Here is a 57,671-nt window from a genome sequence, read left to right on the forward strand (position 1 = left end):
CAGCGCCGTTTTTACTGTGGCCTGACTGGGTTCATCAATGCCGCACAGGTAAGCGGTTAAGACGGTTTCCCCGTGGGACAGCGTGTTTTGTTTAATAGCAACGTGGGTCGCATTAGCAACCTGTTGCAATACCTGTTCGATCTCCGTCAGCTCAACACGGTAGCCGCGCACTTTCACCTGACGATCCAAGCGTCCCATAAATTCAAGATTGCCATCAGGCAGGAAACGACCTTTATCACCACTGCGATAGAGCCGCTCGCCCTCAAGGTAAGGATGAGGAATAAAGCGCGCGTTATTTTGATCTGGCAGGCCGATGTACCCTTCTGCGACATGCGAACCGCCCAGATAAATTTCTCCTGGTAAACCAGCCGGAACGAGCTGGTTATAAGGATCGAGCAGCAGAACATGGCTATCAGACAGAGGTTTACCAATAGGCAAATAGTCGCCCGAAAGGAGACTGAGATCGTCAGGCACCGGATAGGTGGTGACGCCGACGGTGCATTCGGTTGGCCCATAATGATTGAGTAGGCGGCAAGACGTTTGGAACTCGCGTACACGCTTGATGAGTGACAGAGGAACACGTTCTCCGCCGATAACCAATAACTGACGAGGCAACAGCGCTTCAGCCTGCGGTGACGTCAATAACGTCGCTAAATGCGACGGCGTAATCTTTATGCAATCGACTGGGTATTGCGCCAGATAAGCGAACAGCTCCTGTGGGGAGCGGAGTAATTCCGTGCTAATCACGTCTAACTGACCCTGATGAATCAGCGCGGGGAACAGTACCGTGTGTGCCAAATCGGTGGTGAAGGATGAAAACATGCCGTAGCGGGCATCAGGCGGCAGGTTGAGCACGGGCCGAATGGCCTGACAGTAGTGGCTAAGCTGGGAGTGTTTGACACGAACGCCTTTCGGTTTGCCGGTACTGCCCGAGGTATAAATGATGTAAGCCGGACCATCCGTAACCTGTGGCTGCGATGGGTTGCTTACCGGCATCATGCTGCGATTTTGTCTTACGTAGAGGCAGGGGAGTCTGTCACCGGGTGCCTGTTCGTCGATGATGACACAGCGGGCGGCGGAATTTTGCAGGATGAACTCAACCTGTTGTTCAGGGAGATCGATATCGATGGGAACATAGCATCCGCCTGCTTTTAACACGGCCAGAATCGCGACGACGTAATACTCGCTTTTCGGCATGAACAGCGCGACACACTCGCCATGAGCAATGCCGTCTTTCTGGAGCTGATGAGCCAGCTGGTTTGCCCGTTCATTGAGCTGAGCATAGCTGAACGTACGGCCTTCACAGCGAACCGCGATGGCATTGGGATGTTGCTGTGCCTGTTGTTCAAACTGCCGATGAACCGCAGGCGGGAACGTATTAGCGGTTGGGCGGCATTGTGCGATTGTCGCGCGGCGTTCTTCGTCGCTTAACAGTGAGATATCCCGAACGGTTAACTGCGGCTGGGTGATTAAGGTTTCAAGAACGGTCCGCAGATCGTTCAGCATGCGCTGGATGGTGCTGCTGGAAAATAATGCGCTACTGTAGTTCATGGTGAACAGCAGGCCGTCGCTATCCTTGTCTTCTTCTACCCATAAGTTCAGATCCAGTTTTGCGGTGCCGTAATCCACTTTTAACGGCTTATATTTGAACCCGCCATAGCTGCTGTGAAAATGGGGGAAGACCTGATACGTCAAGATTGCCTGAAAGATGGGATTGATCTGGGGATTACGCACATAGGTAATCTCGTCCAGAATATAATTGAACGGCACATCCTGGTATCTCAAGGTTTCTTCACACTCGGCGCGCGCGCCCTCGATCAGGGAGGCGACACTGGCATTAGGATCGATATCAAAACGTAATGGCAGGGTATTCATGAATAGCCCCATCATGTTTTGCGTGGCAGGTAAATTTCGGTTGGCAAACGGTGCGCCGATGATGATTTCCTGCTGCCCGCTGTATTTATGCAGCATGAGTTGGTATGCCGTGAGGATAACGTGGAATTGTGTCGCCTGATGCTGTGTCGCACAGGTTTGCAAGCGCTGGCAGAAAGATGCATCAAAGAACTGGCTGGCGATTCCCCCAGTGGTGCTCATTTTGGCCGGACGCGGGTAATCCGTCGCCAGATCTAACTGCCCTGTGATGCCATCCAGCTTCTTCGCCCAGTAGGCCAGCCCGGTCTGGTATTCACCCTCGGTATGCCACCGATCTTCCGCCAGTGCATAATCAGTGAACTGGAGCGTTTTTTCGCTGGGTAATGTCCCGCCCTGTAGCAGACGAAAGTAGTTTTCCATGAGCATCTTGAAGAACACATTGACCGTCCACCCGTCGGAAATAATGTGATGAAAGGTCAGGAACAGCACATAGTCATATTGATGGGTTTTGACCATATGGAGATAAACCAAGGGGCCATTTTCCAGATCAAAAACAATATTCCCTTTCGCTTTGGCCGTCTCCGAGACATATTTTTCAATGTCTTCTTCGCTGAATGCGGAGATATCTTCAAAGCTGAACGTGAAAGACATGTCATCAGCAACGCACTGGCACACATCGTTGTCGATCAGTCGGAATGTCGTACGCAGAATGTCATGTTGTTGCATCAGATAGTCGAGCGTTTGCTGTACTCGCTGCGGCTCCATGTCGTGCTCGATCCGGCAGGCAAGCACATAGGGATTATTGTAGACCTGACTATCGTCAAGGTATTGGGAGAGCATCCAGATACGCTTCTGCGCGCTGGTCATGGGGAAATGTACTCTGCCGGGTGTCGCGTGCGGAACAATGGCTTTGCCTGAAGATGCGTTGCCCGTTTTCTTCTTTTCTCTTGCCAGCTTTTTGAGTTCATCCAGGCTAAGCGAGGTCAGTTTTGCGGTGGGAAGCTGCGTCATTATCGAGTCTCATTTTGTGGCATTCGGTTTTACATTAGCGGCCGCCTTCGAGATGCATACTGAAGGCGGCCGTTCCCTTATTCCTGCAATAGGGCTTCCAGCTCGGTAAGGATCAGCGTTGCTAACCCTTTCACGGTCTGGTTCTGGTAAAACAGATCAACGCGAATATCGATTTCAAATAGGCCGGAAACGGTAGAAACGACCTGTACTGCCAGCAGCGAGTTACCGCCCAGTTCAGTAAAGCTGTCGTTAACGCCGATCCCCGAGATCCCCAGAATCGACTGCCAGACTTTGACGATCTCCTTCTCGATGTCATTTTCTGGCGCGACATAATCCACAGAGAGGGCCGGTCGGGCATATCCTTCCGTTGATTCGCTATTTTGCAAAATGAATTCAGGCGTTTCCTGTTCAGGGATCGACTCATAAATGAGCTGATCCAGATCGCTGGTGACGACGACTAACTGTTCAAATTCCAGATGCGTGAGCTGGCGTTTTATTGCATCCAGCCCTTCTGGCAACAGAATGTCTTTATCTGCCAGATTCACTTTTACTGCTGCTGTAGCTGCCGCTGATGTGTTTTCTGGCGTAGCGAGCTGATTGCCCATCGTCATCTTCATCAACGTGTAGTTTTCCAGGATCAGCAGTGGAACGCCCTCTGGTGAAAGGAACGTGATATCCATGACGATAGCGTTATCCTGCGGCTGATAAACCTGCTTGAGCCTGGCGTGGACGTAGCACTCTTGCCCCAGTGGCGATAAGAAGGTCATCTTGCCATAGCTGATAGGCAGGAAATTCTCCTGTGTAATCAATGACAGGCAGGAGATGGCCGTAGCATCAATCACTGCGGGATGGTACGGGTAGCGGGTAAGATCGTGCGTATACTCGCTTCCCAGCACTTTGTGGATCAGCCATTCGTTATGGCCCTGAACAATCTCGCGGTGGTTGTTCCAACGCTGGCTAAACGACAGGAAATTCTCGCCCGTGTTGGCATTACCCAGCTCGGTGATAAACGGCGCGTAGGGAACCTGCGTGGTGCAGCGCTGTTTGATGGCGTCAATCGATTGTGGCGTGAGGTCAGCCGTTGGAGCGCCGTGGCCTATGCTTCCGAACGCGTGTTCTTGCCATGCCAGCTCAAGCACGCCCCGAGTCTTGAGGCTGAACTTATAGCCTTTCCCCTCTGGCGTGGTGAATAGCCTCATCTGACGCGGCCAGGCATCGGTATAGATCACCGGCTTGGTCAGCATCAGGTTCTTGACCTGAAGGCTTTCCTGAGGCTTAAAGCACGTCATGAATTCATGCAGTAGCGATAAGATTGTCGCCCCGACCAGTGAAGGTTGTTTCGCAAGGCGGTGCTCATCGATAACCCAGTCCTGCGTGGTGAGATTGACCTGATAGCTTTCCTGCGTGCCTTCACGTTCCAGGTGCGTCAGCAGGTCGCCTTTGGTTTCCTCAACGGCAGCCAGCTTGCTGTTTTTCTTCTCCTGCAGCTGTTTGCCCCAACGGACGGCCATTCCCACATCGCCCCATTTTCCCCAGTTCAGCGAGACGGTGCGCCCACGACGATGCTGGTTGCGATAATGCGCAAAGGCATCCATAAACGCGTTACCCGAGCAGTAATCGATGCGGGCTTCGTCACCGACAATGGAGGTAATAGAAGAGAATAAAATAAAGAAGTCAGGCTGTTTGTCCTGCAGCAGCTCATCCAGAATGAGCGATCCTGCCACTTTGGGATCGAGCACGTTGGCGCAATCGGCGTCATTCTTCAGCGCAATGATACCGCCGCCAGCCACGCCTGCCGTATGGAATACGCCATCGACCTGCGGGAACGCGGATAGCATCTCGCGCATACCGTGATAGTCATTCACATCGACCTGTGCCAGATGTATCGTGTTGCCACGGGCTTCCAGACGTAAAACGCTCGCCAGTTTTTCACTGATAGGATCGTCAACCGGATGCTGTTGGATCCAGGCTTGCCACTCTTCGCGCGGCGGTAACGCTGCACGGTAAGTCAGGATGATCGCCGCATTACTGTTTTCAGATAGGTGGTTGGCGAGCAGTATCCCCAATCCGCCGAGGCCGCCGGTGATGAGGTAGACGCCGTCGTCTTTCAATTCCGCAGGTAAACCGAGGGCATCCTGTTTCAGATGCACGGCCTGATAACTTTCTTCCCAGCGCTGGTTTCCGCGGTAAGCCACTAGATTGCCGTGTGTGGCGATATGGCTTTCTGCAACCAGATTGTGGGCAAACTCATCAAGCTGTTCGGCGTTTTGTTTAAGATCGATATCCACCAGATGGCATTGCACTTCAGGATACTCGTGATAGAACACACGCGAAGGCCCAACCAGTAACGCATTTTCTGGTGACGCGATGCGCTCACCCATCACGCTGAACGTGTTGCTGGTGGCGAAGGTCACATGCAGATCGTCCAGCAAATTCTCGTTCACCAGCGCCTGCTGGAGATAGAGGGCAGGGTAGAACGTGTTCAGCGGTGAGGAAAGATAAGTGTGGTCAAGCGGCTGAACCTGTTCCGCCGCCGTCAGGTTCCATAAATACAGGATACGTGATGGGCGTAATCCTTGTTCTGTCAGGCTTTTCAGCAGTCGGACATAGTCGGCACGCGAGGATGCATCAAGGGTGTATCGGCCTTCGGAAAGCGCTTCCTGATACTGCGTTCCCGGGCTGACGAAAAAGACCTTATGCCCGTCCTTTTCCAGCAGTTGCTTCGCACGTTCGGCGATACCCAACGTATCAGTCAGGAGCAGCCAGCAGGTGTTCTCTGCTTCAACGCGTTTGCCCGCCATGTATTTCGCCGGAATGGTTTTCTTCCAGGTCGGCATATAGAACCAATCGCCGATATCCGCCTGTTTCCGCTTTTTAGCCTTAACGGATTGCTCACTCTGCATGTCATTACTGGCTGACGACAGGGCTGGCAGGGCGAAGCGTTTACGCTCGAAGGGGTAACCCGGCAGCGGGATGCGGCGACGGTGCTGTTCTGGATGATGCTGATGCCAGGGAACGTTTACGCCGCTTGCCCAGAGCGCACCGAGCGTCGACAGGAGATGCTCGCCGGATAAGGCCACGTCTTTCGCCGTTGGCAGGGAGGCATAAATCAACGCGCCGTCTTCTGCGCTGAAATGCTGCTTGGCAGACGATTCCAGCGAACGTCCCGGTCCGACTTCAAGGAACACGAAATCGTGATGTTCTTCAGCCATCAGCGTTTTGAAGGCGTGGGAGAACAGCACCGGATTGCGTACGTGACGCACCCAGTAGTCGCTGTTCTTCGCCAGTTCTTCCGTCACCCATTCGCCGTTAACGGTAGAAACAAATGGGATCTGCGGCGCGTGCAGCGTGATGCTATCAATGACCTTTTTGAAGGCGGGCAGCATGGGTTCCATCATGTGTGAGTGGAAAGCATGCGAAGTATCCAGATGTTTGCAGAAGATATTGCTGTCTTCCAACTGCTGTTGGAAACGCGCGACATCGTTTGAAGCACCGGCGATGACACATAATCCAGGGTAGTTAACCGCCGCAATTTCCAGCTTGCTACCGTGAAGTTTAGCCTTCAGGCTTTCTTCATCGAGCAGGACGGCAAGCATATCTCCTGCGGGTAATGCCTGTACCATCTTGCCCCGCATCGCGACGGCTTTCAGTGCATCTTCCAGTGAGAACACGCCGGACAGGCAGGCTGCCACGTATTCCCCCACGCTGTGACCGATCATGACATCCGGCTGAATGCCCCATGACATCCACAATTTTGCCAGACTGTACTCGATCACGAACAGGGACGGCTGGGTAAACTGGGTTTCATTGATGCGGGACTCGGCGATATTATCGCCGTCCTGAAAGATAATCGACGTCAGATTGACGTCCAGAATCGGCTCCAGATAGTCACAGCATTGATCCAGGCTCGCGCGGAAAACATCGTAGGTGTCGTACAGTTCACGCGCCATATTGACGTACTGATTGCCCTGTCCCGGGAACATAAACACGACGGATTTTTGGTTTTTTCCCTGCTGCGTCACCACCAGTGAAGGCTGATCCAGCTTGGCCAGCAGTGAATCGCGATCCTTCCCGATAATAACCGTGCTGTGAGAGAATTTTTGTCTCCCAACCTGCAAGGTGTAGGCGATATCTGCCAGATTGGCATCGTCATGCGCACTGAGGTAATCGCGCAGACGGTGTTTCATGTCTTCCAGCGCCGTGCGGCTTTTCGCAGAGAAAGGCAAAACCAGCAGGCTGTTGTCATGGGTATCGCCCGCTTTTAGCGACGGTGCGGCTTCCAGAATGACGCAGGCATTGGTGCCGCCGACGCCAAAAGAGTTCACCAGCGCGCGATGCGGTGTTTCTGACGGTTCCAGTTCACTGAGTTCGGTGTTCATGATGAACGGGCTGGTTTCAAACTCAATGTTAGGGTTTGGCGATTCGAAATGGAGCGAGGCTGGCAGTTTGCCGGTTTCCAGCGCCAGTGACGCTTTGATGAGGCTGGCCATGCCTGACGCTGCGTCCGTATGGCCGATGTTGGTTTTCACCGATCCCAGACGGCAATATTGGGTTTTATCCGTGTATTCCTGAAACGTCTGTGTGAGTGAGGTGAACTCGATGGGGTCGCCCAGTGCCGTGGCGGTGCCGTGAGCTTCAACAAAGTTGATCGTGGCAGGATCGAGCTGTGCATTAGCGATCGCCTGTTTGGCAACGGCGATCTGCCCGTGGATGCTCGGCGCGGTAAAGCCGGCTTTCAGGTTACCGTCGTTATTCACTGCGCCGCCTTTCAGCACGGCGTAAATATGGTCGCCGTCGCGTACGGCGTCATTCAGACGTTTCAGTAACACGACGCCAGCACCGCGGCTGAACACCGTGCCGTTGGCTCGCGAGTCAAAGGCATAGCAGCGGCCATCTGCGGATTCCATGCCGCCTTGCATATAAGGGTAGCCCCGGCGTTCTGGCGTATCCACGGAAACGCCGCCCGCGACGATTAGATCGCTTTCCCCGTTCAGCAGGCTGTTCATACCCATCACGACGGCGACCATCGCGGTTGAACAGGCGGTCTGTACGTTAACGCTCGGTCCTTTGAGGTTGAGCTTGTAAGACACTCGGGTCGTTACGTAGTCTTTATCATTGTTGGTGACGACCGACGCACCGCTGGCGTACTTCTGCACTTCAGGATGGGCATTCACTTTACTCAAATGCCAGGCGGTTCCCGTTCCGCCGAATATGCCCACTTTTCCAGGATAGGTGGCAGGGACGTAGCCAGCATCTTCAAACGCGTGCCAGCAGCATTCCAAAAAGACACGATGCTGTGGATCCATAATTTCGGCATCGCGGGGCGTAATATCAAAAAAATTAGCGTCAAAGTGCTGTGCGTTACCCAGAATGCCCCGGCGGCGAATATAGTTGGGCGAGGCGATCATTTCTTCTTCAATGCCTGACTCCCTCAGTTCTTCTTCACTGAATGTGCTGATCGTCTCCACGCCGTCCAACAGGTTTTGCCAAAATATTGCGGTATCTTCTGCACCGGGAAAGCGAGCCGACATTCCTACAATGGCAATATCCTTATCGCGGAACTGTTCTTGCTGTTTCATTTCATTACCTCACCGTGAATATATTCGCCTCCTTTTCACGGCGCAGGCCGCTAACCTTATTTCTCCGAATACTATCCAGAGGAAGAAAGGTCGACGTCCTACGCCGTGAATATAGAAGGGACAGCTACATTAAAAGTTAATTACTTTTTGCTACCTGCGACGCCAGCAGTAACCCGGCTGATGAGGCTTTGCAGGTTAGATGCCGACGGGTGTTGCAATGCTGCTTTGATTGAAACAGGAATGGCTGGAATAGACTTCGCACGCCAGTATTTCTTGGTGTTAGGAAGAATTTTCTGGCCAATCGCATAGTAGTGAGCGGGCTTGGATGAATTTTGGTGACTCAGAACAAATTTAATTGCCGAAGCCACTTTCGCTTTGACTGCCGAGGCAGCGTTCAATTGAGTTGCAGACATGGTATTACCACCTATTATCAGTGAAATAAGGATGATGAAACACATTGCCCATTGTTGGGCGGTTATTCCCCTAGATTATCGATACGCTTTTTGGCGTAATTACTTCTTGCTGCTTGATTTCCCAGCGTGTACTTCGCTAATACGCTTGCTTAGCATCTGTACCGTTGGGTATTGGAATAAATCAACAATAGAGATAGGTGACTCCATTTTGTTTTTTATTTCGCGATAAACCTTGGACATCAGCAGGGAATTGCCTCCTGCATCAAAGAAGTTCTCTTGAATAGAGACTTTTGGATTATTGAGTACGGTCCGCCAGATAGAAATAATATTTTTCTCTATCTCGGAAGGTAATATTGCTTTGTCGTTTGACATTTTTTCACCATTAGTTATTTACGCAGGAACACAGCTTGGATTTATCAATTTTTCCATTGGGGTGCGTTGGCATTTTTTCCAACGCAACGAAATGAGAGGGCACCATGAAAAAAGGCAGCGTCTTAGCAAGGTGCGCTTTTATCTCTTGAATATCGATGTGCTTTTGATGCCGTAATACATAAAATGCTGAGAGTGATGGCGCTGCGTTTTCCGAGCGCTTGTCGAGAATAACGGCAGCATGGTTAATTTGCGGCAGAGCCTGTAGGTGCGTTTCTATTTCCGCCAGCTCAATACGGTGTCCGCGCAATTTAACCTGACTGTCTATTCGGCCAATGAACTCCAGAACGCCGTCGACGCGCTGCTTAACCCAGTCGCCGGTTTTATACATTTTTTGCCCGGCCTGATGGCTAAACGGGTCATCAACAAATCGCTCCTGCGTCAGCTTTTCCGCATGCAGATAGCCTTTTGCCAGAATATCCCCTGCCAGATAGAGTTCACCGCTTTCCCCCACATTGACTGGCTGTTGCGCCTCATCTAATACATAAGCGATGGCGTGAGGGATGGGCTTGCCAATCGGGGCAATTTTTTCTTCTGCTCCCGGCTGGCAGAGCCAATGGCAGGCAAAGATTGTTGCCTCCGTCGGGCCGTAGAGATTGTGGATCTTTCCCGGATATTGCAGGGAGAGATCGTTGACCAGTGTTTGATCGAGCGCTTCGCCACCAGAAAAGATATGGCATAGAGAGGTGCAGCGAGATAGCACCTCCGCATCCACAATGACGCGCAGTGCCGTCGGTACGAACTGTGCGACCGTGACCTGATGACGGTGCATAAACTCAGCCAACAGCTGCGGATCGTACTTGGCATCCTCGGTAATGACCGCACAGCTTGCGCCGGCGATCAGCGGCCAGAAAATTTCCCACACTGAGACATCAAAGCTGAACGTGGACTGGTTAAGGACCACATCGTCGTGCTGTAGCACGAAGGCGCTTTGCATCCACGCCAGATAATTGACCACCGTCCTGTGGCTGACCATGACGCCCTTTGGCGTTCCGGTGGAGCCGGAGGTGTACATCACATAACAAAGCTGTTCTTCACTGACCGAGGGAAGCGTGGGGGTAGCCTGAACGCTCAGATCGATCTGATTGATGTCAACGATCTCACGATGGCTCGGTGCCAGCGTAAGCGCGTGGGCATTGTCGGTAATGACCAGACGCGCATCGGCATGATTGACCATGTAATCCAGGCGCTCGTGCGGATAGTAAGGATCAAGCGGTAAATAGCACGCACCGGTTTTCAATACGCCGAGCAGGCTGACGATCAGATTCGGGCTTTTATGCAAATAAATACCGACAACATCCTTCGGCTTTACGCCCCGCTGCAATAGATCGCTCGCCATGGCGTTTGCCCGCTGATCCAGTTGTCGGTAGGTCAACGTTTCTGTATCGCTTCTCAGGGCGATGGCGTCCGGCGTCTGATGCCGCTGCTGTTCAAATAAGGTGTGGAGCACTCTTGCCGATGCCATGATCTGATCCTCTGGTGATGCCTGGGGTCACACCGGGCATCCTTTTACGCGTTATGCAGGTACGGCACACATGCACTATGCCGCTGAATAATGTGCTTTGATTATGATGACGCTTCTTGTTGCTCCGCAGGTGCTGGTGGTGCGGCGTTTTCCGCTACCTGCGGTGCGCTTTTCTCTGCGGGAATACTGGGTCTGATTGCGGCATCGGTCAGAAAATCGATGACGCGCATGAGCGCTTCGGGCGCGGGTTGACGTTTTACCTGCGTGTGAATGCTGTACTTGGCGCGTGTGTCCGTCGCTCGGGTCTGCGCTGACTTGTGTGATACCCGACCGGCCATTTTGACTTTGAATGGCCCCCATCCCAGTGACGCCGCCAGATTGCCGTCTTCTCCGGTATCATCGGATGAAGATTCACTCTGTGTGACTTCAAGCTCGAAATCGATCGTCCCTTCTTCAATAGAAATAATCGGATGGGTAATCGCGGCAATGAGCGGTATGCGCATCGTTTTTGTCACGGCACCTTTTGCGACTCCGCTTTCATCAATAAGCGTTTCGTCGTAGTCGAATTGGATGGCGACCGCTTTATTATTCTGAATGCAGACGGATAATAAAAAATCCGTATAGGCTTTGCTGGCTTGGACCTGTGCGTTAATCATTGCTTGTAATGGCCCGCTAATCATATTTTCCAGCGGTAGCGCATTAATAACAGAACCGATAAATTGTGAATCCATCGGAGCCTCCAATTATCTGCGGATAGGGTGTGATGCACTGTCAATAAAAATAGCAAAGGGAAGGGGAAATAATACCCGTCAGGGTACGGGGGGACTTTCGCATTCTGGCATAGTCCTTTTGGGATATAGGCAATACTGTCTTTTATTTGTTAAACCCATACTCAGGCATGCGTGTTATTTTATGTGTCTTTCCTGGTATTAGCATGACGACCCCATCATTACGTGTTCTTATTTTTACAGCATTAATTTTTCACTGCGTGAGATACCGGAAGTCGCGTTATAACCATTCCAGAAAAAAGCATCCTTTTACAATATGGAAGGAAAATGATGAAGAATAGAAAAACGGTCTTTGAAATTATCTCTGAATGGTCACTGAAAAGTCCCGATAAAACGGCGGTGGAATTTAATGGCGACAGGCTGAATTATCAACAACTAGAATCTCAGTCGTGCCGTTTGGCAGATTATTTGTTATCACATTATCCAGATAATAAACGGGATAGAATCGCCGTTTATCTGGAACCTGGTGTGATGATGCCCGTGGTCTTGCTGGCTATTTTGAAAGCAGGACATACCTATGTTCCGCTCTCGCATTTTCATCCGTCAGAAAGAATCATTCAAATTCTTGAGGACTCTTCGACGTTTTTGCTTATTTCCACGCGAGCGATGTTAAATAAAACGGCCATCGATAAGATTTTTCCCTCTACGCTGGTAGTAGAGGATATCCATTATCCTGCGTCGCCAGTGACGACGCTGCCACCCGTTTGCGAAAACGATCTTGCTTATATTCTCTATACCTCCGGTTCTACAGGGAAACCAAAAGGGGTGGCCATTGAGCATCGGAACCTGAGTTATTACCTGAACTGGTTTAATGAAGATGTGTGGCCAGAGACCCGTGCGACGCTCCCTCTGACATCGACACTCAGCTTTGCCGCTGCCGTGACACAGCTTTATGCGCCTTTATTGCGCGGCGACACCCTGTTTATTTTGCCTGCCGACAGCTTGAATGAGCCGGAGGTTTTATTACGCTGGCATCAGCAACATCCCGACGGTGCCATTTATTGCGTGCCGACCGTTTGGGATGAGCTGCTGCGCTATCAGGCATCTTCTTCTCACGCATGGGCATTACCTAAAACGGTTTTTCTCTCCGGCGAGCCTGTCTCTTTTGATTTAAAAGAGCGTACGTTCCAGCAGATTCCTGATGTCAGGCTCTTTAATCTGTATGGCCCGACGGAAACGACGGCCAACTGCTCATTTGCTGAATTAAGGTCGGGGAAAAGTGTGACGCTCGGTAAAGCACTGCGTGGCAGCGAAATCATGATCGTGGATGAGAGTCTACGTCCTGTGGCTGAAGGGGAAGAAGGGGAAATTTGCGCATTCGGCGAAGGCGTCGCCCGTGGCTATATTAACCGCGACGAATTAACGCAGCAGCGTTTCTTCACCCATGTTCGAGCCGATAAACACTCTTGGGGGCACCGTACTGGCGATCTAGGGAAAATGACGCCAGAAGGGGAGATCCTGTATCTGGGACGTATCGATCGCCAGATTAAGATTAATGGCATTCGTATCGAGCCTGAAGAAGTCGAAATTGTGTTACGTCAGCATGGCGATATCGACAAGGCGCTGGTGCGGCCGATTCAGGAAAATGGGCGTCAGCGTCTGGTCGCCTATCTGGTGAGCCGTAACCCGTCGCTTGCCACGAACGATCTGCGGCGCTTCTTGCAGGATAAACTGCCGCGAGCGATGCATCCGTCCCACTTTATTATGCTGGAAACCCTGCCCAAATTGCCTAACGGGAAATTGGATGTGAGCCGACTTCCAGAGCCTTGCCCGCAGCGCCCTGAGTTGGGATATCCGGTTAAAACCGCAGGTAATGAGCTGGAACAGGAATTGATTGATATCTGGCAAGAGGTGCTTGGCTTTCGCGAACTCGGCGCCAACGATAACTTTTTCGATTTAGGCGGCGATTCGCTTCAGGCGATGAAAGCCCGGCTACTGATTAGAAAACGGCTGTTTAGTGACATTGATTACCCGTTATTTTTCAACAACGCGACGCCCCATCTGCTGGCTTTCATTGTCCCTTACTATGTGAACGATGACGAACCTGCGTTTAACGAGAACAACGCGGATATCGAGGCGCTCACCCCCTCATCGCAGCAGCGTTATTTTCTGACGCTGGACCAGCTCAGTCCGGAGCCGTCGGCCTATCAATTGGCTTTCCGTCTGACGATAAAGGGCCCACTGGATGAGTCTGCCGTGGAGTGGAGTATTCGGCGTATTCTGGAAGGTAATCCGGTGCTGCGAACCCGCTTCGATCTGGATCGGCTACAGTGCCTTGAAGGGGATTATCCGATCGAGGCGATCCCGATTGAACGGCTGACGGCGTTCTCTCCGGATGGGGGAAAGAATACGCTGAGTGACCGACGACTGCTGGAGCTGATCAGCACACCGGAAATGGATGTAGCACACTCGCCGCTCATCTGTTTTCATCTGATTTCGCTGACAACGCAACGGCATATTCTGCTGGGACGTGTACACCATACGGTATTCGATCATGATGCTATTGGTTTGTTCTTCCATCAGTTTGTTGATTACGTCCGTGCTTATAGCGCCGGCGATCGCAGCTATCGAATAGGCAGTGAAGCGCGCTATCTGCGCTATCGGCAGCAGCAACGGCGCACCAAAGATCAATGTTATCTGAGAGAGCGGCAGTTCTGGCTGGATAAGATGGAGGATTACCTGGCAGCAGGAGCCGATGCGACGGCATTCCCGCTCAGTGACAGCCAGGACGGAGAAAATTATTGGTGCATTTTGTCAGATACGCTGACGCAGGCGATAAAGCACTATGCCCAACAGCAGCGCACGACGCCGTTTGTTTGCATGCTGACCGCTTTTACCCAACTGCTCAAAACGACAAACTATAGTCATGTTCCCATCGGTATTCCGGTGTCGAATCGTATGTTGACTGAAAACGCCACCACAATAGGCTGTTTCGTTAATATGGTGGCTTACTACGATGATGCGCCGGCTCAGGAATCTTTCAGCACGCTTTTGGCTCGCAGCCAGAATAAGATCCATGCGATTTTGGACAATCAGACGTTGCCCTATGATGTGTTAATGGCCGATGTCCGGGCTAAAGGATGGTCTGACAAGCTGCGTTTTCCTGTGAGTTTTAACTATCTGACAGCCATGCCGCCAGTCGTACAGATTAATGAAACTGCCTATCAGATTACGGATATTGCTAATCATCAGGCTCGGCTGGATTTAACGCTCTCTGTTTATGACGATGAGGCTCTGGCGCTGTGTTTTAATTATCAGCAAGCGGCTTTTAAAGCGGGCGAGATTGCCACACTGTCCCATCAGTACCATCAAATTCTGCTGGATATCGTACAGCCAAATACGCCTCTCTTGTGCAGTAACCTGTAGATAATGCTAACGAAGGTGTCCCGAATTGAGACACCTTCGTTGAGGAGACCCGCATTGAGGCGTTGGTTTTATTGGCAATGTATTGTCTGGATGGCTGAACACGTCAGGAAGAGGAGAGCAGTAGCAGTAAGGCAACGAGGTGCCTTACTGCTATACGTGCAGCTTGCGGTTGAAAGTCTTTATTCTTAAGAACGCTTGCTCTCAATAACATTGACCGTTAAGAACAATCTGTTAAGGGTCTGATGGGGTTTTGTCATCGGGCGTTTTTTTCTGGGCCTCATTAATCAAATGAACGCCTTTTCTGGCCTGTTTTATTTCCGATGCGACATCCAGAATATCGTTGTTCTCTCGATAGCTGAAGAAATTTGCCAACAGCGTAACTAGGCCTACGCTAATCGCACCAACCAGATAGCCTAATCCTATTGCGTTCTCCATTTTACTAATATTAACGTGCAGCAATTCGGCGATAATCCCTACCAGTGAGAAGGCTGCTGAAATGCTGATGATGATAATGATTAATGCGGCAATGAATTTGTCGTAATTATTCAGTTTCTGCGGTCGCCAAAAAAAGGAAATGCTGAGGCCGCCGAATAATCCTGCAACTGATGCAATAATATCACTGATCAGAATGTCATAAATAATAGGGAGTTGTAATGTATCCATAATATATCCACGATGATTTTCTATGAAATATCATTTTTTACTTTTGTTGAATATTAATTTGATGTGATGGCTTGTAGGAAAAGTGCTTGCTCTGCTTCTCTACGTCGCAGGAGTCCTGCCACGATTTGCTCACCATCTTTGTCCCAGCGTGGAAATTGATCGGCTGCGCCAGTATAGTCCCCTTGGTTAAGCAGGCGTAATAATGTCGACGTCTTCAGGCTATTGACTCCCAGATTGTAGGTAAATGATGTTAATGCACCAAATTGATTGTCGTTGAGATCAACGTTCACATAATGCTGAACACCCGTTTCCGCCGTTTTTAAGTCCTGCTGTAACAGAGAATCCGCTTCCTGGAGGGTAATTCCGTTATCAAAGTTTTCATTCGGCAGTATTAAATGTCCATATCCAATCGTCCATTTACCTGCTGTGTCACGATACTTTGTTAATTTCAGACCTTCAAAACTCTTAATCAGAGAGAGACCCGCTTCATTGATCGTGCCTGGAATATTAGCCATTGTTTTTTTCCTCTTGCGTAATTTTTGGGATAACGAGATTGGTGTATTCATCAATTAACCGCATGATGCTTTCTGGAGGATCCAGCGTAGTGAATTGCATTTCTATATCGACGTGCTGACTATTTCTGCCTTTTTTATTTTTGCCTGAAGGCGACATGCTGACGTGAAAATTAGTGATGTTATGATCGTCTAAAGGTGAGGTGATTTTGTCCTGGCTGACCGCATCGGTTCTCACTGTCATTCGCACTTTCATTTTTTCCAGCATCAACCCCCTCGGAGTAGAAAACGCAACCAGTGGTAGTTCGACGTGGTGCCGGGGATCGAGTTGAATCGCAACCGTCTTTGGGGTTAACACGCCATCAGCGTCATGTTCAAAAAAAGGTTCGAGTGTTTGCTGATATTGATGGGCGATAAATTGGTTGGCGGCAGTGGCAGCATGCTGCATACCGCGAGCAATATCTGCTAGCGTCATTGCCTTTGATGACATGATGCTATCATTCCGTTTGGAATGGGGGTTTTCTTTTTTAGTATTGTTGTCATTTTCTGTTTTTTTATTTTTTCCCGTTATCCAGCTCTTGAATGACATACGCTCTCCTTATCTTATTTTTCAGACGATAAATATGAATAGCCTGGAGTGAAATAAATGATAATTTGAGAAAAAGTTAACAGCTAATGAGGGAGGTGCGTATCAGCCATTATGTTATAGATATAATGTAATCTGGCATAGGCTATTTACTCCCGATCTATATTTTCCATTTTTAAAGTTCTGCGATAAATGTTTTGTGTGTTTATAAAATCATTACGCCACCAGGTCTTATTTTAAGATAATATTTCATTGCTAAGGGTATTCCTTTTTTTGGCGATTGTCTGGAATTATCATGTCAGTATGCGCGAATAAATATAGCCTGGTCTATAAGGTAAACGGCATATGCCAAATGGCGTGACATTATTCTTTCAAGATAGGCTAAAACTTCTTAAAGGCACTTTTAAGCATGGCATTTTAAAATAAAGGTAAATGGAGGTTGCATAGTGAATGTTGTTATTATTGATAAGTCCCCTGTGTTCATTCAGGGGTTATCTGTTGGGTTGAATGATTTTATGCGTGATGCCAATATTGTTGGCGTAAAAGAAATTGAAGATGTATGGCCTGTCCTTGAGGAAATGAACAATGCTTTTATTTTGCTAAATTGTAATAAAGAGAATGGAGAGTACAGCTTTTTCCTTGAGTTACTGCATGAGAAATATATTAATGTCAGTGTTATTATTATGGTTGATACTATTGAAAGACATATTTTGAATAACTATCTGAAACACCATGTGATGGGCGTCATTCTTAAAACATCGTCGGTTGATTCTATTGCTCAGGCATTAAAAACAGTGTCGATGGGTATGGTCTGTTTACCGGATGATGGGGTGATCTATGAGGGATGGAGTGTCGATAATAGTGTAAAAGGCAAACTCAGCGAAAGGCAGCATGAAGTTCTGCAACTCATTGCGTCAGGCGCTTCCAATAAACAAATCAGTCGAACATTAAACATTAGCGCAGGAACGGTGAAGTCGCATTTGGAGTCGATTTTCAGGCGGCTTAATGTGCGTAACCGCACGCAGGCAGCGATCGTGCTATTAGAAGAAGAACGAAGATAAGTTTTATCTCATTATATTAGTCGTTATTGTTTGATTTAAGCATCAGGGAATCTCATACGTTATCTCTTTCAACTTTCTTGGCATCAGGGGCTTTGCTTCGACCTTCTACGATAGGTCTACTGTACGGCTTGCGTGATGGCATCACGCAAGGTCTGCTTACAAAAAAGTAGAATATCCATTTTTGCGATGACCACTTTCAGGCGAACGCTTATTCTTGACAAAGAAACTTACCTAGCGTATAAGAATTGCCTTCGAACCAATCCTATGGATGACTTGCATTTATGCAGTTGTCAGCGTAGTATTTGCCACGATTTCGGACGCGGGGTGGAGCAGCTTGGTAGCTCGTCGGGCTCATAACCCGAAGGTCGTCGGTTCAAATCCGGCCCCCGCAACCACTTAACTTCCAGTAAAGTGTTTTTTCAAATACGTTCTTCACTCAATTTTTCTCTCTTTTTGCAGTGATTTTTGAAAAAATCCTTTACCGAAGTTATGCCGCGCTGGTTAGCGGTATTAGGGTCCAGTTGCATAAAGCCCCGATTTTCGGGGTTTTTTGTTATTTGGCAACAAACAACTGGGCTATTAGGCCCTTTTTTTATGTCTTGGGGGTGGACTTGTCCACATTAGAGCAAAAATTAACAGAGATGATTTCAGCACCCGTTGCCGCATTAGGCTATGAATTGGTTGGGATTGAGTTCATCCGTAGTCGTCAATCTACGCTGCGTATCTATATTGATAGTGAAGATGGGATCACTGTTGATGATTGTGCTGATGTCAGCCACCAGGTCAGTGCGGTATTGGACGTAGAAGATCCAATTACTGTCGCCTATAACCTGGAAGTTTCGTCTCCAGGGCTTGAACGTCCCTTATTCACGGCGGCACATTATCTGCATTTCGTCGGTGAAGATGTCACAGTGGTGCTGCGTATGGCAGTCCAGAATCGCCGTAAATGGTTGGGTGTGATCAAAGCTGTTGACGGCGAAATGATCACCATAACAGTGGAAGGCAAAGATGAAGTATTCGCACTGAGCAACATTCAGAAAGCGAATCTTGTACCCCACTTTTAAAGTTTGGATGAGGCAACTAGGATGAACAAAGAGATTCTGGCTGTTGTTGAAGCAGTTTCCAATGAGAAAGCCCTTCCTCGCGAGAAGATTTTTGAAGCGCTGGAAACCGCACTGGCGACAGCGACCAAGAAAAAATATGAGCAGGAAATTGATGTTCGCGTAAGTATCGATCGCAAAACGGGCGATTTTGATACCTTCCGTCGTTGGTTAGTGGTGAATGAAGTCACTCAGCCAACTCGTGAAATTACGCTTGAAGCGGCGCAGTTTGACGATCCTGCTCTTGATGTTGGTGGTTACGTTGAAGATCAAATCGAATCCGTAACGTTTGACCGCATCACGACGCAAACGGCAAAACAAGTTATCGTACAGAAAGTTCGTGAAGCAGAACGTGCGATGGTTGTTGATCAGTTCCGTGAGCAAGAAGGCGAGATTATCACCGGTGTCGTGAAGAAGGTGAATCGTGATAATATTTCGCTTGAAGTCAGACCAATCGATGGCTCTAACACCAGTGCAGAAGCGGTAATTGGCCGCGAAGATATGCTGCCTCGTGAGAATTTCCGCCCTGGCGACCGTATTCGTGGTGTGCTGTACTCTGTTCGCCCTGAAGCTCGCGGTGCTCAACTGTTCGTCAGCCGTTCCCGTCCGGAAATGCTGGTTGAACTCTTCCGCATTGAAGTGCCAGAAATCGGTGAAGAAGTTATCGAGATCAAGGCCGCAGCCCGCGATCCAGGTTCACGTGCGAAAATTGCAGTGAAGACGAATGACAAACGTATCGATCCCGTCGGTGCTTGTGTGGGGATGCGCGGTGCACGTGTTCAGGCTGTTTCCAGCGAACTGGGCGGCGAGCGTATTGATATCATTCTGTGGGATGATAACCCTGCACAGTTTGTGATCAATGCTATGGCACCTGCCGATGTGGTATCGATCGTGGTTGATGAAGATACCTGCACGATGGATATCGCTGTTGAGTCGAGCAATCTGGCTCAGGCGATTGGTCGAAACGGGCAGAACGTACGTTTGGCCTCCCAACTGTTGAAACAGCATCGTTCAGACGATCGTTGGGAACTGAACGTGATGACAGTGGAAGATCTTCAAGCCAAGCATCAGGCTGAAGCACATGCTGCAATCGACGTCTTTACCAAGCACCTTGATATTGATGAAGAGTTTGCCACCGTGCTGGTTGAAGAAGGTTTCTCCTCACTTGAAGAACTGGCTTACGTGCCAATCAAGGAACTGTTGGCCATCGAAGGCTTTGATGAAGAAACCGTTGAAGCATTGCGTGAGCGTGCGAAAGCCGCATTAACAACGCTGGCACTGGCGCATGAAGAAAGCCTTGGTGACGGTCAACCTGCTGAAGACTTGCTTGGCTTGCCTGGGCTGTCGCGTGAGTTGGCGTTCAAGCTTGCTGCGATCGGTGTTTGTACGCTGGAAGATCTTGCTGAACAGGGCGTTGACGACCTGACAGATATTGAAGAGCTTAATGATGAGCAAGCGGGCGAATTGATTATGGCCGCACGTAATATCTGTTGGTTTGGCGACGACAACGAATAACGAACTGTAGCAGGAAAGGAACAGCATGACAGATGTAACCGTAAAATCGCTGGCCGCAGAGATTCAAACGCCGGTTGACCGCCTGATACAGCAGTTTGCTGATGCGGGAATGACCAAGTCTGCATCGGACTCTGTGACCCAGCATGAAAAAGAAACGTTATTGGCGCATCTGAACCGCGATCGCGGTAATGCGCCAAGTAAATTGACGTTGCAACGCAAAACGCGCAGCACGTTAAATGTCCCTAGCACCGGCGGAAAAAGTAAGTCGGTGCAGATCGAAGTCCGCAAGACACGCACTTATGTAAAACGCGATCCGATTGATGCCAAACAGGCAGAAGAGGAAGAGCAGGCACGGCGTGAAGCGGAAGAACAGGCACAACGTGTCGCTGAAGAGCAGGCTAAACGCGAGGCCGATCTGCGCGAAGCTGCTGAGAAAGCGAAGCGTGCTGCCGACGAGCAAGCCAAACGTGAAGCCGCTGAAAAAGCTAAGCGTGATGTAGCGGAAAAAGAAAAAGTGACGAACCAACAAAACGAAAATATGACCAAGCCGGCTCAGTCTGAGAAAGCGAAACGCGAAGCGGAAGCTGCCGAACTTAAGCGCAAAGCGGAAGAAACTGCACGTCTTAAAGTTGAAGAAGAAGCTCGCCGTATTGCTGAAGAAGCTCGCCGTATGGCTGAAGAAAATGCAGGGCGCTGGGAAGCTGAAAGCGCGACTAAACCTGAAGAATCTGCTGATTATCATGTGACGACGTCTCATCATGCCCGCGAAGCGGAAGATGAAAACGACCGTCAGGTTGAAGGTGAGCGCCGTACCCGTACCCGCGCTGCCAAAGTCACCAAGCAGAAGAAAGGTAATCGCCAGTCTGAGTCTAAGGCAGACCGTGAAGAAGCGCGTGCCGTTACCCGTGGTGGTAAAGGTAAACGTAAACCAAGTACACTGCAGCAGAGCTTCAATAAGCCCGCTCAGGCAGTTAACCGTGATGTGGTAATCGGTGAAACGGTTACCGTTGCTGAACTGGCTAACAAAATGGCCGTTAAAGGCTCTCAGGTCATCAAAACGATGATGAAGCTGGGCGCAATGGCAACAATCAATCAGGTCATCGACCAAGAAACCGCGCAACTCGTGGCGGAAGAAATGGGCCATAAAGTCATCCTGCGTCGTGAAAACGAGCTGGAAGAAGCGGTAATGAGCGACCGTGATATGGGGGTTGCGGCAGAATCGCGCGCGCCAGTCGTGACCATTATGGGTCACGTTGACCACGGTAAAACCTCTCTGCTCGACTATATCCGTTCAACCAAGGTTGCAGCAGGTGAAGCGGGTGGTATTACTCAGCACATCGGTGCTTACCACGTTGAAACTGACAACGGTATGATTACGTTCCTGGATACACCGGGACACGCCGCGTTTACCGCCATGCGTGCTCGTGGTGCTCAGGCTACGGATATCGTGGTACTGGTTGTGGCGGCGGATGATGGCGTAATGCCTCAGACCATCGAAGCGATCCAGCACGCGAAAGCGGCTCAGGTTCCGGTTGTTGTCGCAGTAAACAAAATCGATAAGCCTGATGCCGACCCCGATCGTGTGAAAACCGAACTGTCTCAGTACGGTATCATGCCGGAAGAGTGGGGCGGTGAATCTCAGTTTGTTCACGTATCGGCTAAAGCGGGTACGGGGATCGACGAACTGCTGGATGCGATTCTGTTGCAGGCCGAAGTTCTGGAACTGAAAGCGGTCCGTAGCGGCATGGCGAACGGTGTCGTGATCGAATCCTTCCTGGATAAAGGTCGTGGCCCGGTTGCAACCGTACTGGTACGTGAAGGTACGCTGAATAAAGGTGATATCGTTCTGTGCGGCTTTGAATATGGCCGTGTCCGTGCGATGCGTGATGAGTTAGGTCGTGAAATCACGTCCGCGGGGCCTTCTATTCCGGTAGAAATACTCGGTCTGTCCGGTGTACCTGCCGCAGGTGACGAAGCGACGGTGGTTCGTGACGAGAAGAAAGCGCGTGAAGTGGCCTTGTATCGTCAGGGTAAATTCCGTGAAGTTAAACTGGCTCGTCAGCAGAAATCTAAACTGGAAAACATGTTTGCCAACATGACGGAAGGTGAAGTTTCTGAACTGAATATCGTTCTGAAATCTGACGTTCAGGGTTCTTGCGAAGCGATTTCCGATTCACTGCAGAAACTGTCTACTGATGAAGTGAAAGTGAAGATCGTCGGCTCCGGTGTGGGCGGTATCACAGAAACGGACGCTACGCTGGCAGCAGCATCGAATGCGATTATCCTTGGCTTTAACGTTCGTGCTGATGCATCAGCACGTCGCGTCGTTGAAGCGGAAAGCTTGGATCTGCGTTATTACTCCGTCATCTATGATCTGATCGACGAAGTGAAACAGGCGATGAGCGGTATGCTGGCGCCGGAATATAAGCAAGAGATCATCGGTCTGGCTGAAGTACGTGACGTCTTTAAATCACCGAAATTTGGTGCTGTTGCGGGTTGTATGGTGACCGAAGGTATCGTTAAGCGTCATAACAAGATCCGTGTACTGCGTGACAACGTGGTGATCTATGAAGGCGAGCTGGAATCTCTGCGCCGCTTCAAAGATGACGTTGGTGAAGTCCGTAACGGAATGGAATGTGGTATCGCTGTTAAGAACTACAACGACGTTCGTCCTGGCGATATGATTGAAGTCTTTGAAACGATTGAGATCAAACGTACGATCGCATAATCGGTTTTCAGCGACGATGTAAGTTATTAGTAAGGGGGGCCTAGTGCCCCCCGATTTTTACTTGAGGATTTATCATGGCAAAAGAATTCAGCCGCACCCAGCGCGTCGCGCAGGAAATGCAAAAAGAAATCGCCATTATTATTCAGCGTGAAGTCAAAGATCCGCGCATCGGCATGGCGACTGTCTCCGGTGTGGAAGTGTCTCGCGATCTGGCGTACGCCAAGGTTTTTGTGACCTTCCTGAATGATAACGAACCAGAGCAAATTCAAAAGGCAGTAAAAGCACTGCAAGATGCATCTGGCTTTATCCGTAAGCTGATTGGTAAGGCAATGCGCCTGCGTGTTGTTCCAGAATTAACCTTCTCCTACGACAACTCATTGGTTGAAGGGATGAGAATGTCCAATCTGGTGACGAATGTGGTCAGAAACGATACGGAACGTCGTCCTGTGACGGGCGAAGACCAGGAGGATTAATGAGTCGTCCTCGCCGCCGTGGCCGTGATGTACACGGCGTATTGTTATTAGATAAGCCGCAGGGCGTGTCGTCTAATGATGTTTTGCAGAAGGTAAAACGGATTTTTAACGCGAACAGAGCGGGCCATACGGGGGCGTTGGATCCATTAGCCACCGGTATGTTGCCGATTTGTCTTGGGGAAGCGACGAAGTTTTCCCAGTATTTGCTGGATTCTGATAAACGCTACCGTGTCATTGCTCGACTTGGGCAACGGACTGACACCTCTGATGCCGATGGCAACGTGATTGAAGAGCGTGCGATTGGTTTTTCTGCTACCGATCTGGAGCTGGCGCTGGAAGGCTTTCGTGGCACCACGCAGCAAGTGCCATCCATGTACTCAGCGCTGAAATACCAAGGGCGCAAGCTGTATGAGTATGCGCGTCAGGGGCTGACGGTTCCACGTGAAGCACGTGAAATCACCGTTTACGAACTGCAGTTTATTCGCTGGGAAGGTGATGAACTGGAGCTAGAGATTCACTGCTCTAAAGGGACGTACATCCGTACCATCATTGACGATCTGGGCGAAAAACTGGGCTGTGGCGCGCATGTGATTTACCTGCGTCGTTTGCAGGTTGCTACGTATCCTACCGAAAGAATGGTGACGCTGGAGCAGCTAGCGGCTTTAGCTGAGCAGGCTCAAACACAAGAACACCCACTTTCGCTGAGTCTCGATCCGCTGCTCATGCCGATGGAAAGCCCAGTTATTGATTTTCCTGAGGTAAATTTGACGCCAGTTGTCGCGGGTTATTTGAAGCTGGGGCAAGCGGTTCAGGCAGCGGATGCGCCCTCGAACGGTATGGTGAGAATCACCGAAGGTGGCGAACACAAATTTATCGGAATGGGCGAAATCGACAGTGATGGCCGCGTTGCGCCGCGTCGTTTGGTTGTTGAGTTTCCAGTGTAAACCCGCCCGTTGCTGCCTTGCTATCGCAGAACGCTGAGGGTAGAATAGTGCGGCTTGACTATTGGGTGGCTGAATTAGAGATCGGCGCCTGTTTTTTTATCTATAATGTTTGGAGTATTACAATGTCTCTAAGTGTTGAAGCTAAAGCTAAAATCGTAGCAGACTTCGGTCGTGGCACTAACGATAGTGGTTCTACTGAAGTTCAGGTTGCTTTGCTGACTGCGCAGATCAACCACCTGCAAGGCCACTTTTCTGAGCACAAAAAAGATCACCACAGCCGTCGTGGTCTGCTGCGTATGGTTTCTCAGCGTCGTAAGCTGCTGGACTACTTGAAGCGTAAAGATGTAGCACGTTACACCAGTCTGATCGAGCGTCTGGGTCTGCGTCGCTAAGTCTTCTGTGTTTCAGTGGAAAGGGGCCTCTTTGGCCCCTTTCTTCTAGGAAGCGTTAGCAAAACAGAGTAGTGTATTGTTGTTAATATGATCTTTCATTACAGAGGTTCGCGCGGCTAATGAGAGGCTTTATCTGCATAAGCAAGATAAGGGTTGTCATTAGTCGTGAGAATGTAGTGCAAAGGTCGGGAGTTCACTGGCGCGTTTATCTAGAATACGTGTAGCGCGCCCCAGCTAAGGATATTATTTTGCTGAATCCGATCGTCCGTAAGTTCCAATATGGTCAGCATACCGTCACGTTAGAGACCGGTATGATGGCACGCCAGGCTACCGCCGCTGTGATGGTAAGCATGGATGACACCGCGGTATTCGTTACTGTTGTCGGCGCTAAAAGTGCTAAGCCGGGTCAAAGTTTCTTCCCGTTGACGGTTAACTATCAGGAGCGTACCTACGCTGCTGGACGTTTCCCTGGTGGTTTCTTCCGTCGTGAAGGCCGTCCAAGTGAAGGTGAAACGCTGACTTCTCGTCTGATTGACCGCCCGATTCGCCCTCTGTTCCCAGAAGGCTTCCTGAATGAAGTTCAGGTGATTGCGACCGTTGTTTCTGTTAACCCACAGGTTAGCCCTGACATCGTTGCCATGATTGGTGCCTCTGCGGCGCTGAGCCTGTCTGGTATTCCGTTCAACGGCCCTATCGGTGTCGCTCGCGTCGGTTACCTGAACGACCAGTATGTCCTGAATCCAACGATGGACGAACTGAAAGAAAGCCGTCTAGATCTGGTGGTTGCAGGTACAGAAGGCGCGGTTCTGATGGTGGAATCTGAAGCTGAGCTGCTGAGCGAAGATCAGATGCTGGGTGCTGTGGTTTTTGGTCACGAGCAACAGCAGATCGTTATCCAGAACATCAACGCTCTGGTTGCTGAAGCAGGCAAACCGAAGTGGGAGTGGCATGCGCCAGAAGTTAACGTTTCTTTAGAGCAGCGTGTACAGGCTTTGTCTGAAGCACGTCTGGGTGACGCTTACCGCATCACTGAAAAACAAGAGCGTTATGCACAAGTTGACGTCATCAAAGCGGATGTTGTTGCCGCTCTGCAAGCTGAAGACGAAACGTTGAATGCGGGCGATATCCAGGAAATTCTGGGTAACGTTGAGAAAAATGTCGTACGTAGCCGCGTGCTGGCTGGCGAACCGCGTATCGATGGCCGTGAAAAAGATATGATTCGTGGTCTTGATGTGCGTACTGGCGTACTGCCGCGTACCCACGGTTCTGCACTGTTCACCCGTGGTGAAACGCAGGCGTTGGTAACCGCTACGTTGGGGACTGAGCGTGATGCGCAGAATATCGACGAATTGACTGGTGAACGTACCGATCGCTTCCTGCTGCACTACAACTTCCCTCCGTACTCTGTTGGTGAAACGGGTATGGTCGGTTCTCCTAAGCGTCGTGAAATCGGTCACGGTCGTCTGGCTAAGCGTGGCGTGTTGGCCGTTATGCCTAAGGCGAACGAATTCCCGTACACCGTACGTGTCGTGTCTGAAATCACAGAATCCAATGGTTCTTCTTCTATGGCGTCTGTCTGCGGTGCTTCTTTGGCACTGATGGATGCAGGTGTGCCAATCAAATCAGCCGTTGCGGGTATCGCGATGGGGCTGGTGAAAGAAGGTGATAACTTTGTTGTTCTGTCGGACATTCTGGGTGACGAAGATCACCTGGGCGATATGGACTTCAAAGTTGCCGGTAGCCGTGAAGGTATCACTGCGCTGCAGATGGATATCAAGATCGAAGGGATTACCCGTGAGATCATGCAGGTTGCTTTGAATCAAGCCAAAGGTGCACGTTTACACATTCTGGGCGTGATGGAGCAGGCGATCAGCTCACCGCGTGGCGATATCTCTGAATTCGCACCGCGTATTCACACCATCAAGATCAGTACCGATAAGATTAAAGACGTGATCGGTAAAGGTGGTTCTGTGATTCGTGCGCTGACTGAAGAAACGGGCACGACCATTGAAATTGAAGACGATGGTACTGTTAAAATCGCTTCAACCGACGGCGAAAAAGCGAAACACGCAATTCGTCGTATTGAAGAGATTACTGCCGAAATCGAAGTCGGCCGTGTGTATCAGGGTAAAGTTACCCGCATCGTTGATTTTGGTGCTTTTGTCGCTATTGGCGGCGGCAAAGAAGGCCTGGTGCATATTTCTCAGATCGCCGACAAGCGCGTAGAGAAAGTGACTGATTACCTGCAAATGGGTCAGGAAGTGCCGGTCAAGGTTCTGGAAGTTGATCGCCAGGGCCGCGTGCGCTTAAGCATCAAAGAAGCAAATGCGCAAGCCCAGGAAGCGGCAGCCCCGTCTTCTGAGGAATAACGACTGTTAGAAAACGGTCTTATGGCACCTTGCCTGATTATTATGGCAAGGTGCTGCGTGTATCGTAAGGGAATGGATGTCCTTGCGTTGAGCGGTCCGGGACAGGATGTTCATCCAATGTTTGTCTTCGGGAGTGGGAAATGAAGCCTTTCTTGCGCTGGTGTTATGTTGCAACAGCACTCATGCTGGCAGGATGCAGCAACACTGATTGGCGTAAAGACGCAGTATTGGCGATTCCGTTACAGCCTACTTTACAGCAGGAAGTGATTCTGGCACGTATGGAACAAATCCTTGCAAGCCGAGCATTAACCGATGATGAGCGAGCACAGCTATTATATGAGCGCGGAGTGCTGTATGATAGTCTCGGGTTACGGGCATTGGCGCGGAATGATTTTTCACAAGCGCTGACGATCCGCCCTGATATTCCAGAAGTTTTTAACTATTTGGGTATCTATTTAACGCAGGCAGGCAACTTTGATGCTGCCTATGAAGCGTTTGATTCTGTACTAGAGCTTGATCCAACTTACAATTATGCGCGTTTAAACCGGGGCATCGCTTTGTTTTATGGCGGTCGCTACCTGTTAGCGCAGGATGATCTGCTGGCGTTTTATCGAGACGATCCGAATGATCCTTTCCGTTCGTTATGGCTGTATCTTGTGGAGCGAGAAATCAATCCAGAGACGGCCAAAATTGCGTTGAAGAAACGTTATGACGACGCCAAGAAAGGGCCTTGGGGATGGAATATTGTCGAATTCTATCTGGGCAGTATCAGTGAAAAAACACTGATGCAGCGTTTACAGGTAGAAGCTACGGATAACACTTCGCTCGCTGAGCATCTCAGTGAAACTGACTTCTATTTAGGTAAGCACTACCTAAGTCTGGGGGACAAGAACACCGCTTTGGCGCTGTTCAAGCTGACGGTTGCCAACAACGTCCATAACTTTGTTGAGCACCGCTATGCATTGTTGGAATTGGCGCTATTAGGCCAAGAGCAAGACGACCTATCAGGATCGGACCAGCAATAGCTGACGAACACTTAATCAGCCTGAAAAAACTTCGGTTATCACCTTCACGGGTGAGGGCTTTTTTGTTCGCTTTTTAATCCAATTTGAGCCGGTTCACACTTTTCAATGAAAATGACTGAAAATTTTCACGACGAGTTATGTAGACTGGCCGCCATGTTTAATGAGGCACGTGTACATGACTGATTTATTTACTTCTTTTTCCGATTTGGGGCTGTCTGCTCCTATTATTAACGCCCTGACTGATTTGGGCTATGAAAAACCATCGCCAATTCAGGCTGAATGTATTCCCCATCTGCTGAGCGGTCGCGATGTGCTGGGTATGGCACAGACTGGCAGTGGTAAAACTGCGGCTTTTGCTCTGCCATTACTCAATAATTTAAAGCCTGAGTTAAAAGCGCCTCAGATGTTGGTGTTGGCTCCAACCCGCGAACTGGCTGTCCAGGTTGCTGAAGCTTGTAATGATTTTGCCAAGCATATGCATGGCGTTAACGTCGTTGCCCTGTACGGTGGCCAGCGTTATGACGTCCAACTGCGCGCATTGCGTGGTGGAGCACAGATCGTTGTGGGTACGCCGGGCCGTCTGTTGGATCACCTGAAGCGTGGTACGCTGGATCTGTCCAACCTGAGTGGTTTGGTGCTGGATGAAGCTGATGAAATGCTGCGTATGGGCTTCATCGAAGATGTTGAAAACATCATGGCTCAGATCCCTGCTGAACATCAGACTGCGCTGTTCTCTGCGACCATGCCTGAAGCGATTCGCCGCATTACGCGCCGTTTCATGAAAGATCCACAAGAAGTTCGCATTCAATCAAGCGTGACTACGCGCCCAGACATCAGCCAGAGCTACTGGACGGTGCAGGGTATGCGTAAAAATGAAGCGCTGGTACGTTTCCTGGAAGCGGAAGATTTTGATGCGGCGATTATTTTCGTTCGTACCAAAAACGCGACGTTGGAAGTGGCCGAAGCCCTGGAGCGTAGCGGTTACAACAGTGCCGCGCTGAACGGTGACATGAATCAGGCGCTGCGTGAACAAACGCTGGAGCGTCTGAAAGATGGTCGTCTGGATATCCTGATCGCAACCGACGTTGCGGCGCGTGGTCTTGACGTTGAGCGTATCAGCTTGGTTGTCAACTACGATATCCCAATGGATTCCGAGTCTTACGTCCACCGTATTGGTCGTACGGGCCGTGCAGGTCGTGCGGGTCGTGCACTGCTGTTTGTTGAAAACCGTGAACGCCGCCTGCTGCGTAACGTTGAACGCACAATGAAGCTGACGATTCCTGAAGTGGAATTGCCAAATGCAGAATTGCTGGGTCAACGCCGTCTGGCTAAGTTTGCCGCTAAAGTACAGCAACAACTGGAAAGCAGCGATCTGGATATGTACCGTGCGCTGTTGACGAAATTGCAACCGCAGGAAGAGTTGGATGTTGAAACGCTGGCTGCTGCGCTGCTGAAAATGGCGCAAGGCGAACGTCCTCTGATTCTGCCGCCAGATCCGGCATTCCGTCCGCGTCGCGAATACCGCGATCGTGATGAGTCTCGTAGTGATTCACGTGGCGATCGTCGCCGTGAACCCCGCGATTCCCGTGAGCCCCGTGATGGTGACCGTCCACAGCGTCGTGAGCGTCGTGATGCGGGTGAAATGCAACTGTATCGTATCGAAGTGGGTCGTGATGACGGCGTTGAAGTTCGCCACATTGTTGGTGCTATCGCCAACGAAGGGGATATCAGCAGCCGCTACATCGGTAACATCAAGCTGTTCGCGTCTCACTCGACGATTGAACTGCCGAAAGGTATGCCGGGTGACCTGTTATCACACTTTACCCGCACGCGTATTCTGAACAAACCAATGAATATGCAATTGCTGGGTGATGCAGTTGCACAGCCAGAACGTCGCGGTGGTGGTCGTCCTGCGGGTGCGGGCGGCGAACGTCGTGATGGTGCAGCGCCACGTCGCTCTTTCGGCGGTGGTGAACGCCGTGAAGGTAACGCTAACGGCGGTGAGCGTCGCGAGCGTTCTTTCAACCGTGATGCCGCTGCACCGCGTGCTCCACGTCGTCGTCCTGCTGACGCGGGTCAATAAAACTAACATTGAGTAATAAGCGTATTGGCTTACCGTTTAGGGCGAGATTAAATACTTCGCTTCAAATAACGAAATAGTGTGTTACGCAACATTTATCTTTGTATATTATTATAATAAGCGGCCCATCATTATTGATGGGTCGCTTCTTTTTATGACTAACCAGCCTATATTAATTTTATATTAAGGAGGAATTCACTCCGAAGTGCACGTTAAGTCACTACTCTTAATACCTCGAACACTTTAGACGACTGCATGAACTCAATATACTTACGCGGCACTACAGTTCAGTTACTCTGATAGCTTTTTAACTCTTCTTCCGACACCGTTCTCAGGGTAAACTGCTTTAGCTGTCTATAGTTCATGTTACTCGCGCGTCTTCTGTAGAAAGAATGAGATAACCTATTGGTATCTTCACTCCCAGTCAGTCCAAACCGGGTGTTACATTTATTATCTGTATTCATTAGGTTCTAAACGGATAATACTGCTCTTTGGCGCTGCATAAAAAATAACAACGTTGTGTGGAATTAAACATGTCTGAACTCTTTGCTAAAGAACGTTTTAGTTGGCGCTCGCTTGGGTGGCTTTTGCTCTATTTTTGGTTTTTTTCCTGCGCATTACAGCTTGTCATTGTTCTGACTGGACATAGCGGCACCACGGGATTACGTGATTCGCTACTCTACAGTTTACTGTGGCTGATTCCTGTTTTTCTTTTCCCTACTCGGACCAGAATCATCAGCAGCGTATTGGGTATTCTGTTATGGGGTACATCCCTGATTGCACTTGGTTATTACTCGATTTATAAACAAGAGTTCTCACAAAGCGTGATGTTTGTAATGTTCGAGTCTAATAGCAAAGAAGCAGGTGAATATGTAAGTCAATATTTCAGTCTGAGAGTCTTGGCGATATTGTTTTTTTATACGGCGATCGTCTGGTTTCTGTGGCGAAAACTACGGCCAGTTTATTTACCGTTTAAATATAAAGTGACGGCTTGTTCATTAATTGTTGTGGTGTTGTTTGGTATTCCCCTTTATAAAAAAATGCACAATGAGGGGCACACGTTGGCAGAAGCCAGCGGCTATCTGGCAAGTCGTATGTCCACTACTGCCCCATGGCAGTACATTGCTGGTTATGTGGAGTACCGCCAGCAATTGGAAAGCATGACCAATATGCTCCAGCAGAATGCAGCGTTGCCACCTTTGGCAAACCTGAAAGATGCGAACGGTAATACGCCGCGCACACTGGTATTGGTAATCGGCGAATCAACCACCAGCAGCCGCATGAGCCTGTATGGTTATGGTCGACAGACCACGCCGCGACTGGATGCGCTGCGTAAAAGCGATTCCAATCTGGTGGTGTTTAACGATGTAGTGACCTCACGTCCGTACACCATTGAAATCTTGCAGCAGGCACTGACGTTTGCTGATGAGCAGAAACCGGATCTCTATCTGAGCAAGCCTTCGCTGATGAACATGATGAAACAGGCTGGATACAAAACGTTCTGGATTACCAATCAGCAGACGATGACCAAACGTAATACGCTCCTGACGGTGTTCTCCCAGCAAACAGACGAACAGTTTTATATGAATAATCAGCGCACTCAAAGCGCACGGCAATATGATGACGTGGTGTTTGCGCCGTTTGAAAAGGTGCTGACTGATCCCGCTGAGAAGAAATTTATTGTTGTGCACTTGTTAGGCACTCATATGAAATATAAATTTCGCTATCCGGAAGAGGCGACTCAATTTGTTGGGCGAGAAGGAATTCCTGACGGCGTTAACGACAGTGATGTCGAAGTCTATAACGACTACGATAATGCTGAGTTGTATAACGATTACGTTCTTGAAACGCTGATCCGAACCTTTGAAAAAACGCAGCCAAATGGCTTCCTGCTCTATTTCTCGGATCACGGTGAAGATGTTTACGAGACGCCGCCGCATAACGTGTTGGGACGAAATGAGACAGTACCGACGCGTACTATGTATACCGTGCCGTTTATTCTCTGGACTTCACCTCAGTGGCAGAAAGATCATCCGATCGATTATTCACCCTATGTTGATCGGAAATATAGCAATGCGCACCTGCTGCATACCTGGTCGACCTTGGCGGGGCTCAGCTACGATCTTCAGGAGCCAGAAAAAAGTCTGGTTAGCCCTGCATTTCGTGAATCAGAGCGTTGGATAGGTAACCCGTACAGCAAGAAAGGATTGAGTACCTTTGACAGCTTGCCTTACACCGCCGACGGCAAATAATCCCCAAGTAATAGCCAGGGTGGAGAGGATGCGCTTTCTCCACCGTATTCGGCCTAGCGGATTGTGTTAACCGATCACGTCCTGACGTATCTGCATAATCCGCTCGAAAGAGTCTTTTCGCGCCTGATGATCAAAGATTTGACCGTTGATCATCACTTCATCCGCCTGCGTTTCACGCAAAAGGCTCTGCAATCCATGACGGACTTTCGTGCTATCGCCAACAATTGACAGCCGCAGTGCTTGCTCCGCGCCAAACTGCTCTGCAGGTGATCCGACCGTATCGATGTTTTCTACCGGCGCGGGCAGTGGTCCCGGCGAGCCACGGCGCAGGTTGATGAACTGCTGCTGCATCGAGGTGAAGAGGAAACGCGCATCTCGATCGCTATCGGCTGCAACCACATTGACGCAAACCATCGCGTAGGGCTTGGCGTGGGTGGCAGAAGGGACAAAGTTTTCACGGTAGAGACGGAAGGCTTCCAGCAACATATCGGGCGCGAAATGGGCGGCGAAGGCAAAAGGTAAACCCAGCCTCGCGGCTAACTGTGCGCTATACAGGCTCGATCCCAATAGCCAGATCGGAACGTGTAAGCCTTGTCCTGGGACGGCCTGCACTCCCTGACCCGGCTGTGCATCGGCGAAATAGCGTTGCAGTTCCTGCACATCGCGTGGGAAATCTTCGATATCGGCATTAAGGTGACGGCGCAGCGCCATCATGGTGCGCTGATCGGTGCCGGGTGCACGGCCTAATCCTAAATCGATACGGCCGGGGTACAGCGATTCCAGCGTACCGAACTGCTCGGCGATGACGAGCGGTGAGTGGTTTGGTAGCATCACGCCGCCGGAACCGAGACGAATGCGCTGTGTTCCCGAAGCAAGATAGCCGAGAAGCACGGAAGTTGCCGCGCTGGCGATACCCGTCATGCTGTGGTGTTCCGCCAGCCAATAGCGATGATAGCCCCATTTTTCTGTGTGCTGCGCCAGATCCAGCGAGCGATGGAAGGCGTCACGCGCTGTCGCACCTTGCGGAATAGGGGCAAGATCGAGGACGGAAAACACGGTGGATTGAGAAGGTGTGGACATAATATGGCTCACTTTGTTGTTCACTGACTCCACCCATCACGGTGGATGCTAACGCTGTCAGTCAATGATGAAAGTCAGAGCAGTATGAGGGAATGTGTCTGTTATGCGTAATTCAAAAGGTGCGTTTGAGAAAAGGGCGGCTGACCGCCCTGATAGGAAATGCGTTACTGAACGAGTTCAAGGCCGGCGACGCGGCGCCAGTAGCCGTTGCAATCTGCCTGATTTTCCAGCGTTAATGGTGCATTGCCTTGTTCGTTAGCGCGGAATTTATCCAGCATCGCCGGGGTGCTGATATCGTTCGGGGACAGCCGGACGATATCGACCAGATTCTGCATTGACGTCAGTTCGTTGCCGAGGTTGTAACAATAGCCGCTTTGCGTCTGAATGCCGTTGAGGACAAAGACCTGCTGATTTTCCTGCGACAGCATTTTTCTGCCTTGTGGATAGCTGAGACAGCAGGTTTCGCATTCATCCTTCGGCCGATCTTCTGAGCGGGCGGTAAAGCAGCGGGCGGAATAGGCTAACGGTAAATGGCCGTAGCTGAGCACTTCCACTTCAAACTGATGGCGAAAGCCAAGCTCGTCACACTGATTCAATAAGTTTTGCAGCCAGTCTCGGGATAGCTCAACGGGCATGCACCAGCGCACCATGCCTTGTTTATGCAGGACTCGCAGGGTGTACGCGTTGTAGCAGTTGAGTGCGTGTCCGGCGACAAACGGCAGATTGCGTTCGGCGGCGATATTAACTGCGCCCAGATCGTTCGCTTCCAGTAAGAACTCGCCGTTCTCCACATAGCGTTTTAGCTCGGTAAGTTCAGACGGCGCTTGTAAGAGCGCGAGCGTAGAGATCACCACCTGTTTTCCGCTGTTGGCGACCTCGCGGGCAACGTTGAACCAGTCCGCCACCTTCATCAAACGGCGTTTGCTGCACACCGTTTCGCCGAGATAAATGATATCGGCGCTGCTGTTCACCGCGGCCCGATAAAACGCCTCAACATCCTCTTTCGGCCAATAGTAGAGGATATTCCCTAATGCGTATTTCATGTGTTCTCCTGCTACTGCCATTTACGGTGATAAGCGCCAAGCGTGGTCTGCGTGCCTTCTGCCACCGCACCTAACGCATCCATCCAGGCCTGAGTGGGAACGAATGTGTCAGGATTGGCACGGCAGCGATCGATAGCCTGTCGCCATACTTGCGTAATTTGGCTGACGTAGGCCGGGCTGCGCTGGCGGCCTTCTATCTTCACGGAAGCAATATTGGCAGCCATCAATTCAGGCAGCAGTTCCAGCGTGTTCAGGCTGGTTGGCTCTTCCAGCGCATGGTAGCGCTGCCCATCGACTACATAACGCCCTTTGCACAACGTGGGATAACCAGCGTTTTCATCGTCCTGATAGCGGTCGATCAGGATGTTGTTCAGGCGTGATTCCATGCCGTTTTCCGTCTGCTGCCAGCGTACAAATCGCGCTGGCGAGCAGGCACCCACGGTATTCGGTGATTCACCGGTCAGATAAGAAGAGAGATAGCAGCGGCCTTCCGCCATGATGCACAGGCTGCCGAAGGCGAACACTTCGAGCGGCACGGGGCTGGTACGGGCGATTTGCTTCACCTGATGGATGGACAGCACGCGCGGCAACACGATGCGTGAGACATCGAAATGGCGATGATAGAAACGGATCGCTTCGGTGTTTGTCGCGGAAGCCTGAACCGACACGTGACGCTCAATATGGGGATAGCGCTCGGCGGCATATTCCAGCATGGCGAGATCGGCGAGGATCAGCACGTCGGCCCCGATCTGCGCAGCCATATCCACAGCGCGTTGCCAGCGCTGATAACCGTCCGGGTGAGCAAACGTATTGATGGCGATGTGCAGCTTACGCCGGTGGCGGTGCACGTACTCGCGCGCTTCCTGTAGCTTCTTATCGGTAAAATTCAGCCCGGCAAAATGACGTGCGTTGGTGTCATCTTTCAGGCCGATATAGACCGCATCTGCGCCATTATCGATGGCAGCTTTCAGTGCTGGCAGGTTGCCAGCGGGGCAAAGCAGTTCCATACACAATCCTTCATTAATCCCTTCGGGGCCGTAGCTGCTCGGTACGATCAATGATGTTCAGACTGACGATCGCGTTTATGACGGGCATTCAGCCTCTCGCCCTTGCGGGTTGCCGTAAGCGATTTTTTATCAGTCGGTGAATGTTGTTAACGATTGGGAATCTTAATTAACCAAATCGGTAAGGACTTTGATTTAAGGCAGTTTATGGTGCTAATCGTCGCGCAAGGACAAAATCTGTTGGGCATAATCGAATAACCGACTAAATTATTGACATAGACCTCTGCCGCATGCGGTGGATGTGGCAAAATGCTTGCAGATTATCTGAACAGTCAGATTGCTTTAAGAGGAGTACGCCAGTGTTGGAAAAACTACGAGCGCAGATTGTGCGTCAGGGACCGAGCTTATTCGGTAAGCCACTCAAGTTCACTCCCTTTGCGCTACAGCGTCAGGTTTTGGAACAGATGTTGGGCTGGCAGTTCCGTCAGGCGCTGGAAGAGGGCGATCTGGCATTTCTCGAAAGCCGCTGGCTGAAAATTGAGGTGCGTGACGTTGGCTTGCAGTGGTTTATGACGCTACGCGACGGGCGTCTGGTCGTGAGCCATGCTGAGACGCCGGATGTCAGCTTCAGCGCAGACGCGAACGATCTGATTTTGATTGCCGCGCGTAAAGAAGATCCTGATACGCTCTTTTTCCAGCGTCGTCTGCGCATTGAGGGCGATACCGAGTTAGGGTTGTATGTGAAGAACCTGATGGATGCCATTGAGCTGGAAGCCATGCCTGCGCCGCTGCGCATTGGCCTGTTGCAACTGGCAAACTTTGTGGAAGCCGGCTTACAGGAGGGCGTAGTGCAACCAGTGAATCACGCGCCAGTATCATGCTAGTTCGGGTGGAAATTCCCGTTGATGCTGCAGGGATCGACAACTTATTGCGCCGTGCTTTTCCAACGGGCGCGGAAGCGGATCTGGTTCATCAACTGCGTGAAGATGGCTTATTGACGCTCGGCGTTGTGGCGACTGACGATGAAGGTGGCGTGGTGGGCTACGCGGCATTCAGCCCGGTGCTGATCGACGGTGAGGATCGCCAATGGGTGGCGCTTGCGCCGTTGGCGGTAGATGATAGCCTGCGCCGACAGGGCGTAGGGGAGAAGCTGGTCTACGAAGGGCTGGATGCACTGAATGAGTTTAGCTACACCGCTGTCGTCGTACTGGGTGAGCCAACGTACTATTCTCGTTTTGGCTTCGTTCCTGCCACAGAACATCAACTGCACTGCCGCTGGCCAGACAGTGAATCAGCTTTTCAGGTCTATCCGCTGGCAGATAATCATGTTGTCGGTGAGGGGCGTCCTGAGGACGAAAGCGGGTTTGAAAGTGCAAGTGGGCTAGTGGAATACGCTGAACCGTTTAACCGCTTTCTCTAACGTGATTCGTTAGCCGATAGCGCATCAATACAAATTGTTTGAAATACAAAGTGTCTTGGGCTGGTCTTGTACCAGCCTTTCTTTTTGATTTTTGCTCAACTGCTTAATGCGATATTCCAGTTTAAGTGCGTCTGAGCGATCGCCCACTAGACAGTGAAACACCAGCGTTAACTCGCCTTTTCCCCGCAGCGCCTTTGCCCCTTTTCCCGTTTGATGCTGATTCAGGCGGCGGCTGACATCCGTTGTGATACCCGTGTACAGTGCCCCAGCGACCGTGCGCAGTATGTACAGATACCAGTGAGAATCTTCGGCGTGTTCGGTCATGGTGTTGTCTGTGGTTTCTCGTAAGCCGTCGTGTTGTCAGTCAGTTTAGGACGCTTGTCCTGCTGCGTGAAGTGATAACTCGCTATTGTTTTGCCCCTCTTTTTCCCGATATAAATGGACGTCTGGCCGACAAGGCTGTCACGGTTAATTCATCGGATGAACCTTATCTGGAACAGTTTGTGTGATAAAAATCACATATAATCACCATTTATTGCATTTCTATTACATCAAATGTGAGTAAATGCACAAAGTAGTCCGACATAGCGTGTTCCAATGTCTAATAAATCGTTTTTTTGTCTAATAACTTTGTCTAATAAATAGGTTTCTTTCGATGTCATTCTTTCAGTGTTGAAATAATCACAGAATGAAGGGTAGAGGAAGGCTGATTGCGGTGAGAAGGATCTCGGTGCCGCTACAGGTTGTTTCGCCTGGGCGCTATCTTCAAGGAACCAAGTCCGCTCGCCAAACGTGCTGGTTTTGCACCAGTTAATGTTCAGGGCCGGTTAGACCGGCTGACGAGTTGGAGTGTTGTATGACCAAGCTGACCACGGCCGCGCAACGCGCGCTGGCGCTGATGGATTTAACCACGCTGAATGAGGATGATACGGATGAAAAAGTGACGGCACTCTGCCGTCAGGCAAACAGCCCGGCCGGAAAAACGGCTGCTATCTGTATCTATCCACGTTTTATCCCTCTGGCGAAAAAGATCCTGCGTGAGCAGGGTACGCCGGATATCCGCATCGCGACGGTGACCAACTTCCCTCATGGCAATGATGATGTGGCAATTGCGGTTGCAGAAACCAAAGCTGCAATCGCCTACGGCGCCGATGAAGTTGATGTCGTCTTCCCTTACCGCGCACTGATCGCAGGCAACGCGCAAATCGGTTTTGAGCTGGTTCAGGCATGTAAAGCGGTGTGTCAGGATGCCCACGTGCCGCTGAAGGTGATCATCGAGACGGGCGAGCTGAAACAGGAAGCGCTGATCCGTCAGGCGAGCGAAATTGCCATTGATGCGGGTGCTGATTTCATTAAAACCTCGACCGGTAAAGTGCCGGTGAACGCGACGCCAGAAAGTGCGGCGATCATGCTGAAGGCGATCCGCGATAAAGGTGTGGGCGAGCGTGTTGGCTTTAAAGCGGCCGGCGGCGTGCGTAACGCGGAAGATGCCGCCATCTACCTGCAACTGGCGGACGATATCATGGGCGCGGAATGGGCGACTGCACAGCATTTTCGCTTTGGCGCGTCCAGTCTGCTGGCGAGCCTGCTGACCACGCTGGGCCACGGAACCGCGGCTCCGCAGGGCGGCTACTAAGCACGCGCACAGGTGCACTATTTTATTTGTGATAGTTTATTTTTGACGACGTGATTCGTGACAACACTATTCGTGACAACATATTGTTTATAAAAGCATTTGTATTCATGACCGCGTTGGCTCACCACAGCAAATGTGCTCGCAGCGACAGGCTGCGGAACCACATCAGAATTCATCAGGAGTACAGACCTTGTTTCTGATTCAAGAAATTATTCGTAAGAAGCGTGACGGAAAAGCTCTGAGCGAAGAAGAGATCCGCTTCTTTATCAACGGTATTCGTGACAATACCGTCTCCGAAGGTCAGATTGCGGCGCTGGCGATGACCATCTATTTTCACGATATGTCGATGGACGAGCGTGTGGCGCTGACGTTGGCGATGCGTGACTCCGGTACGGTGCTGGACTGGAGGAGTCTGAACCTGAACGGCCCGCTGGTGGATAAACACTCTACCGGTGGTGTCGGGGATGTGACTTCGCTGATGCTGGGGCCGATGGTCGCCGCCTGCGGGGGCTATGTCCCGATGATCTCCGGACGTGGCTTAGGGCATACCGGCGGCACGTTGGATAAGCTCGAAGCGATTCCGGGACTGGATATTTTCCCGAACGATGAAAATTTTCGCCGCATCATCCAGCAGGTCGGCGTCGCGATCATTGGGCAGACCTCCTCGCTGGCTCCGGCGGATAAACGCTTTTATGCCACGCGTGACATTACCGCCACGGTCGATTCCATCCCGCTGATTACCGCGTCGATTCTGGCGAAGAAACTGGCTGAAGGGCTGGATGCGCTGGTGATGGACGTCAAAGTGGGGTCGGGGGCATTTATGCCGACCTATGAACTGTCCGAACAGTTGGCGCAGGCGATTGTCGGCGTAGCGAACAACGCGGGATGCCGCACCAGCGCATTGCTGACGGACATGAATCAGGTGCTGGCCTCGAGTGCGGGTAACGCGCTGGAAGTGCGGGAAGCCGTGCGTTTCCTGACGGGAGAGAGCCGCAATCCGCGCCTGTATGATGTTACTATGGCGCTATGTGGTGAGATGCTGCTGGCGGGCGGACTGGCAAGTTCAGCGGACGACGCACATTCACGTCTGCAAGCCGTGTTGGATAATGGCAAAGCTGCTGAAGTCTTTGGGCGCATGGTCGCCGCACAGCGTGGTCCGGGCGATTTTGTCGAACACTACGATCGTTACCTGCCGGTAGCGACATTAAGTAAGCCGGTGTTCGCGACGCGTGAAGGCATTGTGACCGCGATGGATACCCGCGCGTTGGGCATGGCAGTCGTCTCGCTGGGCGGCGGACGCCGTCAGGCCACGGATACGATCGATTACAGCGTCGGTCTGGATAGCATGATCAGTCTGGGTGAGCGTGTTGATGCGCAGCGCCCGCTGGCAGTGATCCACGCCAACACGGAAGCGCAGTGGCAGCAGGCGGCGAATGAAGTCCGTGCTGCGATCCAACTGGGCGACACCGCACCAGAAAAGACCCCGATGGTTTATCGTCGAGTGAGCGCAGAAGCGTGATCGCACAGGGCTGCTTAATGGTCGTCTTGAATTGATTTTCCCCTGCCTCTCGGCAGGGCGTTAGCGCATAGCTGCGCAGGAGAAAAAGAATGAAACGTGCATATATTATGGTGCTTGACTCGTTTGGGATCGGCAGCAGTGCTGATGCAGAACGTTTTGGCGATGTCGGTTCAGATACGCTGGGTCATATCGCTCAGGCGTGTGCCGCGGGGACGGCGGATAAAGGGCGCAGCGGCAAGCTGCATTTGCCTAACCTGAGCCGTCTGGGGCTGGGTAAAGCCGCCGAGGCCTCAACGGGAACGTTCCCGCCTGGGCTGGATGAAAACGCCGACATCATCGGTGCTTACGCGCACGCCAGCGAAATCTCCTCTGGCAAAGATACGCCGTCTGGTCACTGGGAAATTGCCGGTGTGCCTGTCCTGTTCGACTGGGGCTATTTTAAAGATGAAGAAAACAGTTTTCCGCAGGAACTGCTGGAAAAACTGGTGAAACGCGCCAATCTGCCGGGCTATCTGGGCAACTGTCACTCTTCCGGTACGGTGATTCTGGATCAACTGGCTGAAGAGCACATGAAAACCGGCAAGCCGATTTTCTACACCTCTGCGGATTCCGTGTTCCAGATTGCCTGCCACGAAGAAACGTTCGGTCTGGATAAGCTGTACGAACTGTGTGAGATTGCCCGCGAAGAGCTGACCGAAGGCGGCTACAACATCGGGCGCGTGATCGCACGTCCGTTTATCGGCGACAAACCCGGCAACTTCGAGCGTACCGGCAACCGTCACGATCTGGCTGTTGAACCGCCAGCGCCAACCATCCTGAAAAAAATGGTGGATGAAAAAGGCGGCGAAGTGGTTTCCGTCGGCAAGATTGCGGATATCTATGCGCAGGTCGGTATCACGAAGAAAGTGAAGGCTACCGGCATCGATGCGCTGTTTGACGCCACGCTGAAAGAGATGGATAGCGCGGGCGACAACACCATCGTGTTTACCAACTTTGTTGATTTCGATTCCGCCTACGGTCACCGCCGCGATATTCCGGGCTACGCCGCCGCGCTCGAGCTATTTGACCGCCGCCTGCCAGAAATGCTGTCCCGTGTGAAGGGTGACGACATCCTGATTCTGACGGCCGACCACGGCTGTGACCCGAGCTGGCACGGCACCGATCACACTCGTGAGAACGTCCCGGTGTTGATCTATGGGCCGAACGTGAAACCGGGATCATACGGCCACCGTGAAACCTTCGCCGATATCGGGCAGACGGTCGCGGCCTACTTTGGCCTGTCGCCTATGGACTACGGCAAATCGATACTGTAAAACACACCGTTTTTTACGTGAAACTTGATTAATTAAGGAATAAACGCATGGCTACGCCACATATTAATGCAGAAATGGGTGATTTCGCGGACGTTGTACTGATGCCGGGCGACCCGCTGCGCGCTAAGTACATTGCAGAAACCTTTCTGGATGATGCCCGCGAAGTGAACAACGTGCGTGGCATGTTAGGGTTCACGGGGACTTACAAAGGCCGTAAAATTTCGGTCATGGGCCACGGCATGGGTATCCCATCCTGCTCAATTTATGCGAAAGAACTGATCACCGAATTCGGCGTGAAGAAAATCATTCGTGTGGGTTCCTGCGGTGCGGTACGTGAAGATGTTAAGCTGCGCGACGTGGTGATCGGCATGGGTGCCTGTACGGATTCCAAAGTGAACCGTATGCGTTTCAAAGATCACGACTACGCGGCGATTGCCGATTTCGACATGGTGCGCAATGCCGTTGATGCTGCCAAAGCACGTGATGTTTCTGTCCGCGTCGGTAACATCTTCTCCGCCGATCTGTTCTACACGCCAGATCCGCAGATGTTCGACGTGATGGAAAAATACGGCATTCTGGGTGTAGAAATGGAAGCGGCCGGTATCTACGGCGTAGCGGCAGAGTTCGGTGCGAAAGCGCTGGCTATCTGTACCGTTTCTGACCACATTCGTACTGGTGCGCAGACCACGTCAGAAGAGCGTCAAAACACCTTCAACGAAATGATCGAAATCGCGCTGGAATCCGTTCTGCTGGGCGATAACGAATAATATCATGCTAGCCCGGACATCCGTTCCGGGCTGTTTTTTCCTGTTTTTCCCTTCACATCTTTCCGTAAGCAACCTGCTGCCTGTCCGCTGCTGGCGGCGCAACAGAAGGCTCGTCTGTGTGGCTCTCTGTGTGCGCTTTCTTCTCTGGTTCGAGCGGCGTTAACCGTACCTGATGTTTGAAGTATGCTAGCACCGCAGGCTGATGGCTGACGGCCAAAACAATGGTTTGTGGCAGCGTAATCCTGATGTGCTCTAGCAGTTGAAGCGCCGCCGCGTCGTCGAGCTGGCTGGTGGCTTCATCCAGACAAAGCAGCGTCGGGCGCAGCAGTAGTGCACGCGCGAGCGACAGACGCTGTTGCTCACCGCCCGATAGTTCCCGACTCCAGTTTGCCGTGTCGTCCAGACGGGGAATTAGCGTGGTCAGCCCGGTTTGTTCCAGCACCGCAATCAGCTGTGCAGTATCCGCTAACTGCGTCTGCGGATAACACAGCACCTGACGCAGCGTATCCTGCGGTAAATAGGCTTTTTGCGGTAAAAACAGCGTGCAGCCTGCGGGGAAATGCCAGTCTCCGTGTGAAACAGGCCACAGCCCTGCCAGCGCCCTCAGCAGCGTGGTTTTTCCCGTGCCGCTGACTGCGCTGAGCACCGCCCATTCGCCAGCCTGAAGCGTGAGCGTCAGCGGGGCGAAGTACGGAAAACCCTCGGGGCGCGAGACTGATAGCGCGTTGATGTGCAGAGCATGGCCTTCATGGCGAGGTTCCTCTGGCGTTGGTAACTGCTGTAAGCGGTGCTGGAATTCACACAGGCGTTCAACAGTCGAAGACCACTGAACCAGCTGGCGATAGGCATCGATAAACCAGCCAAAGGCATCCAGCACATAGCCGAAGGCGGATCGCGCCTGCATAATCGCCCCGAGGCTAATCTGACGGGCGAGAAACAGCGGTAGGGTAGCGAACACCGGAATAATCAGGCTGAAGCGGAAATAGCTGGTCGTAAAGCTCTCTAGCCGGAATTCCCGCGCCATTAAACGCTGCCAGTTTTGCACGATGGGCTGGAAATACTGCCGCATCCGCAACTGCTCGGCGTTGCTCCCTTGGTAGAACGCAATCTGCTCGCTGTTATCCTGCACCCGCAGCAGTGTGGCGCGATAGTCAGCCTCTGTTCGCTGACGCTCAATATTCAGCTTGTGCAGGCGGTGCCCCAGCCGATGCGTCACGATGCTGGCTACTGTGGCGTAAACCAGTGCGATCCACACCAGGTAACCGTGTACCGTGATGGTGTAGCCGCTCAACGTGAAGGTATGGACGCCGGAAAGCTGCCAGAGAATGGCGATGAAAGAGAAAAAACGGGCGGTATTTTTCAGCAGCGAAAGCAGGAGTTCGAGACTTTGTTCTATCAGCAGACGAATATCTTCCGCGATGCGCTGATCGGGGTTATCCAGCCCTGAGTTGAGCTGATAGTGGGCGTGATTGTGCAGCCAATCCTGCTCATACTGGTGCGTCATGGTATCGCGCCAGCGGATAATCAGCTGTTTCTTGAGCCAGTTGCCGCAGATGATGACTAGCACGAACAGCAGCGTGTAGGCCAGATAGCGCAGGGCCATATCGTAGACTGACGCGTGCTGAAAATAGTCGGCCAGCGCGTCGTAAAAATCCCGGCTCCAGTTGTTGTACTGCACGCTGATCCACACGACGGAGAGCGTCAGGCTCATAATCAGCAGCAGCAATAACCACAGTAGCGTGGCGCGTGTAGTCAGCCAGAAAGGTGCGACCAGCGCATAAAAGCGTTTAAGCGTTTGCATAATGGATGGGGCGATGGCCTGCCAGCCTCAACTGGCAGGCGTGTTCGCTTAGAAATTCCACTTCGCGGTCAGCATGAAATTACGCGGATCGCCGTAATAGTTGTTGCCGCTAAGATGACGGTTGTTCAGGTTTAAGAAGTAGGTTTTATCCGTCAGATTATTGCCCACCAGATTGAAGCTCAGGTTTTTGCTGTGTTGATAACGGATATTGGCGTTAAACAGGGTGTAACCGCCCTGATGCAGGCCATAAGCCCGGTTAGGGTAGGTTTGCGTCTCGGTCTGTGCCGTCATACCCGCGCCAATCGTCCATTGGTTCAACTCACCCGGCAGATTGTATGAGGTGTAGAGTTTGAACATATGTTTCGGCGTGCGCGGGCTGAACTGTGTGGCTCTTTCGCTTGCGCTTCCTTCAAGATATTTACTGTTAGTCAGGGTATAACCGGCCTGAATCTGCCAGCCTTCGGCCAGTTTGCCCGTGATATCGAACTCGACACCCTGGCTGCGTACCTCGCCTTGAGCTTGGGAGCAGCTTGTCCCGATCAGGCAAACGGAACTATCCGCGACGGCCATCGCGCGGTTCGTCTGAATGATGCGGAACAGTGCCAGCGAGGTATTCAGATCGCCATCAAAGAACTCGCCCTTCACGCCGGTTTCATAGTTGGTGCCAGTAATGGCGGGCAGCAGCTTACCGTTGCGATCTTTTTCGCTCTGCGGCTTGTAGATTTCGGCGTAGCTCAGATACCAGGTGTAGTTGTCAGCAAAGTCCCACAGCAGGCCACCATAAGGCACAAATTCATTGCTGGCATGCAGGCTGCTGAGTGAGGACGTATTGCGGAGATGGTTAGTGAAATATTCGTCATAGCTGTAGGCGCTGTAGCGGCCGCCCAGAATCAGCTTCCAGTCATCCGCCAGTTCGAATCTGGCCGTGGCGAACGCACCGCGCTGATACAGGTTGAAGCGGTCGTTATAGTGGTTGTTGTAGAGACTCGTATTTGACCAGTCTGGTTCTGCCAATGAATTCGGCTGCCAGTTGAAGATATTCACGGTGCTGGTGTTGTTAATGCGGATGTGGTTGTTATCGAAGTTTTCTTTCTGATAATCACCTCCCACCACCAGTTCATGGTTGCGCCCCAGCAGCTCGAACGGGCCGTTCAGGCTCAGGTTGTAACCCCACTGTTCGGCCTTATTGTCATAGCGCAGGTTATTGTTTAGCGAAGAATTTCCCGTTGCCGGATTAACACCGCTTGTGCCGTTCATGATGCCGATATAGCTGCTTGCTGCGCGGGAATGGATATAGTTCAGTGCAGTTTTCAGCGTCCAGTCGTTATCGAAGTGGTGCTCCAGTTCGACAAACGGGTTAATTTTTTCAAACTCGATGCGGTTCCAGCTTGCGCCCAGGTAGGTGGAACGCGGCAGGTTCAGGCTGCTTTTATTGGTGGCAAACGGGATGCCATAGACATCAGGCACGCCCCGGGTCTTTTGCCAGTTGATGCCGCCAGTGACTGTGGTGGACGGCGTCAGATCGTAGGCCAGCGTACCGAACAGCACTTTTCTTTCACTGTGCTCGTAATCTTTAAAGCTTTGTTTATCCTGATAAACGCCAACGAGACGGCCGCGCAGGCTGGCATCGTCGTTTAGCGGCCCAGAGACATCGAGTTCACTGCGGTAATTATCCCAACTGCCTGCGCCAACGCTGCCAGACGCCTGAAAGTTGTGAGTGGGCTGTTTACGCACCAGATTAACCGTGCCACCGGGTTCGCCATTACCCTGTGACAGGCCGGACGCGCCGCGCAGGATCTCGACGCGGTCATAAATCGCCAGATCGGGCGATTCGCTGGAGGCCTGCACCGCGCCCATGTTGGATACGCTATTCTGGCTGGAGAAGTTCACCCCGTCTTCCTTGATATTATCCATCACGAAGGCGCGAGATTCGTATTTCACCTGATAGCTGTTCTGATTGACCACGTTGATACCAGTGGTTTGCTTCATGGCCTCATCCAGCGAGGTCATATTCTGATCGTCCATGCGCTGGCGCGTGACAACGCTCACCGACTGCGGCGTTTCTCGCGGCGACAAATTCAGCTGTGTCGCGGTGTTCATGCTGCGCGTGGTGTAGGTCTGGGTGCCTTCGGTCACGCCATTGCGGTTGACGCCCGCCACGACCAGCATCTCATCTCCCTGCGGTATTCTCTGTAAGCGCCAGACACCGTTAGGCTGTGGGATGACCTGAAGCCCGCTTCCTGCCAGCAGCGCCGCAAATCCGTCCTCCACGCTGTAGTTCCCTTGCAGGGATTTCCCTGCTTTGCCTGTCGTCAGCTGTGCATCACCGACCAGATAAACGCCTGATTGGGCGGCAAACTGGTTCAACTGCTGGTTAAGTGGCCCGGCAGAAATCGCGTAGGTTTTGGTGGCCGCAGTGGCTGTCGTTTCTGCTGCGATTGCAGTGGAATGTGCGAGCAGCGGTGCGCCGCACAGCAGCAGGTGAACGGCAATTGCCAGTTTGGAAGGAGTGCGCTGTGTAGAGAAAAATGGAATCAATGCCATGAAAATTCGCCTTCTGACCCAGAGTAAAAATTGGTGGTTTTACTGTGAATCGAACGACAGCGGAGAAAAGGGAACTCAAAAGAGAAAATTTTTTGCTGTATCCCTAAAGAACGGTATCCAAAAAAGACGGCGAGATCAGCGCGGCTCGACGGTTACCCACCACGGAAAACGCCGCTGGATGCGGACTGGGAAGGCCTGCGCCAGCATGTTCAGTGCCATGTCGGTATCGGTTAAGGGGAAAGTCCCCATCACGCGTAAATCTGCGATGGCAGGCTGGCACGCCAGATAGCCGTGGCGATAGCGTGATAGTTTCTCCACGACTTCACCCAACGGCATGTTGTCCGCTTGGAGCACGCCGTGTGCCCAGTCGGCATCGCTCTGCGGGTTGGGCACGATGTTACCCTGACCGTCGGCATTAAAGCGCAGGTGATAGCCCGCGCTGACCCGACGTGCGGCGGTGGCGTACTTGGCGCTGACGTCGACCGCGTGTTGGTAAACGGTCAGTGTTGTAGCGTCCGGTTCCTGCGCGACGCTGAAGCGCGTGCCTAGCGCCTGCATACGCCCTTGCGCGGTGGTGACGAAGAAAGGGCGAGCATCGGCGGCGGTATCAATCAGAATATCCCCCGCCAGCAGGGCAATTTCCCGATGCTGATCGCTGTAGCGGATATCAATCGCGCTGGAGGTATTCAGCCACAGTCGGGTGTTGTCCGGTAAGGTCAGCGATTTGATTTCTCCTACCGCACTGTGATGATCGGCCGTCATCGCCAGCAGAGAGCCTTTTAGCGGCGTGTGGCGGTAAGTCAGCCAGGACAGCAGAGAACCGGTGCTGAGCAATGCGGTGAGCTTGAGCGCACGGCGGCGAGTCATCGGTGCAGACTTGTGCAGCAGCGTATTCAGCGCGGGTTGTTGACTGTCGCCACGCAGCGGCTGGAAACGTTGGCTGACCGTTTGCACATATTCCCAAGCCTGACGGTGTTCCTCGCTTTCGTCCATCCAACGCTGCCAGTGGTGGTAGTGCTCATCGTCAGGTTCCCGATCGCACAACTGGGCGTACCATTGCGATGCCTGCTGCAAGGCGATAAAGCTGGGCTTATTCATGAATCAACGGCCGGACTGTCTGCGTCTATCTCCGCTTCCAGCAGCACACAATGCAGCATGGCTTGTGCCATGTATTTTTTCACCATGCGTTCGGAAACACCCAACGTTTCGGCAATGTCTCGATAGGGTAATCCCTGTACCTGCGCCATGATAAAGGCCGCGCGTACCTTCTCTGGCAGCGCTCGCAGCATGGCATCGACCTGATACAGGGTTTCGAGAATGATGTTGCTGTCTTCCGCTGACAGGGCAACCGGCTCCGGCTGTTCGGCGAGCGAGGCGAGCCAGACGCGCTCAATTTCCCGCTTACGCCAGAGATCGACGCACATGCCTTGCGCCATCACGCTCAGATAAGCCCGCGCACCCGCGTGGCTGTCGAACTGACGTGGTTTTAGCAAGAGCCGTAAAAATACATCCTGCGCCAGATCGGCCGCATCACACAGATTCCCCAGCCGTTTGCGCAATAGCCCTTGCAGCCAGCCATGATGCTGGCAATAGAGCTGATGCATATCTGCTGAGGTATCAATATTGGCTGATGACATGTCTGGTGCCTGAACCGGAACGATAGGAGGTCAAATTTCAGGCGCATATTAGTTGAGAATGATTTTTATTTCAATGCTAAGGAAAATGTGGGTACTGATGAGGAGAGGGAAACAGAAGGGGCGGTAAGACTACGCGGGGCAGTAAGACTGGAAAGGTGGGGCAGGAAGACTGAAATGCACCACACTTGCTAACAGCGTCGGGCGTGGTGCGTTCAACGGCAGCGGAATCGACTGACCCAAGCTCCAGGTCATCCCAATACGTTACTTAATGGCCTGAGCCGGAACCTGTGCGGCGCTGTTAAAGCTGATCTCGTTGATGGCGCTCCATTTGTTCACATCGGTGCCAAACGTATCCAGCTTGAAGAATTTCGCTTTCACAGCAGGGAAGGTGAATTTTTCACCGTCTTTGGCGTTGTTGGAGGTGACCAGATTATCAGCCAGTTTTTGCCAGGTTTTCCCGTCGGTGGAGTAGGACACGGAGAACTTCAGTTTGCGCTCATCTGCTTTGAAAGGAACTAAAACAAAGTTCTCAACCGACTGTTCTTTATCCAGTTCTACCTGAACCCAGCTCTCACCGTTTGCCGCCCAGCGGGTTTTTACGTCGCCATCGGCAATGTTGGCCGGTTTGTGGCCTTTGTCTGAATCATAAGCGGAGGCTGTCACCGCCGTTACTTGCACCGCGTAAGCGGAAAGAGAGAATAAGCCACACAGAAGCGTCGTAGCCAGAGTGTATTTTTTCATATTATTCCTCGTAGATAACGGATAAATCATGGCATGCCTGTAAACCAGAAACATGAAATGGAACCTTATTGTGATAAAAAAGAAACGAGGTTTTATTTATGACGATCACGTTGCGGGGATTTTTCTGTCAGGAAAACAGGCAGAGCGGGATGGGGCGCACATTATGGCACCCGTCTTGCCACGAGGAGTATAGATAAAGAGGTTAGCCGAGCGGCAGCGCCATGAGAATGGCGTCTTCCCGACCTTGTGCCGTGGGGTAGTAATCGCGGCGCACGGAGACTTCGTTAAATCCCAGACTCTCATACAGCGCGATGGCTCGCGCGTTTGACTCGCGGACTTCCAGCCACAGCGTCAGAATGCCGCGTCGCTCCATTTCGTCGATCAGGTGTTCTAAGAGTTGGCGACCCAAGCCCTGACGCTGATGATCGGGGTGCACCGCGATATTGAACAACGTCGCTTCATCCAGCACGACCTGCGTGATGGCGTAAGCGGCAAGCTGCCCGTCATGCTCCAGTTTCAGGTTGAAATAACGCTCACCCTGATTGCTGATAAACGTCTTCTCCGACCAGGGAAAGGCGTGGCTGACTTGTTCAATTTTAAAGGCTTGTGCTAGGTCAACTGGCGTCAGGGAAGATATCGTGTTCATGTTCACAGATCTGTTGCCACAGCGCCCGTTTGGCGTCGGCATTTTGATAAAGTTCGGAAAGCAGAGGGCTGGAAAGCTGAACGCCCTGTAGCGCAATGGGTTCCGCGATGCCCAACCGCCAGCTATGGCAGCGTGCATCGGCGGGCAGCATGTCGATCTGCTGTGGCGTCAGGCGATAGGCTTGCGCAGGCGTGAGCGCCAGACTGTGCAGAACGTCGGTTAGCAGCGGTTCATCATCGGCCAGCGGCTCGGCGGAGACGATCACCAGACGCACCTGCTCGGGCAGACTGACGGCGATTTCGCCTTGCAGCACAGTCGGGCGACGCAATGTCCACTGCGTAATCCCCAGTTGCTGTAGCAGCCTGTCACGTCTTGATTCCATGCGTTATCCTGTCTGGCGTGCGAGAAAATGATTCGTGCCTATGCTAACAAACCCCGTCAGACTGCGCCAACGTCGGTGCGGTTATTTCCTCTCCGCTCTGCAACTTCGGGGACGAAGCGTATATAATCCCCCGCTCAATGATTAAGGAGCCGTAGCCCGATGTCCGCATTAACCCCCGCCAGTGAAGTCATACTGCGCCATAGTGACGAATTTCTTTCACGCCGAGTTCTGTTTGCCGGTGATTTGCAGGATACCCTGCCCGCGCAATTTGAGGCGGCGTCAGTGCGTGTCCATTGCAACCAATACCACCACTGGCAACAGATGGCAAAGCCACTTGGGGATAACGCTCAATATGCTCTGGTGGCGGATGCGGCGCTGGTGGCGGATAGTGACACGCTGATTTATTACTGGCCGAAGAGCAAACAGGAAGCAGAATTCCAACTGCGTAACCTGCTGTCACTGATGCCGATCGGTGCGGAAATCTTCGTTGTTGGTGAAAACCGCAGCGGCGTGCGCAGCGCTGAACCTGTGCTGTCTGACTTCGTTGAGTTGGCAAAAATCGACAGCGCGCGCCGCTGTGGGCTTTACCATGGTCGGATTGACAAGCAGGCCAGCTTCACGCTGGATGACTGGTTGGACGAGTATGTGACGGACGGCGTGATCGTCAAAACGCTTCCGGGCGTTTTCAGTCGTGATGACCTAGATCCGGGTAGCCGACTGCTGCTGTCTACGTTTGAGCCGCACATGAAAGGCAAAGTGCTGGATATCGCCTGTGGCGCCGGTGTGCTGGCATCGGTACTGGCGAAACAGTCACCGAAAATCCGCCTGACGTTGAGTGATGTCAGCGCAGCCGCTATCGAATCCAGCAAGGCAACGCTGGCGGCGAATGCGTTGGAAGGCGAGGTGATTGCGAGTAACGTCTATTCCGACATTAATGGCCGCTTCGATATGATCGTGTCTAATCCGCCATTCCATGACGGCTTGCAGACTAGCCTGCAAGCCGCGGAAATGCTGATTCGTGGTGCGGTGACCCATTTACCGATTGGCGGACAGTTGCGCATCGTCGCTAATGCTTTCCTGCCGTATCCGGCGCTGTTAGATGCCGCCTTTGGTAGCCATGAAGTGCTGGCGCAGACCGGACGCTTTAAGGTGTATCAGGCCACCGTGGGTCGTCCGCCGCGTACAGGTAAAGGTCGTCGATAATCCTACTGATTCAAGGCTGCCATGCTCTCCTTGCCGTAGCGTTCACCTGCTGCGGCATCGGGAGGGAAGATGGCATCAATGGCGGCCAGTTCCTCTTTCGTCAGCGTGACATCCAGCGCCGCGACGTTTTCTTCCAGATAGCGGCGGCGTTTAGTGCCCGGAATCGGCACGATATGTTCACCCTGTGCCAATACCCACGCCAGTGCCAGCTGTGAAGGCGTAACCTGCTTTTCCTGTGCCAGTTGGTGAATTTTCTCTACCAACTGCAGATTTTTGCCGAAGTTTTCCCCCGAGAAACGTGGATTGGTACGACGGAAATCGTCGGCAGCCAGATCGTCCGGGCTGCGAATCGCACCGGTCAGAAAGCCACGTCCCAGTGGGCTGTAAGGCACAAACCCGATACCCAGACGCTCACAGGTGGGCAGAATTTCGGCTTCCATATCGCGGGTCCACAGTGAGTATTCGCTCTGTAACGCCGTAATAGGGTGCACGCGATGCGCGCGTTCCAGCGTGGTGGCGGAGGCTTCACTCAGGCCGATGTAACGAATCTTGCCTTCCTGAACCAGCTCTGCCAACGTGCCGACCGTCTCTTCAATGGGAACGGTTGGATCAATGCGGTGCTGATAGTAAAGATCGATAACGTCCGTCCCGAGGCGCGTCAGGCTGCCTTCCACCGCGCGGCGGATGTAGTCCGGTTTACCGCAGACGCCGCGTGCGTTGGGGTTTGCCGGATCGCGGATGATGCCGAACTTGGTCGCCAGAAAGACCTGCTCACGCTTGCCTTTTATCGCTTTGCCGAGCAGCAGTTCGTTGGTGTGGGGGCCATACATATCGGCGGTATCCAGCAGCGTGACGCCCAACTCCAGTGCGCGATGCAACGTGGCAATGGATTCTTTTTCATCCTGCGCCGTGGAGTAGAAATCACTCATTCCCATGCAGCCTAGCCCAATCGCCGACACCTGCGGGCCGTTCGCGCCTAATTTGCGTTGTTGCATTGTCATCTTCCTTATCTCGTTGGCAGTGCAAGCAGTCTGGTTGTTTATCCAAAAAAGATAAATACCGCTTTTTATGCAACACTATTCAAAAATAACCAACAATGGTGGCAGCGATGGATCACATTCAGGCGATGCGGGTTTTTGTGCGTATTGTCGAACTGGGCAGCTTCAGCCGCGCGGCGGAGCGACTGACGCTGCCACGCGCGACGGTGAGCAACACCATCAAACAGCTTGAAGCACGGCTGGGGGTACGTTTGCTGCAACGCACGACCCGTCAGGTGCAGATCACCGATGAAGGGCGCGTTTATTATGAACGCTGTCTGCAATTGCTCGCGGAAATTGAAGAGATCGACACGCTGTTCACGCAGCAAAAGCAGCAGCCGGTGGGTAAGGTGCGGGTGGATATGCCGCACTCGCTGGCGCGAGAGATCGTCGTTCCGGCGCTGGGGGATTTTTATGCGTGTTATCCGCAGGTGACGTTGATGCTGAGCGCCAACGATGCGGCGATTAATGTGCTGCGTGAAGGCGTTGACTGTGTGCTGCGTGCCTGGCAGACGGACGACGAAACGCTGGCGACCCGCCATTTGCCGTCAATGCCGCAGGTAACCTGTGCGTCGGCCGACTATCTGGCGCGCTACGGCGTGCCGCGTTCGCTCGATGAGCTGTCGGGGCATCAGATGGTCGGCTATTTCTCTCTGCGTACCGAATACCGTTATCCGCTGGAATTCATGTCGGGTGATGAGTGCATTACGCGTATGTTGCCCGGTGCGTTGCAGGTGAACGGCACCGATGCCTACATCGCCAGCGCGCGTGCCGGATTGGGGATTATTCAGGCACCTCGTCGCGGCCTGCGCCCGTTTCTGGAAAGCGGGGAACTGGTAGAGATCCTGCCGGAAATGCCGCCGCCTGCGATGCCACTTTACGTGATGTATGCGCCCGGTCGCTTTCTCGCGCCACGGATTCGGGTGTTTATCGAATGGCTCGATGAGCTCTTTACGCGCAACGCTGCGGCGAGATGATGATTTTTGCAGCAAACCCCGCATTCCAGAGGAAATAATCATTGACGTGAACGCGAAAACCTCTAGAATTCGCCCCCGTAGTGATATTGCGTAAAGCAGTGTTGCGAAGGTGGCGGAATTGGTAGACGCGCTAGCTTCAGGTGTTAGTGTTCTTACGGACGTGAGGGTTCAAGTCCCTCTCTTCGCACCAACATCACTACAGCGGTTCTGGTTTGTCGAACCGAAGCAGTAATCAGTGTTACATGATAAATTGCATGACAGAATTGCGAAGGTGGCGGAATTGGTAGACGCGCTAGCTTCAGGTGTTAGTGTTCTTACGGACGTGAGGGTTCAAGTCCCTCTCTTCGCACCATGTTGTGATAGATTTAGCGTGTAAGATAGGTTTGCTGTAATAAGACAAACAACGTTCTCAGTGCGAAGGTGGCGGAATTGGTAGACGCGCTAGCTTCAGGTGTTAGTGTCCTTACGGACGTGAGGGTTCAAGTCCCTCTCTTCGCACCACAGATTTATTCTGTATCTTCCTGATTTTCTTCTCTGTTTATTCTCTTTTATCCTCTTTTATCCTCTTTTATCCCATTTCTGGCTACAGCGCTTTTCCGCGTTCATTTACCTATTGGGCTTTGTGTACTTTTTCTCTATCAACGCACATTTACAGCGTCGTGAGATTAAACGTGACGGACAGCGCCGCCAAACCGCCAGCCAGTGCAATGCAGGATGGTAACAGTAAATAGTGGCGTAAGCGTTGATGGAACAGCATGACAAGCGTCGCCAGCAGGGCGATGGCGATAATCACTTTCAGATGCGTCAGATTAAGGTTGAGCAGCGCCAATAGCGGCATGATGGCACAAGGCAGCAGCACGCCCCAGGCACTGGACAGATGCTTCCCCATACACCAGCTCACACTCCATAGCCCGCAGGCTGTGATCATTGCTGTCAGCATTTTTCCACCCGTCAAAAGTGATAATGATAACTAATATCATATAAGAATTTATATCAATTACTAGCTTTTTGACGAGCAGATTGTTGGAATTTTCTACATAGGCACGTTAATCGGGATGTTGAGTGCTCAAATGCTGGCGTATCAGGTGGATCATATTCACGATAGCGGGCGATCGCTCATGTTTGCGCCAGATAGCCGCAATTTGTGTATGGACTTCGGGCATGCCGATATCATGATAGGTCACATTATCCGCCTTAATGCAGGCGAGAGATTCCGGCACCAGAGTAATGCCGAAGCCCGCCGCGACCATCCCGATCGTCGCCGTAAGCTGCGGGGCAAAGGGGCTGGGTCTGGGGCCATAGCCTGACAGATAGCAGGTGCGGATAATCATATCGTGCAGCCCCGGACACACCTCGCGTGGGAAAATAATCAGCGGCTCCTGACGCAACTCACTGAGCGAAACCTGCGCTTTATGGCTAAGCGCATGCCCTGCGGGCAACACCAGTTTCATCGGCTCCTCAGCCAAAATTTCCCCGTTAATCTCATCACTGAGATCGCAAGGTAAACGCAGAAATGCGATATCGATATTGCGTTCTTGCAGCGCAGCAATGAGCGTTGCTGGGTTTTCCTCCTTTGGCAGCGGTTGGACATGCGGATACTGCTGACAGTAACGATGCAGCAGGGCAAGCACCGTCGGGTGGAACATGGCCGACGGCGAAAACCCCACGTTCAGGCTACCTTTCTCACCCCGCGCAATGCTTCTTGTCCGTGCGATGGCCGAGTCGGTCAACTGCAAAATCTGACGAGCATCCTCATACAGCGCTTGTCCCGCTTCCGTCATTTCTACGCCGCGCGTCAGTCGCTTGAACAACGGTGTACCGATCTCCTGCTCGAATTTCTTGATCTGCTGGCTGAGGGGCGGCTGTGACATCCCCAGATTTTCCGCTGCACGCGTGAAATGCCGCGCTTGGGCAACGGCGACAAAATAGCGCAGATAACGTAGCTCCATTTACGTGACTCCATATGTTTCCGATCTTGAAATGACCTTTATTGCATATTGGAATTTTGTCCTCTTCCGCGTCAATCTTTATCTAAATATTAGCTTTATTTAAGTAATTGGTGCGGTGAGAAGGACGGTATGAAAACGAATTTCAGTGAACAATCCTGTGAAAACGCCTTTACTAGCTACGCCTATGATTTTCAGCGACAGTGTGCAGACAGCGTTATTTATCAAACCTCATTAATGAGTGGACTAATAAATGGCGTATACGAAGGCAGCCGAACGATGGCTGAATTACTGGAGCATGGAGATTTTGGATTAGGAACATTTAATAGTTTGGATGGAGAACTGGTTGCCTTGAATAGCCAGATTTTCCAACTGTTATCCGACGGCAGCGCACGGGCGGCGAAGCCGGAGCAGAAAACGCCGTTTGCGGTCATGACGTTCTTTCGCCCGACGGAAACGATCCATTTTGAGCGCTGGACCTCGCGTGAAGACGTGCATCGCCAGATCGATGAGATTGTGGGAACGGACAATCTGTTCTGTGCTTTGCGGATTGATGGGAATTTTCGCTGCGTTGAAACGCGTACTGTCCCCCGACAGTGTCGGCCTTATAAACCGATGCAGGAAGCGATTGAAGGGCAACCAACATTTCATTTTGAACACCGTAGCGGCAGCGTTATTGGTTTTCGTAGTCCAGCTTACACCCAGGGAATGAATGTTGCGGGTTACCACGAACATTTCATTACTGACGATCGCCAGGGCGGCGGGCATATTCTGAATTATGACGTCGAGCAAGGCACGCTGACGTTTGGTGTGATTGCCAAACTGATCGTCGATCTGCCTCAGGATCGGGAGTTTCTCAATGCCAACCTGTCCTCAGAAAATCTTAACAGCGTAATCCAGTCAGTAGAGAGTTAGTTATTTCATCGGAGTCATGTCATGGAAAAGTCCACCGAACAGCAAAGCTGGCGTAGCGGAGCCGAGCTGATTGTAAAACACTTGGAAGCGCAGGGCGTGAAGCATATTTTTGGTATTCCCGGCGCAAAAATCGATCGCGTGTTTGATGAGCTGGAAGACTCGACGATCCAAACGATCCCCGTACGGCATGAGGCGAACGGCGCGTTTATGGCGGCGGCGATAGGGCGCCTCACGGGGAAAGCAGGAGTGACGCTGGTGACATCCGGCCCCGGTTGTTCCAACCTCGTCACCGGATTGGCAACGGCAACCGCAGAGGGGGATGCGGTCGTGGCGCTAGGCGGGGCGGTTAAGCGGGCAGATAAACTTAAGCTGACGCACCAGAGTCTGGACACCGTCAGCTTGTTTCAGCCAGTCAGTAAATTCAGCGCGGAAATCACGGCTTCTTCCGCCATATCGGAAGTGTTGGCGAATGCTTTTCGGGCGGCAGAGAGTGGGCGTCCGGGAGCGGCGTTTGTCAGCCTGCCGCAGGATATCGTCAATGAACCGGTGATTAGCTCGGTGCTGGCGTGTCCGAATTTGCCGCTGCTAAATGGCGCGCCACATAGTGATATTGCCGAGGCGGCCAAGCGGCTGCGGCAGGCTAAAAACCCGGTGCTGCTGCTCGGATTAATGGCCAGCCAGCAGGAAAATGCGCAGGCACTGCGTCGTTTTCTGCACCATAGCCAACTCCCCGTTACCAGCACGTATCAGGCTGCTGGCGTGATCGATCAGCAGCAGTTCGATCACTTTGCCGGACGTGTCGGATTATTCAACAATCAGGCGGGCGATAAGCTACTGCAACAGGCGGACGTGATCGTGACCGTGGGCTACAGCCCGATTGAGTACGATCCGGTTTTGTGGAATAGCGGTAAGGCGACGCTGATCCACATCGATGTGCTGCGGGCGGAGATCGACAGTGCGTATCGTCCCGATATCGAGCTGTTAGGGAATATCGCGATGACGGTGGACACGTTGAATACCTGCATCAGCGAGCCGTTTATCTTGTCTGCTGATACACAGCTCGTATTGCAGGATCGTCAGCGCCAGCGTCACGATCTCAGTACGCGCGCGATCGACATGGCGGGATTTGCGATCCACCCTCTGCGTCTGGTGCGGGCGATGCAGGATATCGTGAATGAGGATGTCACGCTGTGCGTGGATATGGGGAGTTTCCACATCTGGCTGGCGCGTTACCTGTATAGCTTCCGAGCGCGGCAGATTTTGATGACCAACGGCCAGCAGACGATGGGCGTGGCGCTACCGTGGGCTATCGCCGCATCGCTGGTGCAGCCCGGCAAAAAAGTGGTGTCCGTCTCCGGCGACGGCGGGTTTATGCAGTCCAGTATGGAGCTGGAAACAGCGGTGCGCCTGAAAAGCAATCTTCTGCATATCATCTGG

Annotated in this window: 46 protein-coding genes and 4 tRNA genes (2 of these 50 running past the window's edge); 27 read left to right on the forward strand and 23 right to left on the reverse strand. The window is 51.9% G+C overall.

All coding sequences use genetic code 11. From position 1 onward, the window contains the following. From IG609_RS02985 to IG609_RS03010, 6 genes are all read right to left on the reverse strand, one after another. On the reverse strand, positions 1–2,883 hold the 5' portion of the coding sequence (locus IG609_RS02985) for a non-ribosomal peptide synthetase (protein WP_193397425.1). Its footprint begins 1,191 nt before the window's first position; the window shows 2,883 of its 4,074 coding nt (coding positions 1–2,883); its start codon is at positions 2,881–2,883; its stop codon lies off the left edge, out of view. A 77-nt stretch (positions 2,884–2,960) separates the two neighbouring features. Beyond that, the gene (locus IG609_RS02990; RefSeq protein ID WP_193397424.1) at positions 2,961–8,462 is read right to left on the reverse strand and encodes a type I polyketide synthase; all 5,502 of its coding nucleotides are present in this window, start codon (positions 8,460–8,462) and stop codon (positions 2,961–2,963) included. A 140-nt stretch (positions 8,463–8,602) separates the two neighbouring features. Next, positions 8,603–8,875, reverse strand: coding sequence for a hypothetical protein (locus tag IG609_RS02995; protein WP_223806285.1), 273 nt, complete (start codon positions 8,873–8,875; stop codon positions 8,603–8,605). A gap of 99 nt (positions 8,876–8,974) precedes the next feature. Then, a complete protein-coding gene (locus IG609_RS03000; protein ID WP_010279676.1) occupies positions 8,975–9,247 on the reverse strand; it encodes a phosphopantetheine-binding protein in 273 nt (90 codons plus the stop codon). Between the two features lie 10 nt (positions 9,248–9,257). Beyond that, positions 9,258–10,769 (reverse strand): amino acid adenylation domain-containing protein, encoded by a 1,512-nt coding sequence (locus IG609_RS03005; RefSeq protein WP_193397423.1) that lies wholly within the window; start codon positions 10,767–10,769, stop codon positions 9,258–9,260. Positions 10,770–10,870: 101 nt separating this feature from the next. Then, a complete protein-coding gene (locus IG609_RS03010; RefSeq protein ID WP_039312967.1) occupies positions 10,871–11,500 on the reverse strand; it encodes a DUF2589 domain-containing protein in 630 nt (209 codons plus the stop codon). Between the two features lie 324 nt (positions 11,501–11,824). Between IG609_RS03010 and IG609_RS03015 the strand changes: the two genes are divergently transcribed. Beyond that, positions 11,825–14,923, forward strand: a complete 3,099-nt coding sequence (locus tag IG609_RS03015; protein WP_226374175.1) for a non-ribosomal peptide synthetase — start codon at positions 11,825–11,827, stop codon at positions 14,921–14,923. A 231-nt stretch (positions 14,924–15,154) separates the two neighbouring features. Here IG609_RS03015 and IG609_RS03020 read toward each other — a convergent pair whose 3' ends face one another. From IG609_RS03020 to IG609_RS03030, 3 genes are read right to left on the reverse strand one after another with little or no spacing between them, the layout of a single operon-like run. Then, a complete protein-coding gene (locus tag IG609_RS03020) occupies positions 15,155–15,586 on the reverse strand; it encodes a hypothetical protein (RefSeq protein ID WP_193397422.1) in 432 nt (143 codons plus the stop codon). Between the two features lie 53 nt (positions 15,587–15,639). Then, positions 15,640–16,101, reverse strand: a complete 462-nt coding sequence (locus tag IG609_RS03025; RefSeq protein ID WP_193397421.1) for a lysozyme — start codon at positions 16,099–16,101, stop codon at positions 15,640–15,642. Then, positions 16,094–16,687 (reverse strand): DUF2589 domain-containing protein, encoded by a 594-nt coding sequence (locus IG609_RS03030; RefSeq protein ID WP_193397420.1) that lies wholly within the window; start codon positions 16,685–16,687, stop codon positions 16,094–16,096. Before IG609_RS03030 ends, IG609_RS03025 begins: the two co-directional genes overlap by 8 nt. Positions 16,688–17,130: 443 nt before the next feature. Here IG609_RS03030 and IG609_RS03035 point away from each other — a divergent pair, with 443 nt between their 5' ends. The 13 genes from IG609_RS03035 (at position 17,131) to cptA (ending at position 32,623) form a co-directional block, all read left to right on the forward strand. After that, complete coding sequence (locus IG609_RS03035; RefSeq protein WP_193397419.1) at positions 17,131–17,745, forward strand: response regulator transcription factor; 615 nt, start codon at positions 17,131–17,133, stop codon at positions 17,743–17,745. A gap of 318 nt (positions 17,746–18,063) precedes the next feature. After that, positions 18,064–18,140, forward strand: a tRNA-Met gene (locus IG609_RS03040). A gap of 216 nt (positions 18,141–18,356) precedes the next feature. Continuing rightward, positions 18,357–18,809 (forward strand): ribosome maturation factor RimP, encoded by a 453-nt coding sequence (gene rimP, locus IG609_RS03045; RefSeq protein ID WP_102118070.1) that lies wholly within the window; start codon positions 18,357–18,359, stop codon positions 18,807–18,809. Positions 18,810–18,830: 21 nt separating this feature from the next. After that, complete coding sequence (gene nusA / locus IG609_RS03050) at positions 18,831–20,360, forward strand: transcription termination factor NusA (RefSeq protein WP_102118069.1); 1,530 nt, start codon at positions 18,831–18,833, stop codon at positions 20,358–20,360. 25 nt (positions 20,361–20,385) lie between these two features. Continuing rightward, positions 20,386–23,088, forward strand: coding sequence for a translation initiation factor IF-2 (infB, locus tag IG609_RS03055; RefSeq protein WP_102118068.1), 2,703 nt, complete (start codon positions 20,386–20,388; stop codon positions 23,086–23,088). A gap of 74 nt (positions 23,089–23,162) precedes the next feature. Next, a complete protein-coding gene (gene rbfA, locus IG609_RS03060; RefSeq protein WP_193397418.1) occupies positions 23,163–23,561 on the forward strand; it encodes a 30S ribosome-binding factor RbfA in 399 nt (132 codons plus the stop codon). Beyond that, positions 23,561–24,505 carry a tRNA pseudouridine(55) synthase TruB gene (gene truB / locus IG609_RS03065; protein WP_193397417.1) on the forward strand — a complete coding sequence of 315 codons (945 nt, stop codon included), beginning with the start codon at positions 23,561–23,563 and terminating at the stop codon, positions 24,503–24,505. Before rbfA ends, truB begins: the two co-directional genes overlap by 1 nt. A gap of 122 nt (positions 24,506–24,627) precedes the next feature. Continuing rightward, positions 24,628–24,897: a 30S ribosomal protein S15 gene (gene rpsO / locus IG609_RS03070; protein WP_010279698.1), complete on the forward strand. Its 270-nt coding sequence runs from the start codon at positions 24,628–24,630 to the stop codon at positions 24,895–24,897. Positions 24,898–25,145: 248 nt separating this feature from the next. Then, positions 25,146–27,266 (forward strand): polyribonucleotide nucleotidyltransferase, encoded by a 2,121-nt coding sequence (gene pnp / locus IG609_RS03075; RefSeq protein ID WP_102118065.1) that lies wholly within the window; start codon positions 25,146–25,148, stop codon positions 27,264–27,266. Between the two features lie 140 nt (positions 27,267–27,406). Continuing rightward, entirely contained in the window at positions 27,407–28,291 is an 885-nt protein-coding gene (nlpI, locus tag IG609_RS03080) for a lipoprotein NlpI (RefSeq protein WP_193401093.1), read from the forward strand. Positions 28,292–28,402: 111 nt separating this feature from the next. Further along, a complete protein-coding gene (yrbN, locus tag IG609_RS20560) occupies positions 28,403–28,474 on the forward strand; it encodes a protein YrbN (RefSeq protein ID WP_223193433.1) in 72 nt (23 codons plus the stop codon). Beyond that, positions 28,467–30,374 carry a DEAD/DEAH family ATP-dependent RNA helicase gene (locus IG609_RS03085; RefSeq protein ID WP_193397416.1) on the forward strand — a complete coding sequence of 636 codons (1,908 nt, stop codon included), beginning with the start codon at positions 28,467–28,469 and terminating at the stop codon, positions 30,372–30,374. Before yrbN ends, IG609_RS03085 begins: the two co-directional genes overlap by 8 nt. A gap of 530 nt (positions 30,375–30,904) precedes the next feature. Further along, positions 30,905–32,623, forward strand: a complete 1,719-nt coding sequence (gene cptA, locus IG609_RS03090) for a phosphoethanolamine transferase CptA (protein ID WP_193397415.1) — start codon at positions 30,905–30,907, stop codon at positions 32,621–32,623. 66 nt (positions 32,624–32,689) lie between these two features. Here cptA and IG609_RS03095 read toward each other — a convergent pair whose 3' ends face one another. From IG609_RS03095 to ubiU, 3 genes are all read right to left on the reverse strand, one after another. After that, a complete protein-coding gene (locus IG609_RS03095; RefSeq protein WP_193401095.1) occupies positions 32,690–33,703 on the reverse strand; it encodes a luciferase-like monooxygenase in 1,014 nt (337 codons plus the stop codon). Between the two features lie 164 nt (positions 33,704–33,867). Continuing rightward, complete coding sequence (locus IG609_RS03100; protein ID WP_193397413.1) at positions 33,868–34,746, reverse strand: U32 family peptidase; 879 nt, start codon at positions 34,744–34,746, stop codon at positions 33,868–33,870. An 11-nt stretch (positions 34,747–34,757) separates the two neighbouring features. Further along, the gene (gene ubiU / locus IG609_RS03105; RefSeq protein WP_039470733.1) at positions 34,758–35,753 is read right to left on the reverse strand and encodes a ubiquinone anaerobic biosynthesis protein UbiU; all 996 of its coding nucleotides are present in this window, start codon (positions 35,751–35,753) and stop codon (positions 34,758–34,760) included. A 356-nt stretch (positions 35,754–36,109) separates the two neighbouring features. Between ubiU and ubiT the strand changes: the two genes are divergently transcribed. Both ubiT and IG609_RS03115 read left to right on the forward strand, forming a co-directional pair. Continuing rightward, positions 36,110–36,634, forward strand: coding sequence for a ubiquinone anaerobic biosynthesis accessory factor UbiT (gene ubiT / locus IG609_RS03110; protein WP_193397412.1), 525 nt, complete (start codon positions 36,110–36,112; stop codon positions 36,632–36,634). Next, entirely contained in the window at positions 36,628–37,170 is a 543-nt protein-coding gene (locus tag IG609_RS03115) for a GNAT family N-acetyltransferase (protein WP_052902316.1), read from the forward strand. The genes ubiT and IG609_RS03115 overlap by 7 nt, the downstream gene beginning before the upstream one ends. Positions 37,171–37,194: 24 nt before the next feature. On the opposite strand, the gene IG609_RS03120 is transcribed toward IG609_RS03115, so the two are convergent. Continuing rightward, positions 37,195–37,494, reverse strand: coding sequence for a GIY-YIG nuclease family protein (locus IG609_RS03120; RefSeq protein ID WP_102118059.1), 300 nt, complete (start codon positions 37,492–37,494; stop codon positions 37,195–37,197). Positions 37,495–38,026: 532 nt separating this feature from the next. On the opposite strand from IG609_RS03120, the gene deoC reads away from it, so the two are divergent. From deoC to deoD, 4 genes are all read left to right on the forward strand, one after another. Then, positions 38,027–38,806: a deoxyribose-phosphate aldolase gene (gene deoC, locus IG609_RS03125; RefSeq protein ID WP_193401098.1), complete on the forward strand. Its 780-nt coding sequence runs from the start codon at positions 38,027–38,029 to the stop codon at positions 38,804–38,806. Positions 38,807–38,996: 190 nt separating this feature from the next. Further along, positions 38,997–40,325 carry a thymidine phosphorylase gene (gene deoA / locus IG609_RS03130; RefSeq protein WP_193401100.1) on the forward strand — a complete coding sequence of 443 codons (1,329 nt, stop codon included), beginning with the start codon at positions 38,997–38,999 and terminating at the stop codon, positions 40,323–40,325. An 89-nt stretch (positions 40,326–40,414) separates the two neighbouring features. Then, on the forward strand, positions 40,415–41,638 hold the full coding sequence (deoB, locus tag IG609_RS03135; protein WP_039502140.1) for a phosphopentomutase: 1,224 nt from the start codon (positions 40,415–40,417) through the stop codon (positions 41,636–41,638). Between the two features lie 47 nt (positions 41,639–41,685). After that, entirely contained in the window at positions 41,686–42,405 is a 720-nt protein-coding gene (gene deoD, locus IG609_RS03140; protein WP_010300039.1) for a purine-nucleoside phosphorylase, read from the forward strand. A gap of 52 nt (positions 42,406–42,457) precedes the next feature. Here the strand turns inward: deoD and IG609_RS03145 are convergent, their stop codons facing one another. The 7 genes from IG609_RS03145 to IG609_RS03175 form a co-directional block, all read right to left on the reverse strand. Then, the gene (locus IG609_RS03145; RefSeq protein ID WP_193397408.1) at positions 42,458–44,206 is read right to left on the reverse strand and encodes an ABC transporter ATP-binding protein/permease; all 1,749 of its coding nucleotides are present in this window, start codon (positions 44,204–44,206) and stop codon (positions 42,458–42,460) included. Positions 44,207–44,254: 48 nt separating this feature from the next. After that, the gene (locus tag IG609_RS03150; protein WP_193397407.1) at positions 44,255–46,750 is read right to left on the reverse strand and encodes a TonB-dependent siderophore receptor; all 2,496 of its coding nucleotides are present in this window, start codon (positions 46,748–46,750) and stop codon (positions 44,255–44,257) included. Between the two features lie 135 nt (positions 46,751–46,885). Further along, positions 46,886–47,848, reverse strand: a complete 963-nt coding sequence (locus tag IG609_RS03155) for a FecR domain-containing protein (RefSeq protein WP_193397406.1) — start codon at positions 47,846–47,848, stop codon at positions 46,886–46,888. After that, positions 47,845–48,387, reverse strand: coding sequence for a sigma-70 family RNA polymerase sigma factor (locus tag IG609_RS03160; RefSeq protein ID WP_193397405.1), 543 nt, complete (start codon positions 48,385–48,387; stop codon positions 47,845–47,847). Before IG609_RS03160 ends, IG609_RS03155 begins: the two co-directional genes overlap by 4 nt. Before the next feature lie 261 nt (positions 48,388–48,648). After that, positions 48,649–49,128: a discoidin domain-containing protein gene (locus IG609_RS03165; RefSeq protein WP_039470758.1), complete on the reverse strand. Its 480-nt coding sequence runs from the start codon at positions 49,126–49,128 to the stop codon at positions 48,649–48,651. Between the two features lie 202 nt (positions 49,129–49,330). Beyond that, complete coding sequence (rimI, locus tag IG609_RS03170; protein ID WP_040032691.1) at positions 49,331–49,774, reverse strand: ribosomal protein S18-alanine N-acetyltransferase; 444 nt, start codon at positions 49,772–49,774, stop codon at positions 49,331–49,333. Next, positions 49,743–50,156: a DNA polymerase III subunit psi gene (locus tag IG609_RS03175; RefSeq protein WP_010279762.1), complete on the reverse strand. Its 414-nt coding sequence runs from the start codon at positions 50,154–50,156 to the stop codon at positions 49,743–49,745. Before IG609_RS03175 ends, rimI begins: the two co-directional genes overlap by 32 nt. Before the next feature lie 159 nt (positions 50,157–50,315). Here IG609_RS03175 and rsmC point away from each other — a divergent pair, with 159 nt between their 5' ends. Continuing rightward, positions 50,316–51,359 carry a 16S rRNA (guanine(1207)-N(2))-methyltransferase RsmC gene (gene rsmC, locus IG609_RS03180; RefSeq protein ID WP_193397404.1) on the forward strand — a complete coding sequence of 348 codons (1,044 nt, stop codon included), beginning with the start codon at positions 50,316–50,318 and terminating at the stop codon, positions 51,357–51,359. 2 nt (positions 51,360–51,361) lie between these two features. Here rsmC and IG609_RS03185 read toward each other — a convergent pair whose 3' ends face one another. Then, positions 51,362–52,354, reverse strand: a complete 993-nt coding sequence (locus IG609_RS03185; protein WP_193397403.1) for an aldo/keto reductase — start codon at positions 52,352–52,354, stop codon at positions 51,362–51,364. A 113-nt stretch (positions 52,355–52,467) separates the two neighbouring features. On the opposite strand from IG609_RS03185, the gene IG609_RS03190 reads away from it, so the two are divergent. The 4 genes from IG609_RS03190 (at position 52,468) to IG609_RS03205 (ending at position 53,874) form a co-directional block, all read left to right on the forward strand. Continuing rightward, entirely contained in the window at positions 52,468–53,373 is a 906-nt protein-coding gene (locus IG609_RS03190) for a LysR family transcriptional regulator (protein WP_193397402.1), read from the forward strand. Between the two features lie 103 nt (positions 53,374–53,476). Beyond that, positions 53,477–53,563: transfer RNA gene (locus IG609_RS03195), tRNA-Leu, on the forward strand. 75 nt (positions 53,564–53,638) lie between these two features. Then, a tRNA-Leu gene (locus tag IG609_RS03200) sits at positions 53,639–53,725 on the forward strand. A 62-nt stretch (positions 53,726–53,787) separates the two neighbouring features. Then, positions 53,788–53,874, forward strand: a tRNA-Leu gene (locus IG609_RS03205). Positions 53,875–54,022: 148 nt separating this feature from the next. Here the strand turns inward: IG609_RS03205 and IG609_RS03210 are convergent. Both IG609_RS03210 and IG609_RS03215 read right to left on the reverse strand, forming a co-directional pair. Beyond that, the gene (locus IG609_RS03210) at positions 54,023–54,313 is read right to left on the reverse strand and encodes a DUF1435 domain-containing protein (RefSeq protein WP_039496905.1); all 291 of its coding nucleotides are present in this window, start codon (positions 54,311–54,313) and stop codon (positions 54,023–54,025) included. Between the two features lie 106 nt (positions 54,314–54,419). Next, positions 54,420–55,322 (reverse strand): LysR family transcriptional regulator, encoded by a 903-nt coding sequence (locus tag IG609_RS03215; RefSeq protein ID WP_193397401.1) that lies wholly within the window; start codon positions 55,320–55,322, stop codon positions 54,420–54,422. Between the two features lie 129 nt (positions 55,323–55,451). Here IG609_RS03215 and budA point away from each other — a divergent pair, with 129 nt between their 5' ends. Both budA and alsS read left to right on the forward strand, forming a co-directional pair. Next, positions 55,452–56,234, forward strand: a complete 783-nt coding sequence (budA, locus tag IG609_RS03220) for an acetolactate decarboxylase (protein ID WP_193397400.1) — start codon at positions 55,452–55,454, stop codon at positions 56,232–56,234. A gap of 21 nt (positions 56,235–56,255) precedes the next feature. Then, positions 56,256–57,671, forward strand: partial view of an acetolactate synthase AlsS gene (alsS, locus tag IG609_RS03225; RefSeq protein WP_193397399.1) — the 5' portion only. Its footprint extends 264 nt past the window's final position; the window shows 1,416 of its 1,680 coding nt (coding positions 1–1,416); it begins with the start codon at positions 56,256–56,258; its stop codon lies off the right edge, out of view.

It is taken from the genome of Pectobacterium quasiaquaticum, assembly GCF_014946775.2.
Taxonomy (GTDB): domain Bacteria; phylum Pseudomonadota; class Gammaproteobacteria; order Enterobacterales; family Enterobacteriaceae; genus Pectobacterium; species Pectobacterium aquaticum.

What these genes read in the sequence shown, in the direction of transcription:
- IG609_RS02990 (WP_193397424.1), bottom strand. Translation starts at nt 8,462, where the DNA reads ATGAAACAGCAAGAACAGTTCCGCGATAAGGATATTGCCATTGTAGGA.
- IG609_RS02995 (WP_223806285.1), bottom strand. Translation starts at nt 8,875, where the DNA reads ATGTCTGCAACTCAATTGAACGCTGCCTCGGCAGTCAAAGCGAAAGTG.
- IG609_RS03000 (WP_010279676.1), bottom strand. Translation starts at nt 9,247, where the DNA reads ATGTCAAACGACAAAGCAATATTACCTTCCGAGATAGAGAAAAATATT.
- IG609_RS03005 (WP_193397423.1), bottom strand. Translation starts at nt 10,769, where the DNA reads ATGGCATCGGCAAGAGTGCTCCACACCTTATTTGAACAGCAGCGGCAT.
- IG609_RS03010 (WP_039312967.1), bottom strand. Translation starts at nt 11,500, where the DNA reads ATGGATTCACAATTTATCGGTTCTGTTATTAATGCGCTACCGCTGGAA.
- IG609_RS03015 (WP_226374175.1), top strand. Translation starts at nt 11,825, where the DNA reads ATGATGAAGAATAGAAAAACGGTCTTTGAAATTATCTCTGAATGGTCA.
- IG609_RS03020 (WP_193397422.1), bottom strand. Translation starts at nt 15,586, where the DNA reads ATGGATACATTACAACTCCCTATTATTTATGACATTCTGATCAGTGAT.
- IG609_RS03025 (WP_193397421.1), bottom strand. Translation starts at nt 16,101, where the DNA reads ATGGCTAATATTCCAGGCACGATCAATGAAGCGGGTCTCTCTCTGATT.
- IG609_RS03030 (WP_193397420.1), bottom strand. Translation starts at nt 16,687, where the DNA reads ATGTCATTCAAGAGCTGGATAACGGGAAAAAATAAAAAAACAGAAAAT.
- nusA (WP_102118069.1), top strand. Translation starts at nt 18,831, where the DNA reads ATGAACAAAGAGATTCTGGCTGTTGTTGAAGCAGTTTCCAATGAGAAA.
- infB (WP_102118068.1), top strand. Translation starts at nt 20,386, where the DNA reads ATGACAGATGTAACCGTAAAATCGCTGGCCGCAGAGATTCAAACGCCG.
- rbfA (WP_193397418.1), top strand. Translation starts at nt 23,163, where the DNA reads ATGGCAAAAGAATTCAGCCGCACCCAGCGCGTCGCGCAGGAAATGCAA.
- truB (WP_193397417.1), top strand. Translation starts at nt 23,561, where the DNA reads ATGAGTCGTCCTCGCCGCCGTGGCCGTGATGTACACGGCGTATTGTTA.
- rpsO (WP_010279698.1), top strand. Translation starts at nt 24,628, where the DNA reads ATGTCTCTAAGTGTTGAAGCTAAAGCTAAAATCGTAGCAGACTTCGGT.
- nlpI (WP_193401093.1), top strand. Translation starts at nt 27,407, where the DNA reads ATGAAGCCTTTCTTGCGCTGGTGTTATGTTGCAACAGCACTCATGCTG.
- IG609_RS03085 (WP_193397416.1), top strand. Translation starts at nt 28,467, where the DNA reads ATGACTGATTTATTTACTTCTTTTTCCGATTTGGGGCTGTCTGCTCCT.
- cptA (WP_193397415.1), top strand. Translation starts at nt 30,905, where the DNA reads ATGTCTGAACTCTTTGCTAAAGAACGTTTTAGTTGGCGCTCGCTTGGG.
- IG609_RS03095 (WP_193401095.1), bottom strand. Translation starts at nt 33,703, where the DNA reads ATGTCCACACCTTCTCAATCCACCGTGTTTTCCGTCCTCGATCTTGCC.
- IG609_RS03100 (WP_193397413.1), bottom strand. Translation starts at nt 34,746, where the DNA reads ATGAAATACGCATTAGGGAATATCCTCTACTATTGGCCGAAAGAGGAT.
- ubiU (WP_039470733.1), bottom strand. Translation starts at nt 35,753, where the DNA reads ATGGAACTGCTTTGCCCCGCTGGCAACCTGCCAGCACTGAAAGCTGCC.
- IG609_RS03115 (WP_052902316.1), top strand. Translation starts at nt 36,628, where the DNA reads ATGCTAGTTCGGGTGGAAATTCCCGTTGATGCTGCAGGGATCGACAAC.
- IG609_RS03120 (WP_102118059.1), bottom strand. Translation starts at nt 37,494, where the DNA reads ATGACCGAACACGCCGAAGATTCTCACTGGTATCTGTACATACTGCGC.
- deoC (WP_193401098.1), top strand. Translation starts at nt 38,027, where the DNA reads ATGACCAAGCTGACCACGGCCGCGCAACGCGCGCTGGCGCTGATGGAT.
- deoB (WP_039502140.1), top strand. Translation starts at nt 40,415, where the DNA reads ATGAAACGTGCATATATTATGGTGCTTGACTCGTTTGGGATCGGCAGC.
- deoD (WP_010300039.1), top strand. Translation starts at nt 41,686, where the DNA reads ATGGCTACGCCACATATTAATGCAGAAATGGGTGATTTCGCGGACGTT.
- IG609_RS03145 (WP_193397408.1), bottom strand. Translation starts at nt 44,206, where the DNA reads ATGCAAACGCTTAAACGCTTTTATGCGCTGGTCGCACCTTTCTGGCTG.
- IG609_RS03150 (WP_193397407.1), bottom strand. Translation starts at nt 46,750, where the DNA reads ATGGCATTGATTCCATTTTTCTCTACACAGCGCACTCCTTCCAAACTG.
- IG609_RS03155 (WP_193397406.1), bottom strand. Translation starts at nt 47,848, where the DNA reads ATGAATAAGCCCAGCTTTATCGCCTTGCAGCAGGCATCGCAATGGTAC.
- IG609_RS03160 (WP_193397405.1), bottom strand. Translation starts at nt 48,387, where the DNA reads ATGTCATCAGCCAATATTGATACCTCAGCAGATATGCATCAGCTCTAT.
- IG609_RS03165 (WP_039470758.1), bottom strand. Translation starts at nt 49,128, where the DNA reads ATGAAAAAATACACTCTGGCTACGACGCTTCTGTGTGGCTTATTCTCT.
- rimI (WP_040032691.1), bottom strand. Translation starts at nt 49,774, where the DNA reads ATGAACACGATATCTTCCCTGACGCCAGTTGACCTAGCACAAGCCTTT.
- IG609_RS03175 (WP_010279762.1), bottom strand. Translation starts at nt 50,156, where the DNA reads ATGGAATCAAGACGTGACAGGCTGCTACAGCAACTGGGGATTACGCAG.
- rsmC (WP_193397404.1), top strand. Translation starts at nt 50,316, where the DNA reads ATGTCCGCATTAACCCCCGCCAGTGAAGTCATACTGCGCCATAGTGAC.
- IG609_RS03185 (WP_193397403.1), bottom strand. Translation starts at nt 52,354, where the DNA reads ATGCAACAACGCAAATTAGGCGCGAACGGCCCGCAGGTGTCGGCGATT.
- IG609_RS03190 (WP_193397402.1), top strand. Translation starts at nt 52,468, where the DNA reads ATGGATCACATTCAGGCGATGCGGGTTTTTGTGCGTATTGTCGAACTG.
- IG609_RS03210 (WP_039496905.1), bottom strand. Translation starts at nt 54,313, where the DNA reads ATGCTGACAGCAATGATCACAGCCTGCGGGCTATGGAGTGTGAGCTGG.
- IG609_RS03215 (WP_193397401.1), bottom strand. Translation starts at nt 55,322, where the DNA reads ATGGAGCTACGTTATCTGCGCTATTTTGTCGCCGTTGCCCAAGCGCGG.
- budA (WP_193397400.1), top strand. Translation starts at nt 55,452, where the DNA reads ATGAAAACGAATTTCAGTGAACAATCCTGTGAAAACGCCTTTACTAGC.